Here is a 57,671-nt window from a genome sequence, read left to right on the forward strand (position 1 = left end):
GAAATCATGCAGACCACCAGATCATCGGGACCGGCGGATTTGACGATATCGAGAATGCGCTGGGCGGCCTTTTGCCCGGCGGCATCGGGGACCGGGTGGGAGGCCTCGACAATTTCGATTTTCTCGCACGGGACGGCATGACCATAGCGGGTGACGACCAGACCGGAAATATCGCCATCCCATGCCTTTTCAAAGGCGCGCGCCATATTGGCCGATGCCTTGCCCGCACCGATGACGATGGTTTTGCCCTTGGGTTTTGCAGGCAGGTTGCGCGGGATCTGGACCGCAGGATCGGCGGCCTTGAGGGCGGCATCCATCAACTGCAAAAGCGTGTCGCGCGAGGTTGTCATATCGGGTTCCCTGACTGGATTGGGTGTTCTTGATTAATTGGGGCCGGTTTTCCGGCTCAGTTCGGTTTGTTCACGGTGGCCAGTTTGAAATATTCGATGACCGCCTGTAAATGTTCGGACATGGCTTTTTCCGATGCATCCGGGTCACGCGCGGCGATGGCTTCGACAATCGCATAATGATGTTCCTGCACCATCCGGTCAAAGGACGGGCCCGACAGATTGTTAAAGCGGATTTCGGTCAGGGCCGCCTGCAAGACATCATGGAGCATTTTCATGACGTGGTAATAGATGATCGATCCGCTGGCGCGTGCGATCATCATATGCAGGCGATGATCGTCATCGGCACGATATTTCGGCGCACGACGCGGATCGTGGGCCTGCCGGTAGGCGATGCGCAGCAGTTCGATATCCTCGTCACTGGCATTGATGGCAGCCCGCCGTGCGGCCCATGTTTCCAATGTGCAGCGGATTTCCTGAAGGTCGCGCAGGTTATCGAGCGATGCCCGCACAAGATCGGTCATCGCGGTATCCATTTCGACCCCGGTCGAGGACAGGACTTCGGTACCGCCCCCCTGAACCGCGCGCAGGTAACCGCGGGTTTTGAGCTTTTGCAGGGCCGCACGTACCGAAACGCGGCTGACTTTCATGTTTTCGGCCAGTTGGCGTTCGCCCGGCAGACGATCACCGGGCAGGAAAATGCCTGCGGTGATCATGTCGAGAAGTTTGTCGGCAACCTGATCGGCAATCCTTTTGGGCGGGTTGGCGTCAACCCCGTCGGAAGATTGTGCAGGTTTGACAGGCGGCATGTTTTGAACACTCCAGCAGCGACCGAGACCAGTCGACAACGCGTTTGGTTTTATTGGTCATACCACTTTACGGGATGTTTTGCGTTGCTGCAAAGTGTCCGTTGCACTGTTGTAAAGGGGGCGTGCGGGCGAGCTTGTCAGTCCGGTCATAAATTGATAGTTCAACAGGGTCCGAAATGCCGGTTCGCGCCGGTTTTGGACCCGAAAATTTTCAAGCTGCCCCAATTTCAGGAGAATTCGCGTGAGCCACCATACCGGGCCGCTGCTGGGCCATGATGATCCGGCACCGTTTGAGGTTTTGAACGAGAACGGCAAGGGGCATTCGCTTTTTGTCTGTGACCATGCGTCGCGCGAAATCCCCAAAAGCCTTGGTACGCTGGGCCTGCCGGAAGAAGAACGCAAACGCCATATCGGTTGGGATATCGGGGCGCGCAAGGTGACCGAAATTCTGGTGGAGCGGTTTGATTGCCCGGCGGTTCTGGGCGGTTATTCGCGGCTGGTGATCGATTGCAACCGGCAGCTTTGGGACCCGACCGGGATGCCCGAAATCGCCGATCAGACGGTGGTGCCGGGAAATAAAAACGTTTCGCCGTCTGAACATATGCAGCGCATTCGCGAGATTTTCCTGCCCTATCACGGGGCCATCGAGGAACGCATTGCCAATTTCCATGCCCATAAAATCGTCCCGGCCCTGATCGCCATTCACAGTTTTACCCCCGTTTTCCAGGGGTTCGAACGGCCGTGGGAAATCGGCATTCTTTGGGATCAGGATGACCGTATTCCCGTACCGTTGCTGGCGAAATTGCGCGAACAGAATCCTGATTTGACGATTGGCGATAATGAACCCTATTCCGGGAAGCATATGGCCGATTACACCATCGATCATCACGGCGAAGCGGGTGGGTTGCCCTGTGTGTCGATTGAAATCCGGCAGGATCTGATCGATACTGATGCAGGGTGTGAGAAATGGGCCAGAATCCTTGGCGATGCGTTTGTCGACATCCTGGCCGACCCGAACCTTTATAAAATCAGGAGAGACTGATTTGGCGGTGTCCCATTCGCGTGAACCGGGCTTTTCCATCGGGATCGAGGAAGAATTCTGGCTGGTGGACCGCGAAAGTCGCGATCTGGCGACGGACCCGGCAGCGGATTTTCTGAAAGACTGCAAGGCCGAACTGGGCGATCAGGTATCAAGCGAGTTCATGCGCTGCCAGGTCGAGACCGGCACCAAGGTGTGCAACAGTGCCGCCGAAGCGCGCGACCAACTGACGCATATGCGCAGCACGCTTGCCGATATTGCAGCACGCTATGACATGGCGTTGCTGGCGGCATCGACACACCCCTTTGCGCAATGGGACAGCCAGAAACACACCGAGGGCGAGCGGTATAGCACGATTGCGCGCGATCTTCGCACGGTTGTCGACCGGCTTCTGATTTGCGGGATGCATGTGCATGTCGGGATCGAGGATGATGACCTGCGGATCGAATTGATGGCGCAGGCGAGTTATTTCCTGCCGCATCTTCTGGCACTGACGACCAGTTCGCCGTTCTGGCGCGGGCGTGATACCGGGCTTCAGACCTTCCGTCTTTCGGTGTTTGACAATTTGCCGCGCACCGGGTTGCCCGAAGTGTTCGGATCATGGGCGGAATATCGCCGCCATGTCGATATGCTGATCCAGGCGGGGGTCATCGAGGATGGCACCAAGCTTTGGTGGGATTTGCGACCCAGCGACCGTTGGCCGACGCTTGAAATGCGGATTGCCGATGTCTGTACCGATCTGGAAGACGCGATCTGTGTCGCGTCGATCACGCGATGCCTGATGCGGATGTTGTATCGTTTGCGGCGCAATAACCAGCGGTGGCGGATCTATTCCAACATGCTGGTGCGCGAAAACCGCTGGCGGGCGTGCCGGTATGGCAGCGATGCCGGGGACAAGGCCGGGCTGATCGATTTTGGCCGGGCGGAGATTGTGCCCTATGCCGATCTTCTGGAAGAAATCATCGAACTGATCCGCCCGGATGCGGAGCATTTCGGCTGTGTCGCCGAGGTCGAACATGCGCGCACCATTATCGCACGCGGGACGAGCGCGCATCGCCAGCGCAAGATTTATACCGATGCGGTGGAAAAAGGTGCCAGCCCGCGCGATGCGTTGCTTGCGGTGGCCGATCACCTGATGGTGCAAACGGTGCCTGGCGAAAAATCGGCGGTTTGACAGCAGTCTGAGATTTGCCGGGTTAACGGGTCTTGTCATGGCAAAGCGCATTGAGTATCGTCGCGCCGCATTGAAATTCCGCGCACCGGTTTCCGCTGCGCAATCATGATCGGAGAATATCAGGAATGACCGAAGTCGGTGGAATCGCAGCCGATCAGCTTGCGAGCTATGTCGAACGTATCGAACGCCTTGAAGAAGAAAAGGCCAACCTGATGGCCGACATCAAGGAAGTTTACGGTGAAGCCAAGGCGCTTGGTTACGACGTGAAAATCCTGCGCCAGATTATCCGTCTGCGCAAAATGGAAGATCACGAGCGCACCGAACAGGAAGAAATCCTTGAGGTTTACAAACGTGCGCTTGGCATGAGCTGATCTGCTGTGTCAGGAGTGTCGCGCCAAGATGCAAAGCCCGCTTTCGAGCGGGCTTTTGTTTTTGTATCCTGTGGCAATGAATGAACGCAATCGCCCCCAAATCACAAGCGACGTCACAGAAGGCGTTTGCCGTCTTTTGTATCATCATCGCATGGCGTGCCTGACCGAGCTTCGCCTTGGCAACGGGCGCAGGCTTGATGTGCTGGCCCTTGGGGAAAAGGGCGATCTTTGGGCGGTCGAGGTCAAATCATCGGTCGAGGATTTTCGCGTCGATCAGAAGTGGGAAAGCTATCTTGATTATTGTGACCGGTTTTTCTTTGCCGTGCCGATGGAATTCCCGCGCGACCTGATCCCGGTTGATGTCGGGTTGATCGTTGCCGACCGGTTTGAAGCGGCAATTGTCCGTCCCGCGCCGGAGCCGAACCGGAAACTGTCGGCAGCACGACGAAAGAAGTTATTGATTTCGTTCGGAAGAACGGCGGCGGCCCGACTGACTCCGGGGGCGGATGGCGATATCGTTATTCCGTAATGATTTAAATCCAAAGGCGAAAACCGATACAATCGGCAAATGTACAAGTATTTATCATCTTATACTTATACGTGGATACGATAGGAAAAATATACCGTAGGGTAGTATTTCTTGTCTTATTTTTGAACTAATATCCTAACAAACATGTCACTTGGTTGCGTCGTTGGTCGATGACTAAACTCTGCCGCGCGGCAAGGTGATAAAAAAATATCCCTGGAAACGATCAAGATCGGCTCATGCCGCGGAAACCTGTATGACGGGGTGCATTTTTGCGCGCCTGTCTGATCGTGGGGGTACGATGGCGGGGACGGGACGTATTGCGGCGGCAGTCGCAAGCCTGGGGCTTGTGTTCGGGGATGGTATCGGGACGCGGGGGCGTCACATCCGGTATGCCGGTCCGAACCTTATCCGGCGCGGGGCAGCACATATATCCGTGCCGGTTCATGGCAATCACATCATCACATTTTCAATAAAAACAAACAGTCGGCATTTGTCGCGCGTGCATTTCGCATATGGCGGAATGATGCGGGCGGATGATCGCTGTGTCGCCAATGACGTGGTTAAGGGACATCGCAAAAACAAGGGTGACGCCACAGTCACCGCCTTCCGGGAAGCTGTTGGGGCAGCAGCCTGATATCCTTGTATTTACAATTGGTTAGAACGTTACAGAATGAAAACTTTTGTCAATCTGAATATCGGAACCAAGTTGGCGGTCCTGCCGCTGATCGGGGTTATCGCCATTGCCATTGTGGGCGTCATCGGGGGACGCGCGATTGGATCACTTAGCAACGGTCTGGAATTTGCCGTCTCGGAGGCCTATCCGGAGGTCCGCGATATCGGCAATATCGACCGTAATGTCACCAAGGTTCACCAGACGGTTTATCGCCTGCTTTCATGGTCGGCGGCAGGCGTTGACGAAGACCGCATGAGCAGCGTGAACGGGGAATTGCAGTCACAGATTGCAGCCGCACGCGATGCCTTTACCCAGATGCTGGGTGATCAGAACCTGCCGGGGCCGGAACGCGAAATCGCGGAAGGTGCGGCCAAGCTTTACGAAGATTACCTTGCCAAGATCGATCAGGTTCTGGGGATGCTTGATATCGAGTATACCGGGGCGCTGAGTTTTTCGTGGTCGGCACAGTCGGATTACGAAAGCCTGATGGCGACATTGGCCGAGCTTCGTGAAACAGCGGAAACCCGCATGGATGTAGCCAGTTCGGATGCGATGGCAGCCGGCATGACAGCCCGGAACCAGACGATCATTGCATCGGTCGTTGCCGTTCTGGCGATGGTGCTGATCAGTTTTGCCATCACGCGCGTGATCGGTGTGCCGGTCAAGCGGTTGACGGCGGTGATGCGCGAACTGGCCGATGGTCGTGCTGATATCGACGTGCCCTTTACCGGGCGGACCGATGAAATGGGCAGTATGGCAGGCGCGGTTGAAATTTTCCGCCAGAATGCGCAAAGCCTTTTGGAAGCCGAACGCACCCGTCTTGAGGACGAGGCAAAGGCCGCCGAGGAAAAACGCCAGATCATGCAGGAACTGGCCGCCGAGATCGAAACATCGGTACAGGGAACCGCAACCGCGGTCAGTGCCGCGATCGAGCAGATTGGCGCATCGGCCAGTGCGATGCTGACCAATGCGGAACGCACCGATCAGCAAAGCGAGAATGCGTTTGATGCGTCGGGCAAATCAAGCCGCAATATGGGCGAGATTTCGGAGGCCGCCAACAGCCTTGCCGCCGCCATTTCCCAGATCAGCAACGAAATCCAGGAAAGCAGCCGACGCGCACAGGCGGCAAGCGAGCAGGCATTGGATGCGGATGCCAAAATCCGCAAGCTTGAAGAGGCCAGTGTCCGGATCGAGGATGTGGCGGCATTGATCGGCAATATTGCCGAGCAGACCAACCTTTTAGCGCTTAACGCGACGATTGAATCAGCCCGTGCCGGGGATGCCGGAAAGGGCTTTGCGGTTGTGGCCAACGAGGTCAAGAACCTTGCCAGCCAGACGGCACGTTCAACCGAGGAAATCGCAACGGAAATCGCCAATGTCCGTACGGAAACCGTTCTTGCGGTCGAGGCGATCCAGACGATTGTTGCCAGTGTCAATGACGTCAACGGTATCCTTAAAGCCATCGCCGATGCGGTGCTGGAGCAGGGAACGGCCACCGGCCAGATCAGCAACAGCATTTCCGAGGCCGCCGGGTATGCCGAAACCGTTTCGGGCGGGATTGGCGATGTACGTGAAATTGCCCGTGCCACACGCGAGTCAGCAGATTCCGTCGGGCAGGCAACCGGCGAGCTTGGCCGCCAGATGACCGGTTTGAGTTCTTCCGTGGACGGGCTTGTCGCCCGTTTGCGGGCGGTCTGATCCATTTTCCATTTTTCTTCCAACAGGTTCATCAAAGGGGATTACCTGATGAAAACACTTATGCGTCTTTTTGTATCTGCCATGACCGCACTTTGCCTGACTGCTGGCCTTGCACAGGCCCAGGACAAGGCGGCAACCGCACAGACACTGGTCGACAAGGCCATTGCACTTTACGATCAGGTTGGTCAGGACCAGTCCTTTACCGCGTTTAACGACAAGGACGGCGAATATGTTTTTGATGAATATTATGTGATTGTCGCCGATGGCGAAAAGGGCACGTTCCTGACGCATGCGATCAATCCGAAGCTGATCAACAATCCGAAAATCTGGGACCTTCAGGATGTGAACAGCAATTTCATCGTTCGTGACATGGTGGAAACTGGCAAGACGAACCCGGATGGCGGCTGGTCCAACTATACCTGGACCCACCCGGAAACCAAGAAACTTGCCGAAAAGAAAACCTGGGTAAAACCCCATGACGGCAAAATCTTTATGGTCGGTTATTACGAATAACGGATCATCGAATCGCGGAATTACAGAAGGTCGCCCAAGTGGCGACCTTCCTGTATTTAGGGTTTTGGCGATCATGGAAGTATATTTCTGCCTGTGATGGCCGTCACATCAATAATGAAATAAAAGTTACGAAGCATTTTACTGGTATAGGCATTTGCCATTTCACACTATTCGATGGTCTATATTTGTTCCAAACTTTCATAAGTTTGATGTCGAATGGTAAATTATCTTAAATATTGAATAGGTTATAATTCTTCTTAGCTTCAGAGGCTCGCGCAAGACGGGCCGATATCTCCTGGGTGGAAGCGCTGGCAACTGCGGCGTTATTCCAACGCAGCGTTCGGGTGTTCAGCCGTTTAACGGCAAATGAGTGGGAGATAGCTGTGAGAAAAATCAAACGGGCAATCTTTTTGTCCGGCGGGGGACCTGCCGTCGGGCTCAGTATCGGGGTTCTGAAACGACTTCAGCAGGAACCCGATATTACGTTCGATATCTGGTCGTCTGCCTGCATCGGTGCATGGCTTTCGGTAGCCTGGCATCAGGCGGACGAGGGGCAGGAACTTGATCAGACGATCGGGTTTTTCCGCAAGATATTCCGACCGGCAAGCGTTTATGACCGCTTTCCGATTGCATCGGCCTTTGCGCCGGATTTCTTTTCCGATTTCGCCAACCGGCTTTCCTATTTCTTTAACCCGGACAGCTATCAGGGGCTGATCGTGCCAGAAGCCATGGCCGAAGCCGCCGAGCATGTCCGCCATTTCATGGGCAATCCGAAATACTGGACGCCCCATAACCTTAACGATGTGCTGTTGAACGGTATTCTGGCAGTCAATCCGCTGTCGCGCTTTATGGTCGGCGCGATGTATCAGACCAAGACCAAGGGATTGGCGAAAATCTATTCGCCTGACAGCATGTTCCTTGATCGGCTTGATTTCGACCGGTTGTATCAGCCCGATAAACCAGCACTTTTCCATAACGCCTATAACCTGACACAGCAGCGGTTGGAGCTGTTTACCAACAAACCCGATCATTACAATCTGCCGCAGATGAATGCGCAGACGCTTTGTGCCTGTTCGGCCCTGCCGTTTATCGAGGAACCGGTTGAAATAAACGGCGATACCTATTGCGAGGGGGCGACGGTCGATACGGTCAATTTCTTTGATTTCCTGCGCCATCATCCCGATGTCGAGGAAGTCTGGGTCAGCCGTATTCTTGATCTGAAGCAGGTGCGTCAGCCGGAAAATCTTTATGACGCGCTTAACAACCTGATCATGCTGTTTGCCGCATCGGCAAGCGAGGATGCGGTCAAGGCCTTCAAACGCGAAGTCGCCGAAAGCGGGCGGAAGATCGACATCATCGAAATCCCGGTTTCACCCCATATCAATTACGACTGGACGTGGGAGAACCTTGATCGCGGGATTGATGACGGCTATCAGGCGACCGATGACATGATCGCAAGTTACCGCAGCCGGCAGCTTCGCGAACATCCGGTAAGTGATCTGCGCCGTCGTGCGGCACGGGTTCTGCCCGATCTGCATTTTCCGCTGGGCGGGCCACGGCCAAGACTGGCGTAACATCATCAAAAAAGGGGCCGCTGATCATGCGGCCCCTTTGATTTTGGAAAGCCGCGTTATTCGGCGGCTTTCAGATGTTCCGGCGGGTTGCGGAACTGTTCAAGCAGTTCGGCCTCGCGGGTTTTGACCTTGTCGATATTGCCATCCTTGATATGGCCATAGCCGCGGATCTGTTCGGGCAGGGCCAGAAGGGCGTTGGCAATCCGGGCATTGTCATGGTTAAGGCCCTTGATGACCTCGTCCACCAGTGCCTCGTAATCGGCAATCAATTGACGTTCCATTTTGCGTTCATGGCTGCGACCGAACGGGTCGAGTGCCGTGCCGCGCAGGAACTTGAATTTCGCAAGAATGCCAAAGGCGTTCATCATCCAGGGGCCAAAGGCCTGCTTTTTCAGGTGGCCGGTTTCCGGGTCCTTGTCGGCGAAGGCCGGCGGGGCCAGATGGAAACGGATTTTGTAATCGCCGGTGAAGTTCCTGGCGAGTTTGGCCTTGAAGGCCGGGTCGGTATAAAGGCGGGCCACTTCATACTCGTCCTTGTAGGCGAGCAGTTTGAAGTAATATTTCGCCGCCGTCCGGGCCAGATCATCGCCACCATCAAGGCGTTTTTCAGCCGCCGCAACCCTGTCGACCAGTGCGACAAAACGGTTGGCATAGGCCGCGTTCTGATAATCGGTCAGGAAGGCCTTGCGTTTGGCGACGATGTCCGAAAGCGTGGTGGCAATCGGGTGTGCCTCGGCCTCGTTCGGGCCGATGACATCAAGGACGCGTTTCGGATCATGGGCAAACAGGCGGCCCCAATAGAAGGATTGCTTGTTCATATCAATCGCGACACCGTTAAGGTCAATCGCCTGCATCAGGGCTTCTTCGGTGATCGGGATCAGGCCGCGCTGCCACGCAACACCCAGCATGAACAGGTTGGTGGCAATCGAATTGCCCATCAGGCGGGTGGCGATATCGCTGCCTTCGACGAAGTGAACCGCATCCGCGCCGCACGCGTCGGAAATGACCTTCATATGCTCGTTCGATTTTAGCTGGAAATCGGGGTTACGGGTGAAGGCACCGGTGACGGTTTCATGGGTGTTGATCACGGCATGGGTAAAGTTGCGGCGCATCTTGGCAAGGCCCTCGAAGCTTGCCGCGACCAGAAGATCACAGCCCAGCACCACATTGGCCTCGCCCGCCGGAATGCGTGCGGCATGGAGTTTGTCCTGCGTATCGGCAAAGCGGATATGGCTGACAACCGCACCGCCTTTTTGCGCCAACCCGGCCATATCAAGGCCGACAATGCCCTTGCCCTCGATATGGGCGGCCATGCCAAGCAGGGCACCGATGGTCACGACACCCGTGCCACCAACACCTGTGATCAGAACCGACCACGGATCGGTGATGTCGGGCAGGGTCGGGCGCGGCAGGCTGGCGAAGATGGCATCGCCCGCATTGCCGCTTTTGGCGGCGGCTTCGGGTTTGCGCAGCGATCCGCCTTCGATGGTGACAAAGCTTGGGCAGAAGCCGTTCAGGCAGGAAAAATCCTTGTTACAGGCCGATTGGTCAATGGCGCGCTTGCGGCCAAATTCGGTTTCGACCGGGACGACGGCCAGGCAGTTGGATTTTTCACCGCAATCGCCGCAACCCTCGCAGACCAGATCATTGATGAAAACCCGTTTGGGCGGATCAACCATCAGTTTGCGTTTGCGACGGCGGCGTTTTTCGGCGGCACAGGTCTGATCAAAGATCAGGATGGTCACACCTTCGATTTCGCGCAGTTCTTTCTGGGTGTTGTCCAGTTCGTCGCGGTGGCGGATATCAACGCCATCGGCGAAATGCGACGGAACCGGATATTTATCGGGCTCGTCGGACAGAACGATGATGCGTTTAACCCCTTCATCGGCCATCTGGCGGGTGATTTGCGGCACGGTCAGCGGGCCGTCAACCGGTTGGCCGCCGGTCATGGCAACCGCGTCGTTAAACAGGATTTTATAGGTGATGTTGACACCGGCGGCGACGGCGGCACGCACCGCAAGCGACCCGGAATGGTAATAGGTGCCGTCACCGAGATTCTGGAAGACGTGTTTCGTGTTGGTAAAGGGGGCCTGCCCGATCCAGGTGACGCCTTCGCCGCCCATATGGGTGAAGGTTTCGGTCGAACGGTCCATCCAGTTGACCATGTAATGGCACCCGATCCCGGCCATGGCACGGCTGCCGTCGGGGACCTTGGTGGAGCTGTTATGCGGGCAGCCGGGGCAGAACCACGGAATACGCGCGACATCCGGGCGCGGTTCGGCGATTTCGCGTTCCTTCTGTTCCAGCCAGTCGATGCGTTCGTGGATTTTCGGGCTGTCATAGAAACGCTTGATGCGCTGCGCCAGAACAACCGCGATGCGCGCCGGGGTCAGTTCATCCATCGAGGGCAGAATCCATTCGCCCTTTTCATCGAATTTGCCGATCACGGTCGGGCGGACATCTTCGCGCCAGTTATAAAGCTGTTCCTTGACCTGATTTTCCATCACCGCGCGTTTTTCTTCGACGACGATGATTTCCTCAAGCCCCAAGGCAAATTCGCGGACATCGTCACGGTTCAGCGGCCAGCTCATGCCGACCTTCAGCACGCGAATGCCGATTTTGGCGGCATCGGCTTCGGATATGCCAAGGTCATCGAATGCCTGCATGACATCAAGATAGGCCTTGCCCGTGGTGATGATGCCAAGCCGTGCATTCGGGCTGTCGATGACGGTTTTGTTCAGCTTGTTGGCGCGCGCATAGGCAAGGGCGGCATAGAGTTTATATTTCATCAGGCGGTGTTCCTGATCCTTTGGCGTGTCGGGCCAACGGATATGGAGCCCGCCTTCGGGCATGGCAAAATTATCGGGGATGATCGGCGTGATGCGATCCGGTGCGACATCGACCGCGGCCGAACTTTCAACCGTTTCGGCGATGGTTTTCATCGCGACCCAGCAGCCGGAATAGCGGCTCATGGCCCAGCCATGAATACCGAAATCAAGGATGTCCTGCACGCCAGACGGGTTCAGAACCGGGATTTGCGCATCGATAAAGGCATATTCGGTCTGATGGGGCAGGGTGGATGATTTGCAGGAATGGTCATCACCGGCCAGAACCAGAACACCGCCATGTTTTGACGTACCGGCATAGTTGGCATGTTTGAAAACGTCGCCCGACCGGTCAACACCCGGCCCCTTGCCGTACCACATGCCAAAAACGCCATCATATTTGGCGTCCTTGTACATATTGACCTGCTGGCTGCCCCAGATGACGGTGGCGGCGAGGTCTTCGTTGACACCGGGCTGAAATTCGATCTGCTGTCTGGTCAGGAATTTTTTGGCGCGCCAAAGCTGCTGATCAAGGCCGCCCAGCGGTGATCCGCGATAACCGGAAATACATCCGGCGGTATTGAGGCCTGCGCGCGCGTCAAGCTGGCGCTGCATCAGGGGCAATCGAACCAACGCCTGAATACCGGTCAAATAGACCCGGCCTTCTTCAAGCGTATATTTGTCATCAAGGCTAATTGCCGCCAATTGTGCCATGACCAGTCTCCCTCGGGATCTCTCTCTGATTGCGGGGTCGTGTGGGCCAGTTGCGCTGCTTTTATTGATATAAGTTTACGCGCAGCGTTTTGGTATGGCCCGTAAAATTCTCTTTTGCGTCACCAGCGCGCCGGTCGGGACGGATCGCTGTCTGACAGGATAATGGTAATGAATGCTGACCTTTTTTCAAATCAACTCGCATTGCAATGTGCAAAACGCCTGATTGCACTGGTTGACGCTGGGTCAACTTAATATTTACTTATTCCGGTACCGATTTGCGCGCAATTTTATTGCGGGCATGCTGCGATGCGAAATTGCCGATGTGATCGAGTCCATGCTCGGCAATCTGAAAATGGGGTGTTAGTCTCGTGTCGGGTTTTGGGTGCTTCTTTGAGCAGGAGCATAAGATGGAACAGCGTGTATCGCTGATTACGCTTGGCGTGGCCGACCTTGACCGCTCGCGGCGGTTTTATGAAGACGGGCTTGGCTGGAAAGTCACGCAGATGGTCGAGGGACAGGTGGTTTTCTATCAACTGTCCAACGGGCTGGCGCTTGGCCTGTTTGGCCGGGACGACCTGATCAAGGACGGGCAGTTTGAGGATGATACCGGTGCCCGTTTTGCCGGTTTGACGATTGCCTATAACACACGGGATGAGGCCGAGGTTGATGCGGTGATGGCAGAGGCAAAGAAAGCCGGTGCCGTCATTCAGAAACCGGCAGAAAAGGTGTTCTGGGGCGGGTATTCGGGATATTTCCGCGATCCGGACGGGCATGCCTGGGAAGTGGCGTATAACCCGTTCTGGGAACTGGATGCCAATGGCAATCTGACGATCCCGCAGCCGGAATGATTTTGACTGCGCGACTAAAAGAGGCCCTGCTGATTATCAGCAGGGCCTTTTGTTTTAGCTGGATTTAGCTTTGCGCAGATGGGTCAGGAAATAGATCAGGCCACCGGCCAGCAATCCCCAGAACGCCCCGGCAACCCCGAAAAAGGATAGGCCGGCAGCCGTGACAAGGAAGGTCACGGCGGCAGATTCGCGTGCGTCATCATCCTTGAAGGCGGCAACCACCGATCCGGAAAACGCCCCGATCAGGGCAAGACCGGCGACCGCTTCGATCAGGATCGAGGGTGCCAGACTGACAAAGGCGGTGACAAGCCCGGCCAGCAAGCCGAACAGGATGTAAAACACCCCGCCAAAGGCCGCCGCCCAATACCGTTTTTTCGGATCGGGATGGGCGTCTTCGCCCGCACACAGGGCGGCGATGATCGCGGCAAGGTTGACGGCATGCCCGCCAAAGGGGGCGGCCAGCAATGAAAAAACACCTGTGGTGGCAAAAAGCGGGCCGGGTGGGGTGTCGTAATTATTGGCGCGCAGGACGGCCGTGCCGGGAATGTTTTGCGACGCCATTGTCACGATAAACAGGGGCAGGGCGATGCCGACCAGACCGGCCAGTGTGAATTCCGGCATGACGAATTCGACCGGCGGCACAATGGCGCCGCCAAGGCTGCCAAGGGTATTTTCCGGGAACTCGACACCGACCACCATGACAATGATAAAGGCCAGCAAGGCCGCAGGTACGGCAAACAAACGGTTGATCCGCCCGACCACCAGCCAAGCAATCACAATCGGCAGACCCAGAAGCGGATTGAACGCAACCGCCTTGATCGGCGCCAGACACAGGCCCAGCAACACACCGGCCAGCATGGCATTGGCAAGTGGGGCGGGGATGGCGGCAACCGCACGGCCAAGCGGTTTCCAGATGCCGCAGATGATGATCAGGACCGCGCAAATGATAAAGGCCCCGACCGCCACGGCAAAACCGCCGTCAATCGCGCCGGATGTTGCCAGCAATGCCGCGCCGGGTGTGGACCATGCGATGCTGATCGGCATGCGGGTGCGCAGTGACAGATAGATCGAACACAGCCCCATGGCGACCGATAGCGCCATCAGGCCCGATGCGGCCTGATCGGGTGTTGCACCAACGGCACCAAGCCCCTGAAGGACGACGGCAAAGGAACTGGCCGATCCGACAAAGGCGGCAAGAAGGCCCATGAACAGATTTTGGGGCGAGATATCGCGCAGCATGGTGGCTCCGTCAAACAGGTAAAACGGATGGATGGGAAATGCGGTGGCAGCGCCGGTGAATTTAGTGGGATCGTGCGATACAGACCAGAAAAAAAGAAAGCCCCGCAGGCATTTGCCGGGGCTTCCTTTGTTTGGATCGATGTTCAGAGAGGCACCGATACCGACTGAATGGACTGGTCAAAGCATATCGCGTTTGGTGTGCGGATCAGCCACCTCGTGGGTGCCGATCAGTTTGGCCTGATGGCGGGCGAGGATATCTTTGGCGCGGTTTTCAGTTGTTTCATCGGGTGTCTGAACCCATAGCAACAACCCGCCGTCATCAAGTTCGTCCTGCAATTCACCGGAATATCTTTTCCCGATCATGGCGGCAACGACACCGCCCGCAGCAGCACCGATGCCACCTGCACCGACGATGGCAGCAATGGTAAGCGCAATCGGGCCACCGGCTGCAATCATGACGCCTGCGGCACCAAAGGCGGCGGCATACATGGGGGCACCGACCAGAACGCCCTCGGCATTGCCAATCGGGGTGGGGGCGGTATAGGCGAGCGGGGGCATATCCGGGTCGTTATCGATATCTTCGACCTTGCGATAGATATGGCCCAGTTTGTCCTCGATGGTGCGTTCGGTCGCAAGCAGGCTGAGGTCGGAATGCCTGAAACCGGCGGCTTCCAAATCTTCTGCTGTTTTTTGCAGGCCGGAAAGGTCGTGAAAGACACCAACGGTTTCGCGGCGGGTTCTGAAGATCGACATCGTGGCCTCCTTTTACTGAAAGGCTCCCTGTTTAACCAACGTGCCGATGCGCCGATTGGTTCCGCAATTTTTTCAATATGTTGGAATGATGTCAAAACAAAAACGACACCCGCATGGGGTGTCGTTGATCATTGTGCTGGTGCCGGTTTTACCGTTCGGTGATCTTGAATTCGATACGGCGATTGCGGCGATAGGCGATTTCGTCGTCGCGGTTATCAAGCGGCTGATATTCGCCGAAGCCCGCAGCGACCAGCCGGTTTGGCGGGACACCGTGTTCGATGAGGAACTTGACCACCGAAATCGCGCGCGCGGATGACAGTTCCCAGTTCGATGCGAATTGCAGGTTACGGATCGGAACCTTGTCCGTGTGGCCATCAACGCGCATGACCCAGTCAAGATCGTCGGGGATTTCCGCCGAAATGGTTTTCAACGTATCGCCAAGTTTTGCCAGTTGTTCCTCACCTTCAAGCCCCAGATCGGCGGAGCCGGATGTGAACAGGACTTCGGACTGGAAAACAAAGCGGTCACCCACCACGCGGATATCCTGACGGTCGCCAAGAACTTCACGCAGGCGGCCAAAGAATTCGGAACGATAACGCTGCAATTCGGCAACCTTGGTGGCAAGGGCTGCATTCAGGCGCTCACCAAGATTGACGATCTGGGCCTGAGCGTCTTCATTCTCGCGTTCGGACGCTTCAAGGGCGGCTTCGATCCGGGCAAGTTGCTGACGCAGGGCCAGCATTTGCTGGTTCAGGGCCGCGACCTGTGCCTGTGCCTCGGTGCTGATTTTTTTCTCGTCTTCGAGTTCGGCTGCGCGCGAGGCCAGCAGGGCGGAAAGCTCTTCGATACGCGTTTCCTGATCGGAAATCTGTTCGTCGGCCCTTTCGCGTGCCGCACTCAGTTCTGCTTCCTTGTCTTCAAGATTGGCAAGGGCGGCGAGAAGTTTCTTTTCCATCTCGTCAGCGGACAGTTCGGCTGCCGAAAGCTGGCTTGCGAGGGCTGCGGCACGGTCACGCAATTCGTCGCGCTGGTCGCTGGTGTTGGAAAGCTCGGTCGTGAGCTGGGTCAGTTCGAGTTCCATGCGCTGATTGTTGGTGCGTTCCAGCGACAAAAGATTGGTAAGTTCATTAACCTGTGCGGTCAAATCATTGAGGGCCTGATCGCGACCCGACAGGGCCGCCCCCAGATAAACCTGTGCAACCACGAAAATCATCAAAAGAAAGATGATCACCATCAACAGCGTGGCCAGGGCATCGACAAAACCCGGCCACGTATTGGTATCGCGGTTGCGGCGGCGTGACAGCCCCATCATGCGATCAGCCCTCCTCGGCGATCGCGGCGATGGTACGGGCCAGAAGCTTGATCTCGCTTCTGATTTCCTGGGTCGATTGCTGACGGCCCATTGTCAGTTCCTCGCCAACGCGCGAAAGAGTGTTGTCGAGCGAGCGGATGTGGGCCCGCGTATTGTCATCAATGCCGAAGCTGCCGATTTTCATGGAATCGGAAAGCTGATCAAGGACCGGCTTCAGATGCATCTGATTTTCCGCCAGCTTGACCATAAGCTGCTGTTCGGCCTTCATCTGATCGGTCAGGGTCGAGAGTTTGTCAGCCAGATCGATCAGGGTGTTATGCGATTTGATCTGTGAGTTTTCGGATCTCTGGATCGAGTTTTGCAACCCTTCCATATTATCCGCCATCTGTTCGATCAGGGCTGAGAGATAGGCCGGAACCGATTGTTCCCCGTCCGAAACCGGACCGCCCGATGACAGGCGGGTAAAGCCCGAAAGCCATTCTTCAAGCTCGTTAAAGAAGCGGTTCTGTGCCTGACCGGCCTGCATGTCGATCAGACCAAGGGCCAGTGAGCCAGCCAGACCGAACAGGGATGACGAAAACGCCGTTCCCATGCCGCCAAGCGGTTCGGCAAGGCCTTCTTTCAGTTCGTTGAACCACAGATCGATATTCTGGCCCGAGCCGACATTGACGTCGCCGATGACATTGGCGACCGAGTTGACGGTTTGAAGCAGGCCCCAGAAGGTGCCGAGCAGACCAAGGAACACCAGAAGACCGACAACATAGCGCGACAGTTCGCGGCTTTCATCCAGACGCGAGCGGATCGAGTCCAGGATGGTGCGCGTCGCCATTGTCGACAATTGCGGGCGGTCGCGACGCTGTTCGGCCATCATGCGCGCCATTGGCAGCAACAGTTTCGGCGGAACCTGTGACGTCAGGCCAGGACGGTTGCGGCGGAAATCCTCGATCCAGGTGACTTCGGAAGACAGGCTTGCGACCATGCGGAAGGTATAGATCACCCCGACGGCAAACACGCCAAGGATCAAGCCGTTCAGAACGGCGTTGGCCATGAACGCATCGGACAGTGCCGGAAACAGCAGAGCACCGACGGCGGCGATAATGGCGATGAAAATCCCCATTCGCGTCAGGTAGCTTCCCGGTTTGGTCACGACAGGAAGGGTTGCCATGCCGTTGGCCGAATTATTGCTCATGACGGATCAATCCTAGCGTTGAACGGTTTTGATATCGACACGATCAGCCGGACCGGACGGCACATTGGCGCCCAGCGCACGGACATCGATGCGCGTGGACCGCACACCCTGGTCGATCAGATAGGAACGGACCTGCAGGGCGCGCGAAAGCGACAGGCGGCGCGCCTTGCTGGCGTTGTTGGAATCGCCTTCGGCATAGGCCTGAAGCTGAATGCGCATGGCATCGTCGCTGCCCATGCTGCTGACGATGCTGTCAAGCTGGCTGCGGGCGGCGTTGCTCAGTTCGAAACTGCCCGAACCGAACGCAAGGCTGTATTCGCCCTCACTTGCCGGGGCGGATGCCACCGGGTCGTTGGGGGCAGGCGAAATAGCGGCCGTTTCGGCAGCCGGGGGAGAAGAAGGCTCTGTCGCGGAACGCTGTTCAAGCATTTCTTCGGGGGATGTTGTGGTGTCGGGCGACGGGCTTGGCGGTTCCGGAATGTTCGATTCATCGGGAACAACCGGCTCCGGTTCCGGTGCCGGAGGCGGCGGTGCCTGTTCGGTTTCCTCGGTCGGAAGCGGCGGCGCTTTCGGCGGTTCTATCGGTGCCGGTCTGGTTTCAGCCTCGGGTGCTTCGGGGGCGGGTTCCTGTTCCGGTGCCGGTTCGGGCTTTGCCTCCGGTGTCTGGGCGACTTCGGCAGCCGGTGTCGGCTTGCTTAGCGGTATCGGTGCGCTGCCGGTGTTTTGTGCCATCGCGGCAGGGGCAGCAGCAGGTGCGGCGGGTTTGGCGCGCGGTGAAGCTGCCGGTTCGGGGCGTTCAAGGGCAATGACCTGATTTGCGCCATCGTCATTAAAGGATGACGAGGCGGCAATGCCGGGGCCGCCAAAAAACTGCGACCGGGTCGGAATATCGTTGCTGCCGGCGCCGTCAATGACAACGGTTTCAAATCCGTCGCCATATGTCGCGCCACCGGTATCCTGTGCAAAGCGTTCTGCGGCCAGGAATTGCGAATGCGGGCGGGTTTCCGGATAGACCAGATCGTTACCGGCTATCGAAATATGGTCGCGCGAAACCGAGGGTGAAAGATAATTCGGTACGGTCGGTTGTCCGCCAAATCCGTCGGCAACATCCCAGTTTACCTGTACGTTGCTGTCAACGGATACGGGGGTGTATTGCTGTGCGGATGCGCCGCCACTGACAACCACATTACCGCCCAGTGCTGCCATGAAAGCCAGCACCGAAATCCTGGAATACCCCATCATCAAATCGCAGGCCCCTTGTTACCCTGTGTTTGAACACGCTTTTTTATAACGCACAGTTTTGTGTCGATCTTTTGGCACATTGTTTTCTTTCATTGTGCCACCCCGGTCTGTTCACATCGATAAATCCATGATCAGACGGCAAGTACCATAGCTTAGAGCTTGATGATGAACAACCGCTTTGACCCGGCCCGTGACCCCGAACGCAAAAAGGGCATCCGTGCCAAAGCAGGGATGCCCTTTTAAAAAACTGTAACAAAAGCCGGTACTTATTCGGTAACGGCCTTTTTCAGCGTCTTGGCCAGCACGGGCTGGATATAGTCGTTGGCGGCGACGACGCTGCCGGTGCCAAGCATGTTGGTGCCACCCTTGGCATCGCGGACATAGCCGCCTGCCTCGGTGATCATCAGAAGGCCTGCGGCAATATCCCACGCGTTAAGGTGCGATTCCCAGTAACCGTCAAAACGACCGGCGGCAACATAGGCCAGATCAAGCGATGCGGCACCCATGCGGCGCACACCGGCACAACGATCCATGACCGAATGCAACTGCTTTTCGAAGGTAGCGTGATCGCCGTGCCCGATATGGGGAACGCCACATGCCAGAACGCATTCGTTCAGACGACGGCGGCCCGAAACACGCAGGCGACGGTTATCGAGATAGGCACCAACGCCTTTTTCGGCCCAGAAGAATTCATCCTTGGCGACATCGTAAATGATGCCGGCGATGATTTCGTCACCCTTTTGCAGGGCCACGGAAATCGCAAAATGCGGAATGCCGTGCAGGAAGTTGGTGGTGCCATCAAGCGGATCGATGATCCAGCGGTGCTCCGGATCGGAGCCCTTGATTTCGCCGCCTTCTTCCATAAGGAAACCATAGCCCGGACGCGCACGTTCGAGTTCTTCGCGCAGGCGTTTTTCGGCACGATGATCGGCAGCAGATACGAAATCTGCCGGGCCCTTCATCGATACCTGAAGGTTTTCGACTTCACCGAAGTCGCGTTTAAGTCCATAGGCCGCCTTTTCGACGGCCTTGAACATGACATTGATATTTGCTGAACGACGGGCGGCGCCACGCACGGCTCATCTCCCGGTGTTTGAAAGTAAAAAAGAAAGGCCCAGGGACGACACGTCCCTAGTCTTTGGCGCGTTCGAGATAGGTGCATTCGGTCGTGTTCACGACAACGCGCGTACCCGATTCAATATGCGGGGGCACCAGAATGCGAACGCCATTATCAAGAACGGCCGGCTTGAAGGAAGAAGACTGGGTCTGCCCTTTGACAACCGCGTCGGCTTCGACGATCTGGCAGACAACATGTTCGGGCAGGGTCACGGCAAGGGGCTCACCCTCGAAGGATTCGATGGTGACAACCATGCCGTCCTGAAGGAATACAGCCGGTTCCCCGACGAGTTCCGCATTGACTGTGATCTGTTCGAAAGTTTCGCTGTCCATGAAGGTGATCATGTCACCATCGGCAAACAGATAGGTATATTCATTCTGTTCCAGACGAACTTTTTCGACGGTTTCCGAAGCCCGGAAACGTTCGTTCAGCTTGGTGCCGGTACGAATGTCTTTGAGTTCAACCTGGTTAAACGCACCGCCTTTACCCGGCTTCACAGCCTGGCATTTTACCGCACGCCACAGGGCACCTTTATGTTCGATAAGGTTACCCGGACGGATTTCGTTGCCGTTGATTTTCATGGCACCAACCGTTCTTTCAGATCACAGATTCACGATGTAAGCGGGACACCCGTCCCATTAAAGTCGGGCTTAACTACCAGTTTGGCGAATTTGCTGCAAGCAGATTGATCGGGATTGGGGCGCATGGCAAACCATCATTCGCGCATGGCTGGTGGCAATCAGTTGATGAAACAGCCGGTTATGCTTCGTGCGGGCCTTAGCCGTTTTCGGGGCGGCTTGCCTGCATTGACGGGCGGATTGAAACGGTATCGAGCCACGCAGAAAGGTTGGGATATTCTGCCCGCCATGAAATGAATGACAGGCGAAAATCAAAATAGGCCAGGGCACAGGCCAGCGTAATATCGCCAAGATCAAACCGTCCGGCAGGGGGCGTGTCCAGATGGGCAAGGGTACTGTCAATCGCGTGACGCAGGCGGTCTTTCCAGTCGGTCGATTGCAGGTTTTCGGGGCGGCGTTCTTCGATAACAATGCCAAATCCGGCATCAATCAGCCCTTGTGCCAGACCGGTCCGGGCCATGATGTCGAATTTCTCCGTCGAACCGGAAATCCTGTCGCCATTCTGTGCATCGCGATGATCCGCCAGAAACTGGCAGATGGCGGTGCTTTCGCACAGCATGCGGCCATTTTCCGTAACAAGAGCGGGAATTCTGGACAGCGGATTGATTTTGCGAAGATTGCTTTCCTCGCTCCATGGATTGGTGGCGATCCATGAAATGCGGTCGGCAAGGCCAAGTTCACGGGCACTAACCACAACCTTGCGGGCATAGGGAGACGGGGCATTATAATAGATTTTCATGGCGGGTCCTTATTGCTGGAATATCATTGGGCGGTTTGGGCGAGGCTGGTTCAAACGGGTTGGCGGATTTTTCGCACCGGCCAGAGCAGGAAAAGAAGCGCGCAGAACAGGGATGCGGCGGCGACTTCGAATAAAATGCCAAAGCCGGTATCGGGTTGGGTGTACAGCCAGGAAAAACCATATCCGGCGGCGGCCTGCCCGCTGGCAAATGTGACTGTCGCGAGGCTCCAGATTTTGTGGCGGGTTGCCTGATCCCCGATCATCTCGTGGACACGGCCAAGAACCAATGGTACCACGCCGGGAACGGCCGCACCCACCAGAAGGCCCGAAATATTCAGCGCCAGCGGGGATGCGATCAATGCCGGGGCGGCAATGGCCGGTATTTCAAAGGCGATGAAAATCAGCAATGCCGGGCCAAAGGTCAGCCGGTCGGCCAGCCATCCGGCAAGAACCGGCCCGATCATCGCCCCGATCCCGAACAATATCCAGCTATTGGCTGCGGCAGCGATGCCAAGCCCGAGATTGCGGGCGATCACGTCACTGAGCAAAACCATATGCGGTACAAAGGAAACGGCAATCAGGGCATAGGCAATGGTGATGATATAGGCCGCCAGGGGCACAGAAACGTTCGCCTGTTTTGTTGCCGTCGCCCGGTTTTCCGGTTTCGCGGCCGGGTTTTCCGCAGGCCAGAAATTCCATGTCATCAGTGTCAGCAGCATGCTGATCACCGCCAGTGTGACCCAAACCACCGACAGATTGATTTCAAGCAACAGTGGTACCAGCGTCCCCGAAAGCACAATACCGATCCCGACCCCGGCAAAGATGACACCGGCAGCACGTCCGCGAAGGCGTTGCGGCAGGCCGGGCAGCACAGCGGGAGCCGCGAGGACCATCAGGACACCGCCCGTAATGCCCGAAAGAACCCGCCACGGAAAAAACCACCAGAAAGATGCAGGCACGGCACAGGTGATGAAGGACAGGGCCGAAAGCAGCATCGCCCCGCGCAGAATGGTTGTCAGCCGGAACTGCCGTGTGATCACCCGGCCCAGAATGGCACCGGCCAGATACCCGGCCAGATTGGCCGCGCCGAGATAGGCCGCGGCCTGCGGGGAAAACCAGTTGGCATCGATCATGGCCGGAACCAGCGGCGAATAGGCAAAACGCGAAAGGCCTATACCCACGAGAATGGCACAACATGCGGCCAGTACGGCACGAAATTCAGGGCGGAAAACCGAAAGCATGATCTGTCCTGTCGGGCGAAAGGTGACAGGACCAAAGATAGGATGATTATGGTATCGCTGCTAACGAATTAATTTGATGATTGCCATCACTATTAGTGATGGTCACTGCGTTTCAGCCCAGTAAGCCAGCGCCTGCGCGACAAAGGCGCGTTCAGCGCTTGAGGCGTAGCTATCCTTGCGCCTGATAAATACCGTGGCAACGCGGGTTTCATCGCGGGGCAAGTCGTGCCGGGACAGGGGATGATTGGTCGGCATGTATCCCAACAGCCTTTCGGGCATCAGGGTGATGCCAAGGCCGGCTGCGACACAGCTGAAAATGGATTCCAGTGTGCCGAATTCGAGAACCTGCAAATCGATATGGCCGTGCTTTGACAGGATATGTTCCAGTTTCTTGCGATAGGAACAGCCGGTATTGAGGACAATCAGCTTGATCGGTGTCCTGGCAAAGGCGACCTCGGGCGAGGCGGTGTTTATATCGGTCAGAAGAACCAGGTCTTCTTCAAAGCAATGTTGTTCATCAAGTTCCGGATGATCGGCCGGGCCACAGATAAAGGCACCGTCCAGTTCGCCATCCAGCACACGGCCAATCAGGGCGTCGGTCGTGTCGGTGCGCAGGGTCAGATCAACAGAAGGGTGATTGATGCCAAAAGTCGCCAGAACCGGTGACAGGCGCATGGCCGCCGTGGTTTCAAGTGAACCGATCATCAATCGGCCACGCGGCGTTCCGTCATCGATCGTCGCCCGCAATGCATCATCAAGAAGTTGTTCGACACGGGTGCAATAGGGGAAAAGCCGTTTGCCAACCGACGTCAGGGTAACGCCGCGATGCGTTCTGTGCAGCAGGGGGGCACCGACTTCTTCTTCGAGTTTGCGGATGCGGGCTGTGACGTTGGATTGCACGGTGCAAAGCTCTTCACTGGCCTTGCTCATGCTGCCCAGTCGGGCGACCGCTTCAAAAACACGCAGATCGGAAGCATCCATGATCGGGACCTTCTTGCACTATGGCCGGAATACCGGCCGTTATTCGGTGCTCGCCGCTGCTATCGCGGCCTTGATCGCCTTTGCCCCGGCCTCAGAGCCGTCCGGATGGTTCCAGACGCCGCCGGTGACGGCAATGAAATCGGCCCCGGCTGCGACAATCGGGCCAAGGTTATCAGCCGTGATACCGCCAATCGCGACACAGGGGACGGTTGTAAAGGTCGTCCAGATTTCGATGATTTCGGGGGTGACGCTGGTTTTGGCTTCTTTGGTCTGTGTCGGATAAAACGCGCCGAAGGCAACGTAATCAGCCCCTTTTTCGCCAAGTTCCATGGCGCGGTGGCGGCTGTCATAGCAGGACACGCCGACAATATGTTCTTCGCCCATGATGGCGCGGGCTTCGTCGTAGCTGGCGTCTTCTTCGCCGACATGAACGCCATCAACGCCCGATTTTTTGGCGATATCGGGGCGGTCATTGAGGATCAGGGGAATGTCACGGTCCGAACACAACGGCAGGATCGCATCAATTGCCTTGCGGATTTCATCATCGGAAACGTCTTTGAGACGAAGCTGCAAACAATCAATCGCACCGGTATCAAGCACGGATTTCAGCCGGTCCGGAAACACGGCCAGATCGATTTTCGGCGGGGTCAGAAGATAAAGGCCGGTTTGGTCGTCTGCGTTCACAATGGTCATTCCTGATCAAAAACTGCGTATCATGTAACGTTTCATCGCACTTTTGGCAATCACAGAGCCAGAAATGCCACAAGACGTCGATCAAGTTCAGGGTCGGGCAGGTGATCGTCACCGGTTTGATATATCCGGGCCGGGTCGGGCAGGGAGGTCAGTATGGTGCATCCTGTTTTTGCCCCAAGATTTTCGAAGCGTTTTTGCATTTCGCCCGACAGTCCATCGTCAATCAGGACCGCCTCGATGCCCAATTCCATGGCAGCAAGGGCGGCGGATGGCCGTCCCCGGCAATCAAGGATTGCCCTGAACCGGGCGGCTGGGAATTTGCGACGAATTTCGGCGATCAGGCTTGAAAACCACATTGCGCCATGGATGGCCCCGGCCCGTTCGGGGGATAAAAGGGCAAAGGGTGCAGCCCCCATCACCCGGCAGGACGATCTTGCCCCGGCGATGCCATGAATACGAATGATCGGTTCGGATTGTGCCGTCATGTTCCTGTCCGTATCAGGCCCGGGTTCGCGCGACATAAACCGTATTGATGTCTTCGCGGTCCATCACAGGATGTTTGAAGGTGATCACGTCGGCCCGCACGTTGTCAAAGACGGCTGCAAGATTGGCTTCAAACCAGGGTTCGGGCAATTGCGTCGACCAAAGGGTAAAGACCCCGCCCGGTACCAGATGGCGTGCCAATTGTTTCAGGCCGTTTTCGGTATAAAGCTGTGCGTGATCCGGGTGAAGGACGTTGGACGGGGAATGATCGACATCCAGAAGAATGGCGTCATGTCCGATGCCGGGTTCAACCGGGTTCATCGCCGCGACGGAGGAGAGGGCCGCCTTGAAAAAATCGCCATGTACCAGATCGCAACGGGGATCGCTTGAAAGTTGTTCGCCCAATGGCAACAGGCCTTTCCGATGCCATTCGATGATTTCGGGCAGGGTATCCAGTACGGTCAGCTTGCCGGTTTTGGGATTATCCAGTGCGGCCTTGGCGGTGTAACCAAGGCCCAGTCCGCCAACGATAACATTCAGATTATCACGATCCAGTTCGGCAAGGCCAAGATCGGCAAGGGCAATCTCGGCATCGGTGAACAGGCTCGACATCAGATATTCTTCATCAAGCTTGATTTCATAAACATCGATATCAAGGCTTAGTTCGCGCCGTCTGCGCAGACTAAGCACCCCCATCGGTGTCGGGCGGTAATCGAGTTCCTTGAATAAAAAGCTCACGCTATCTCCTGTGCGGGGCAAGGATGCTGAAATGCAAAGTGCCCGAAGCATAGAATACTTCGGGCACTTCACAAAATATCGGGCCGTGCTGCGATCAGATTATTTCCCCTGATCGCATCCGGTATGCGTTACCTAGAGGAACTTCGCCATTGCAACGGCGGTATCGGACATACGGTTCGAGAAGCCCCACTCGTTGTCGTACCAGGACAGGATACGGACGAAGTTGCCGCCGATAACCTGGGTCTGGGTGACGTCGAAGGTCGAGCTATTCGGATTGTGGTTGAAGTCAATCGAGACCAGCGGTGCATCGCAAACGCCCAGAACGCCTTTGAGCGGGCCGTTTGCGGCGTCCTTGATCGCGGCATTGATTTCATCAGCCGTGGTGTCGCGACCGGCAACGAAGGTCAGGTCAACCATCGAAACGTTCGGGGTCGGGACACGGATGGCGGTGCCGTCAAGCTTGCCTTTGAGTTCCGGCAGAACCAGACCGACGGCCTTGGCCGCACCGGTCGAGGTCGGGATCATCGAAAGCGATGCGGCACGGGCGCGGCGCAGATCCTTGTGCAGGCTGTCGACGGTGTTCTGGTCGCCGGTGAAGGCGTGAACGGTGGTCATGAAGCCCTTGGTGATGCCAACGGTCTTGTTCAGAACGTCTGCAACCGGTGCCAGGCAGTTGGTGGTGCAGGATGCGTTCGAAACGATGATGTCGGATGCGGTCAGGCTGTCGCTGTTGACGCCGTAAACGACGGTTTTGATGTCGCCCTTTGCCGGGGCGGAAATCAGAACGCGTTTGGCGCCTGCGGTCAGATGTTTGCCTGCACCCGCTTCGTCAAGGAAGATACCGGTGCATTCGAATGCGATATCGACATTCAGGGCTTTCCACGGCAGGTTCGCCGGATCGCGTTCCGAGCAGACCTTGATTGCCTTGCCGTCGATGACAAGATCGTTGCCTTCGGCTTTGACGTCATTGGCAAGAACGCCATGAACGGAATCGTATTTCAGAAGATGTGCGTTGGTGGCGACGTCACCCAGGTCGTTGATGGCCACGACTTCAACATCGGTACGGCCGCTTTCAACGATGGCACGCAGAACCAGACGGCCAATACGACCAAAACCATTAATCGCTACGCGAATAGCCATTCATCCCTCCAAAATTATGATGATTGGTACCTGGGGAGTATCAATCACGGCTTAGGGGTTAACCCCATAGAAAAAAGGCCGGAGCGGCATATTACCGATCCGGCCCCTTGAATTAAACGAGTTCTTTGGCTGCCTTGACCAGCGCCTCGGCGGTGATGCCGAAATGCTCGTAAAGGACTTCGGCCGGTGCCGAGGCACCAAAGCCGTGCATGCCAATGACCTTGCCGTTGTCGCCAACGTATTTTTCCCAGCCGAAGACCGACAGGGCTTCGATGGCGATGCGCGGTTTGTCGCCCAGGACTTCCTTGCGGTATTCCGGCGACTGCGCGTCGAACAGTTCCCAGCTTGGCAGGGAGACGACGGCGGCATTGATGCCGTCGGCTTTGAGTTTCGCCTGTGCGTTCACGGCAATTTCGACTTCGGAGCCGGTCGCGATCAGGGTTACCTGACGATCACCGTCACAATCGGAAATCACGTAACCGCCGCGCGCGACAAGGTTGTCTTCGCGGTATTCGGTGCGCAGGGTCGGCAGGTTCTGACGGGTCAGCGCCATGACGGTCGGGCCGGTTTCGTTGGTGATCGCCATTGCCCATGCTTCGGCGGTTTCAACCGCATCGGCCGGACGGATGACGGTCACATTCGGCATTGCACGCAGCGATGCGACATGTTCGACCGGCTGGTGAGTCGGGCCGTCTTCGCCAAGACCGATGGAATCATGGGTCATGACATAGACAACGCGCTGGTTCATCAGGGCCGACAGACGGATTGCCGGGCGGCAATAGTCGGTGAAGACCAGGAAGGTGCCGCCATAGGGCAGAACGCCACCATGCAGCGCCAGACCATTCATGGCCGCCGCCATGCCGTGTTCACGGATACCGTAATAGATATAGCCGCCATGATAGCCACCATCAGCGGTGATCGGGGCCTGAACGCCGGTTTTGGTGTTGTTCGAGCCGGTCAGGTCGGCAGAACCGCCGATCATTTCCGGGATCGCCTTGGTCAGGACTTCAAGCACGTTCTGGGACGATTTGCGGGTCGCGACTTTCGGCAGTTCGGCAGTGATCTGCTTTTTGTAGTCGTTGAAGGCGTCAATCCAGTTTTCCGGCAGTTTGCCTTCGATGCGACGTTCGAATTCGTCCTTGAGGGCGGCTTCGAGATTTTCGAAACGCGCACCCCATGCGCCAAAGTCGGCATTGCCGCGCGCACCGACGGCACGCCATGCATCAAGAATGTCGGCGGGAATGTCGAACGGCTCCGCCGTCCAGCCGAGTTTTTCACGCGCACCGGCAAGTTCGGTCGCGCCAAGCGGGGAACCGTGCGTTGCCGAGGTGCCACCCTTGGTCGGGGCGCCAAAACCGATTTCGGTTTTGCAGGCGATCATCGACGGTGTGCTGGTGGTTTTTGCCCTGGCAATCGCGGCTTCGATGGCGACCGGATCGTGGCCGTCAATCTGCTGCACGTCCCAGCCGGCGGCTTCGAAACGTTTTTTGTGATCTTCGGACGTCGAAAGCGAGGTCGGGCCATCGATTGAAATGCCGTTATCGTCAAACAGGACGATCAGTTTCGACAGTTTCATGTGCCCGGCCATCGAAATGGCTTCCTGGGAAATGCCTTCCATCAGGCAACCGTCACCGGCAATCACATAGGTGTAGTGATCGACAACATCATCGCCAAAGCGCGCATTCATGATGCGTTCGCCAAGCGCGAAACCGACCGAGGTTGCAATGCCCTGACCCAGCGGGCCGGTGGTGGTTTCGATACCGGCACCATGACCGAATTCCGGGTGACCGGCAGTACGCGAACCCATCTGACGGAAATTCTTGATCTGATCCAGATCGAAATCTTCGTAACCGGTCAGGTGCAGAAGCGAATAAAGCAGCATTGAGCCGTGACCAGCGGACAGGATAAAACGGTCGCGGTCGGGCCAGTGCGGGTGCTTCGGATCAAATTTCAGGAATTTGGTATAAAGAACAGTCGCGACGTCTGCCATGCCCATCGGCATGCCGGGATGTCCGGAGTTGGCTTTTTCGACGGCGTCGGCCGAAAGAAAGCGGATGGCATTGGCCATGCGGTTGTGTTCTGTTTGCGTCGTCATTGGATGCGGTTCCTGGGGGTTTCGCGGTCGGGCGATGAAAACACTTTTGATATATGTATTCCATGTTAACGGAATTCGCGCGGAACATGCCCGCACAGGGGGCATCCGTCAACCGCTTCTGTCGAAAAACTGCGCGCATTGTCCTAATTGCAGTTAACAGAATCAACAAACATGTTGTGCGGTCACGGTGCATGTTGACGCATCCCGATCCCGCCCCCTATGTTGCCAGTCGGTCCTGTGCTCTTTGTGTCCTGTCGGTTCATCGGGCAGGACGGATATTGAGCGGCATGTCATGGCGGGCTTTTTCATACGATTTCCGGACATTGATCCATCGGGCTTTTGTTTGGTGCCACGGGTTTGTTCGGAAACAAATCAGCCTTTTTCATGACAAAGTCGGTTGGCAGGGTGGCCGATCTTGCGATCAGGGACGGGTTTTGCCCGTGCCGACCGGGTAGTTTAACAAAGCTGGATATTGAATATGTCGCGTTTGCTAGAAGCGAGTAACCGACTTAAAGCGGCCATCGACAGCCTTGATGCTGCCGTGGAGTCGCGTATGGCCAGAGACATCGGGAACCAATCCGATGCGGCCGGTGAAGTCGAAACCCTGAAAAGCCAGTTGGCCGCCTTGCGTCAGGATTATGACAAGCTCGCAACAGCAACCCAGACCGTATCGGCCCGTCTTGACGGGGCGGTCGGGCAGTTGCGTCTGGTCCTTGATGATGATCGCGAACAAAGGCAGGCATAAATTCCATGGCACAGGTTTCAGTACGAATTAACGGGCGCAGCTATGATATCGCCTGCGACGATGGTCAGGAAGATCGCCTGATGAGCCTCGCGCAATATGTTGACGAGCGCGTGCGCGAAATCGCCGGGTCCGTCGGGCAGATCGGCGAGCAGCGCCTTTTGGTCATGACCAGTCTTTTGATCGCCGACGAACTGGGCGATCTGCATGAAAAAATGCGCAACGGAAAGACTGCGGTGGCCGCCGCACCGGAGCCCGGCAGCATCACGGCTGCCGAAGGCGACGCGATGGCCGAAAACATGGAAAGCATGGCTGTTCGCATCGAAGCTATTGCGCAAAAGCTTTCGCAGGACTAAGTTCCGGACGCTGGTTGTTGTCGATGCGTCGTTCGCGGCGATCGGGGACAGCGGCAATTCGGGGGCTGCCCTGTTCGTCAGGTTCGCTAATTCCCGGGGCCGATGCTCATTTCTCTAGGGAGCTGTCCCTGTCGAGGCCGTGGTCTCGTTATACGGCGCCCACCTGCACACGCAGGTCACGAGGAATTACCAAATGGCCAACGGCAGTGGTGGCTCCCACTTAATTTATTGAACATATCCCTTCGACATTGCGTAATGCATCATGCGGTGCGTCTTTAAGGGGCATCACTCATTGTCATGTCCGCATTTCGGGCATGAGACGGAACAGGAATTACAATGCGCTTACTCCATCTCGGCGACGTCCTTGGCCAATCGGGTCGTACCGCAGCACTTGAAGCATTACCCATGCTGCGTGATCGCCTTTCGGTCGATGTTGCCGTGGTGAATGTGGAAAACGCCGCGCACGGTTTTGGTGTCACGGCCAAAATCTGCAAGGAATTCTATGATGCCGGAGCGGATGTCCTGACGACAGGCAACCATGTCTGGGACCAGCGCGAAATTGTTGCCTATATCGACGAGGATGAAAAACTTCTGCGTCCGTGGAACTTCCCCGACGGCACGCCGGGCAAGGGCGATTATGTTTTCAAAACCCGGTCGGGCAAAAAAGTTTGCGTTGTTAACATGATGGGGCGGCTGTTCATGGACCCGCTTTCGTGCCCGTTCCAGGGGGCGAACAAATTATTTGCCAAACACAGGCTGGGCAAGAATGTCGATGCGATCATCATCGATTTCCATGCCGAAACCACGTCGGAAAAGATGGCGTTTGGCCATCATTGCGACGGGCGGGCGTCGCTTGTCCTGGGAACCCATACCCATGTTCCGACGGCGGACGCCCAGATATTGCCGGGCGGTACGGCCTATCAGACCGATGTCGGCATGTGCGGTGATTTTGATTCCGTGATCGGGATGAAAAAGGAAAATTCGGTCCGCAAATTCATCACCAAAATGCCGACCGGCCGGTTCGAACCGGCGGACGGCCCGGCAACGGTTTGCGGCATTTATGTTGAAACCGACGATGCCACCGGCCTTGCCAAACGGATCGAGCCGGTGCGTATTGGCGGACGGCTTAAGGGCAGTTGGCCGAGCGCGTAAAATCCGAACATTTTCAATATGTTGAAACCCTGCCTGCATGGGCGGGGTTTTGTTCTGGAAAAATAGTTAGCAATTTTACTAACTATTTCTTGCGTATGATGGCTGGATTTGTTACTTAGGCATATGCCTAACAATAATGAACAACTCGACCAGATGTTTCACGCCCTGTCGGATGCCACGCGCCGTGGCATGGTTGACCGGCTGTGCAAGGGCCCTGCAACGGTCAGCGAACTTGCCGAGCCGCTTGATATGGCGTTGCCGACCGTGATGGGGCATTTGCGTGTGCTTGAAAGCTGCGGGCTTGTCCGCAGTACAAAACAGGGCAGGGTTCGCACCTGTGAACTTGAACCCGAACAGCTGACACAGGTGGAAATCTGGATCAATCAGCGGCGATCCCTGTGGGGGCGCCGTTTTGATCGATTGGGAGAATTCCTGGCGAAATCGGAACCGCCAAACGAATAGCCCGTCATGCATGGATCGCGCCGGGCATAACAGCAGGAGCAGTACAATGACGTCCGCCACCAACAAAACCGATGACAAGATCGCACGTTCTGTAACACATGCCATGTTCACGCTTGAACGGGTTTATGATGCAAGTCCTGCCCGCGTTTTCAGGGCATTTTCCGACCCCGAAGCACATAACCGCTGGTTTGTGACCGAAGAAGGATGGGACGTCATCGAATATACCCATGACTTCCGTGTGGGGGGTCGCGAAGGCGGCCGTTTCAGCCAGGATGGCAAGGTGTTCTATTATAACGATACGCTTTATCAGGATATCGTGCCGGACAACCGGATCATCTTTGCCTACACCATGGATCAGGACGATAAACGCATTTCCGCCTCGGTCGCGACGGTGGAACTGAAACCCGAAGGGGATGGCAAAACGCGCCTGAAATTCACAGAACAAGGGGCGTTCCTTGACGGTTTCGACAAGGCCGAATTCCGCGAAGAAGGCTGGCAGGGATTGCTGGAAAGATTGGCGAAGGAACTCGAAACCAGTGCGTGAATTCAGTGTTTTGTCCCCAAAGGCCCGCCAGTGGCGGACCTTTGAGGGCAGGCTTTCTTCGGGACGACCTTCGCTTACTCGGAAACGGGCATGTCGATTTCAAGCTCGTCAAAAAGCTCGGTCAGGCCGGATGCCGCGTTGATGGCTGCGGGGAAACCGGCATGGACCGTTGTCAAATAGACAATTTCGCGCAGTTCGTCGGGGGTTGCCCCCATATTGAGCGCGTATCGGGCATGTATCTGCATGTAGGGAATATGACCGGTTGCGGCGAAGGCGGCGACCGTTGCCAACTGGCGGGTGCGGTGATCCAGCGTGCTTCGTCCCCAGACATCGCCCAAAGCGTATCCAACTGTCGCATCGGCAAGAAACGGGAAATGGCGGCGCATGTTTTCCAGTGCGGGCTGGCCCTGTCCGTTGGTCAGGGTATCAATGACCGCCTCGCCCCGGTCCATTCGTTGATCAGCATGGGCCGGGACGATTATGCCAAACAGGAATGCTGCTGCTGGTAGCGTTGGGGATATGAAATTCAATCGCATGCTTTGCTCCTGACAGATGGGAAAAAGACATGTCGATGTTAGAGGCCGCGCGGGGAAAAGGGATTAGCCATTCCTCCGGTTTTCTTGCCCGTTCTTATTGATCGTGGCGGCAAAAAAATGAAAGGCCCGCCAGATGACGGGCCTTTCAGCACAAAAAGACAGCCGGTTGTGATCAGGCTGCGCGATTGCGGGCCTGCTCGCGAAGGTCTTCGAGGATGCCGTTGATACGGGCACGCAAGGCTTCGACCTTGTGTGAGGCATCCTGCGCGGTTGTCAGAACTTCGCCCGACAGTTGACCGGTTTTGCCGGTTTCACTTGCCACATCATTGATCGAGGCGGAAACGGTGCGGGTGCGGTCGGCTGCACTGCGGACGTTGCGCGTGATCTCGTCGGTTGCCGCACCCTGTTCCTCGACTGCGGCCGAAATGGTGGTGGCGATCTCGTTGATGTTTTCGATGATGCGACCGATATCCTCAATGGCGGTAACGGATTCCCCGGTCGCCTTCTGGATGCCGGAAATCTGACCGGCAATTTCCTCGGTCGCCTTTTCGGTCTGGTTGGCGAGGTTTTTGACCTCGGCGGCGACAACCGCAAAGCCCTTGCCTGCATCGCCGGCGCGCGCCGCCTCGATGGTGGCATTAAGGGCCAGAAGGTTGGTCTGTTCGGCGATGTCGGTGATCAGCGCGATCACCTCGCCAATGCGGTTTGCCGATTGCGACAGGCTGACCACAAGCTGGTTGGTTTCCTGTGCGCGATTGGCGGCATCATTGGAGATACGGGTCGATTCCGCCATCTGGCGGTTGATTTCCGCGTTTGATGCCGAAAGCTGTTCGGTTGCGGCGGCAACGGTTTCCACATTGCCGGTGGCTTCCTGTGCCGAGGATGCAACGTCTTCGGTCTGACCCGATACGAATTCCGCACTTTGGCTCATCTGGCCCGAGACGCCCTGAAGCTGTTCGGCGAGGGCGGCGATTTCACCCACGGCACTTTCAACTTCGTTTTGCAGGGTATCGGCAAGGCCGAGCAACTCGTCACGGAGCGCCTCGTTGCGTTCACGGTTCAGGCGTTCTTCTTCGGCCTGAAGTTCGCGGACCTTAAGGGCGTTGTCCTTGAAGACCTCGACCGCGCGACCCATTGCGGTGATTTCGTCATTGCCCTTGACCGGGACGTCGATATCCAGATTGCCATCAGCGAGCGTGACCATCGTTTTTTGCAGACCGGCCAGACGGCGCAGAAGGTTGCCACGGACATAGACGACATAAATGATCAGGGAAATCAGGATCGCTGCACCCGCAACGCCATACATGATCTGCGAGCTTTGCGCATTCAGGGTCTGGGTCGATGCGGCGGCCTTGTCGACATCCGATTGCAGGCTATCGACCAGTGCCTTGACGCTGCTGTCCATGTCGGTGGCGTACAGGGCACTTTGATCAACAATTTGTTGCTGGGTGGTGGCGGCTTCAAGATCCTTGATTCGCAAGGCAGGAAGGCTGGCGTCGCCAATCGAGAGTTCCCGCATGTCATTGACAATGCCGGTGTAGAACTTTTTGAGTTTTTCGTTGTCGAGCCCTTCGACCAGTTTTTGAAGCGAGGTAAAGCTGCCGCGGACCTGCATGCTGATGACCGAGAGCCGGGTCGGGTCGTCAAGCGAGCTTGACGTCAGGATCGTGTTGACAATGTCGCTTCCCATCCGGCTGAGTTCAAGAACCGGGCCGCGCGATGCGACGGCATCATTAAGCTCATAAAGAAGTTTGGTTGTGCGGACCTGATCTTCATAGGGCAGGGGATCGCCCGATTTGCGCAGGTCTTCGACTGTGCTGTCGATCCCGGAAATGGTTGTCTGGGTAAAGGACAGAAGCGGGGTGATCATGCTGCTGTATCGGCCGCTTAGCTGCTGAAACCTGTTCAGTTTTCCGGCAATCTCGTCTGCGATGGCAAACCGGTTCAACGTTATTGCATGCAGATTTTCCAGGGCTTCGCGCAAATTGGTACTGTTGGTATCAATACCATCCAGGATTTCGGATTGAAGATTCGTTTCGCGCAATTGCCTGACATTGTCATCAAGCCCGGCGAGCAGCGTATCGAGTTCTGCTTTGACAACCTGTTCTTCGTCCGGTGTTTTCGATGCGATGATCCTTGGCGCGATGGCCACGATCTTTGCGCTGTCGGTTGCCAGTTGTTGTGCCGCAAACATCGGTGGCAGCTTTATATGCGTGATGCTGGCAAGTTCGGTGCCGAATTTGCCAAACGATATGACGGCGACGGTAGCCGCCACGACGGCCATCAGGCCGACAAGTGCAAATGATGCCGCCAGTTTCCCCTGAACGCCGAAGCCTTTTGCGATCTTTTTGACCGGCTTCTGGCGATCATCAGATTTGATAGTCTTTCCCATTACTCACCTAACCCCGATTACGCATAACCAGCGCCCCGGCTTCTGTCATACCGGTAACGCGCGTCTGTCTGGCTTTCCTGGATGGAACCTTCCTGTGGTTTCCGCATTCGGGGAGACCCGCGATATCGGTTAGGAACGATAAGGATGCGGATAATTGAAGGCGGAAGTTCTTGTTTTTCTTATGTTGGGAAATTCTATAGCACAGGCATCTGTGTAGAATAACCCAAATGTTTCTCTAATGTGGCGGCCCTGTCCATCTGGATAAGTCCTTTGTACAAAAGCTTGTGGTCATTCTGACTAATAGAAAAGGCCCGCCGGGTGGCGGGCCTTGCACAGAAGAAGGTTTGGCAGATTTCGGCAGATCAGGAGGCGCGATCACGCGCCTGCTGACGCAGGTCCTCGAGGATATTGTTGATCCGCGAGCGCAGATTTTCGACCTTTTCGGATGCAGTCTGTGCAGTTGACAGAACCTGACCGGAAAGTTCGCCGGTTTTGCCGGTTTCACTTGCGACATCATTGATCGAGGCCGAGACGGTGCGGGTGCGATCCGCCGCACTGCGGACGTTACGCGTGATCTCGTCGGTTGCCGCACCCTGTTCCTCGACTGCGGCCGAGATGGTTGTGGCAATTTCGTTGATGTTTTCGATGATCCTGCCGATGTCTCCGATGGCGGTGACCGATTCTCCGGTGGCTTTCTGAATGCCGGAAATCTGGCCGGAGATTTCCTCGGTCGCCTTTTCGGTCTGGTTGGCAAGGTTTTTGACCTCGGCGGCGACAACCGCAAAGCCCTTGCCTGCATCGCCGGCGCGCGCCGCCTCGATGGTGGCGTTAAGGGCCAGCAGGTTGGTCTGTTCGGCGATGTCGGTGATCAGCGCGATCACCTCGCCAATGCGGTTTGCCGATTGCGACAGGCTGACCACAAGCTGGTTGGTTTCCTGTGCGCGATTGGCGGCATCATTGGAGATACGGGTCGATTCCGCCATCTGGCGGTTGATTTCCGCGTTTGATGCCGAAAGCTGTTCGGTTGCGGCGGCAACGGTTTCCACATTGCCGGTGGCTTCCTGTGCCGAGGATGCAACGTCTTCGGTCTGACCCGATACGAATTCCGCACTTTGGCTCATCTGGCCCGAGACGCCCTGAAGCTGTTCGGCGAGGGCGGCGATTTCACCCACGGCACTTTCAACTTCGTTTTGCAGGGTATCGGCAAGGCCGAGAAGCTCGTCACGGAGCGCCTCGTTGCGTTCACGGTTCAGGCGTTCTTCTTCGGCCTGAAGTTCGCGGACCTTAAGGGCATTGTCCTTGAAGACCTCGACCGCGCGACCCATTGCGGTGATTTCGTCATTGCCCTTGACCGGGACGTCGATATCCAGATTGCCATCGGCCAGCGTGACCATCGTTTTTTGCAGACCGGCCAGACGGCGCAGAAGGTTGCCTCGGACATAGACGACATAAATGATCAGGGAAATCAGGATGGCGGCGGCGGCGACAACAGCCAATGCCGTCAGGCTCTGTTTTTCGACGACTTTGGCCTGTGCGGCGGCTTCATCGACTTCGGAGTTCAGGGCTGCGACCAGTTCGGCAACGCTGTTACGCATGGCGTTGGCGTATTCACCGCTCTGGATCACAAGGCGCTGGCTTTCCTCGGCGGCGGCAATTTCGCGTTTGCGCAGTTCGGGCAGGCTTTCCTCGCCAACCGACAGATTGGACATTTTGTCGATCAGTTCGACATAAAAGTTTTTCAGACGATCATTGCCGATACTGTCAAGGGCGGCGAGGGCATCGGCATAGGTGCCGCGAATACGCACCGGAATGATCGACAGGCGCACCGCCTGGGTTTCGGTGGTCGATGCGATGATCATGTTGGCGGCCTGTGACCCGAGACGTTCGATTTCCAGCACGGGCGAGCGTGCGGTGATCGCGTCGCTCATTTTCGTGAAGTTCGCCAGGAGTTCTTCGGTATCGGTCGTATATTGTGCCGACGGATCGTCTTTGAGCGACTGGGCATAGGCCGTGCCCTGCGCGATGTCGTTCTGGGTATAGGACAGAACCGGCTTCAGGGTATCGCCATAGCGTTTGGCAAGATCCTGAAATTCGCCAAGCTTGTCGGCTTTCTCAGTAGAAATCGCAAAGCGTTCCTGGGTCACGGTATGCAACTGTCCAAGCGCATCCTGCAACTGGACGCGGTTGTCATTGATCGTAGCCAGAACTTCCGGCATGAAACCGGTGGCCTCGATCTCGTTGATTTTGTTGACCAGTTCCAGCAGGCGGAAATCAAGCTCTTCCTTGATCGCCAGTTCTTCTTCGGTGGAATTGGATGCCACGATACGTGGTGCAATTGCGACGATTTCCGCACTTTCGGTCGCCAGCTGCTGTGCGGCGGCGATCGGGGGCAGTTTTTCTTCTGTGATGGTTGTAAGAGCTTCGCCGAATTTGTTGAATGATACGGCACCGACAACGGCTGAAACCACCGCCATCAGGCCAACCAAGGCAAACGATATCAAAAGTTTGCTTTGGACCCCGAACTTAGTTCCCATTCTGTCCTACCTTCTTGTGCTGCTTTCCCCGAACGGCTTCTGTGTCCGCCCGGGCTTCTTGGATCAGGCAACGGATCGCTTGTTGTTTTTCGTCGCCCGGTTCGTAACCCCCGAAGAGTTATACTTTAGAGTTATTTTTTCTTATTAAGGGACATTATTGAAATATTATTTGCATAACTGCAACATGTAAGCCGTTCTGCGGCGAAAAATCACGATTAAATCCATAGGTTGTATAATTCAAGGTAGATGTATCTTGAAATATAACGCGCCCCGGTTGGTGTTCCGCGATAGCAGACGGATGGCTGGACCTTGAGGCGCAAACAGGATATAGGAGCGGTCGAAATTTCTGCCTGTCAACACGACCGGTCCGGTTCGGTCCTTTCGGTTGGCGCGCATCCATCGCAAGCCTGGTCTGACAGGGAATATCCCGCAGTAACCGGCACGGTGCCCGATTTGCACTGATCGACAACACGAAAAGAATACAGGTTTCAGGTTATGGCCGGCCATTCCCAATTTAAAAACATCATGCACCGCAAAGGCGCGCAGGATAAAAAGCGCGCCAAAATCTTCACCAAACTCGCCCGCGAAATCACGGTTTCGGCGAAAATCAGTGATGATATCAACAGCAACCCGCGCCTGCGTGCTGCGATTGCAGCCGCGCGCGGCCAGAACATGCCCAAAGACAATATCGATCGCGCGATCAAAAAGGCGACCGGTGTAGGCGAGGGCGACAATTATGAAGAAGTCCGTTACGAGGGTTACGGGACGGCCGGTGTCGCCGTGATCGTCGAGGCGCTGACGGACAACCGCAACCGTACCGCATCGGAAGTGCGTGCCGCATTCGCCAAAAGCGGTGGCAACCTTGGTGAAACCGGTTCGGTCGGCTTCATGTTCAACCGCCTTGGCGAAATCGTTTATCCGGCGGACAAGGCGGGTGCGGATGAAATGTTTGAGGCCGCCCTTGAAGCCGGTGCGGCCAATGCGGAATCGGATGATGAAAACCACATCATCGAAACCGAGATCGAAGACCTTAACAATGTCCGTGAGGCGCTGACCGAAAAGTTCGGCGATCCGGAAAGTGCGAAGCTTGTTTTCCGTGCGGTGACCGAGGCCGACATCAGCGTTGAACAGGCACAGAGCATCATGAAACTCGTTGATGTGCTTGAAGATAACGATGATGTCCAGAATGTCTGGACCAACGTTAACTGGACCGATGAGATCGTTGCCGCGCTTGATAACTGATTACGCTTGCTTACGCCCGTCATTCGCTTTTGAATGACGGGCGTATTTTATTTTGCTCATGATAATCAAGGTGGGTCGATTTGGTCAGGGTTCTTGGTATCGATCCCGGTCTTCAACGCACGGGCTGGGGGGTGATCGACCTTACAGACAACCGGATGCGTCATGTTGCCAATGGTGTCGTGACCTCGACACAGTCGCTGTCGCTGGCGGAACGTCTTGATCAGCTTCATACCGGATTGATCGAGGTGATCGAAACCTGGTCACCCGACGAGGCCGCGGTCGAGGAAACCTTCGTTAACAAAAATCCTGTTTCGACCCTGAAACTGGGGCAGGCGCGTGGTGTTGCGCTGCTTGCGCCAGCACGTTGTGGCATTCCGGTAACGGAATATACACCCAATGCCGTCAAAAAGACTGTGGTGGGGGCTGGTCATGCGGCCAAGCAACAGGTCGAAATGATGGTGTCCACCCTGCTGCCGGGATGTCAGATCCACGGCGCAGATGCGGCCGATGCACTGGCCGTGGCGATTTGTCATGCACAACATGCCGGAACCCGGGCGCTTGCCGGGATGACCACCGGACCGGGGAGAAGATACAGGTGATTGCAAAGCTTCGCGGAATTGTCGATTTCATTGGCGAGGACAGTGTCATCATCGATGTGAACGGGGTCGGATACCTTGTTTTTGCATCGCGCAGAACATTGACCATGCTGCCGCCAAAAGGTGGCGAGGCGGGGTTGATGATCGAAACCCATGTCCGCGAAGATCACATTCATCTGTACGGATTTGCCGATAATGCGGAAAAGCAATGGTTCGCCCTTCTGACGACGGTTCAGGGAGTGGGGGCCAAGGTTGCGCTGGCACTTTTGTCGGTTCTGAGCCCGACCGATCTTTTGCGTGCGCTTGCCGCACAGGATACCACGGCCCTTTGCCGGGCACCGGGGATCGGGCCCAAGGTAGCAACCCGTATCGTGGGCGAACTTAAAGACAAGGCGGCGCGTCTTAATCTTGGTCCGGTTGCAGCCCCTGTTGCACCGGCAGCCACTGCCGCAACTTCGTCAAAAAAATCTGTCAAATCTGCCAAACCGGTCGATGATGTGAGCATCGACACAGCCGATACCGCACCTGTTGTGGATGATGGCGCGGTTCTGGCCGATGCCGTTTCCGCATTGGTCAATCTGGGCTATGGCCGATCCGAGGCATTTGGTGCGGTTGGCAAGGCCGCCCAGCAGGTTGGTGACGACAAGACACTTGACGCCCTTATCCGTCAGGGACTGAAGGAGCTTAGCGCGTGAGCGAGGAAGAAGACCGTTTACTCAGCGGGGAACGCCGCGAAGAGGATTATCAGGACGGTTCGCTGCGCCCGCGTCGGCTGGACGATTTTACCGGCCAGAAGGAAGTGCGCGAAAATCTTGATGTGTTCATTCAGGCCGCGCGTGGCCGCGAAGAAGCCATGGACCATGTGCTGTTTTTCGGACCACCGGGCTTGGGTAAAACGACACTTTCGCAGATTGTTGCCAGCGAACTTGGTGTCGGTTTTCGGGCGACGTCCGGCCCGGTGATTGCCAAGGCCGGTGATCTTGCGGCCCTTCTGACCAATCTTCAGCCGCGCGATGTTCTGTTCATTGATGAAATCCATCGCCTGAACCCGGCGGTCGAGGAAATCCTGTATCCGGCGATGGAAGATTTCCAGCTTGACCTGATCATCGGCGAGGGGCCGGCAGCGCGTTCGGTGCGGATTGACCTGCCGCCCTTTACGCTTGTGGGGGCAACGACACGGTCGGGGCTTTTGACCACGCCGCTTCGGGATCGTTTCGGCATTCCGCTGCGGTTGCGATTCTATGAACCCGAAGAACTGGTCGAGATCGTGGCGCGCGGTGCGCGGTTGCTGAAGTTCGATATGACCCGCGAGGGGGCGATGGAAATCGCGCGCCGGTCGCGTGGAACACCGCGTATTGCCGGGCGTTTGTTGCGGCGTGTGCGTGACTTTGCGGTGGTTGCCGGAAAATCGCCGGTCGATAAATTCATTACCGACGCGGCGCTCACGCGGCTTGAGGTCGATAATCTTGGCCTTGATAGCCAGGATCGCCGTTATCTGAATTGCATTGCCGGAAATTACGGCGGCGGGCCGGTTGGTGTCGATACGCTGGCGGCTGCCCTGTCGGAAGAACGCGATACGATTGAAGACGTGATAGAGCCGTATCTGTTGCAACAGGGCCTGATACAGCGGACCCCGCGCGGCCGGATGCTGGGTATCAAAGGATACAAGCATCTGGGGCTGCCCGCGCCGCGCGAAGGCAATGGTGTGCCGTTGGCCGATCTTTTCGATCAGGCTGGTACCAAAGTCGCAGACGGGACAGATGAATGACCGAGCAAGGCCAGAACAGCTTGCTCGGTTATATCGAGGGCAAGCGGCATATCTTCCCGTTAATGGTGTTTTACGAAGATACCGATGCAGGTGGAATTGTATATCACGCCAACTATCTCGCCTTTGCCGAGAGGGCGCGTTCAGCGATGCTTAACCTGTTGGGCTTTAGCAATAGTAGCGTGGCAGAACGCCACAAAGTTGCCATAGCCGTTCGACACTGTACGCTCGATTTTCGCCGGGCGGCCCGGTTGGAAGACAGGCTGACTGTGGAAAGTCGCCTGATCAAACTGGGGGGCGCGTCGCTGGGATTCGAGCAGAAAGTCATGCGGGAGGGCGAGGAACTCGTGGTGATCGAGATATATCTCGCCTGCATGTCGTTGCAAGAGTTACGGGCGCAAAGGCTGCCCGAAGAATTGAGAACGGCTTACGCAACCTATCTGGATGTGAACGAGGACTGAAGAGAATATGGAAAATCAGGTGGTCGACGCGGTAACGCTGGGGCAGTCGGTCATGGCCCATGACATGTCCATGTGGGGCCTGTTCATGCAGGCCGGGATTGTCGTCAAAACGGTGATGATCGGGCTTATGCTCGCATCCGTTTGGGTATGGGCAATTGTTTTTGAAAAACTGGTACGGTTGCGCAAATTGCGCGCCCAGGCCAACACGTTTGAAGAAGCCTTCTGGTCGGGCGGGTCGCTTGAAGACCTGTATGACCGGATCGCCGATCAGCCGCGCGATCCGATGTCGGCGATCTTTGTGTCGGCGATGCGTGAATGGCGACGTTCGAACGCGCGCGGGGTCAAGGGCGAAACAATGCGCGCCCGCCTTCAGCAGCGCCTGGAACGGTCGATGGAAATCACGCTGGGCCGCGAGATGGACCGGGTGGAACGTTATATGACCTTCCTGGCATCTGTCGGCTCGACCGCACCGTTTGTCGGCCTGTTCGGGACGGTATGGGGCATCATGGTATCGTTCCAGTCGATTGCGGCTTCGAAAAATACGTCGCTTGCGGTTGTGGCACCGGGGATTGCCGAGGCATTGCTTGCAACGGCGATGGGCCTTGTCGCGGCTATTCCGGCGGTGGTGGCCTATAACAAGATTTCCAGTGACCTGAACCGGTATGGCAACCGCCTTGAAGCGTTTGTCGACGAGTTCACGTCGATCCTGTCACGCCAGCTTGACGACGCGAGAGACTGATATGGGCGCACAACTCGCATCCGGATCGGGCGGAGGACGCCGCCGCGGTCGCCGCAGCAACCGCCGCCGCGCCATGAGCGACATCAACGTCACCCCGATGGTCGACGTGATGCTTGTTCTGCTGGTGATCTTTATGGTTGCAGCACCTTTGATGACGGTCGGTGTGGAGGTTGACCTGCCTGAAACATCGGCAGCCCCGATGACCGGGCAGGACGAGCCGCTGGTCGTATCGGTCACGGGGGATGGCACCCTTTATATCATGGATAGTGAAGTCGCCCAGGACACGTTGACTGAAAAGCTTTCCGCCATTACCGAGAACAAACGCGATACCCGTATTTTTGTGCGCGGTGACCGGGCAATTGATTATGGTCGTGTGATGGAAGTCATGGGCCTGATCAATGAAGCCGGATTTACCAAGGTCGCGCTGATCGCGGAGCTGCCCAATCAGGGCAAGTAAACCGACATGTTACGCAGTGTTCTGATTTCTCTTGCAGCCCATCTGGCGATCTTTCTGATTGCCTGGTTAGGCTTGCCGGAACTGTTCGAGGAGACGCCGCTGGAACTGCAATCGATTTCGGTCGAGGTGGTGACAGTGGATGAATTCTCGGCGGCACCGACCAAGGCGCAGCCAAAGCCGAAGGCGGAAGAAAAACCAAAACCGGCCCCGAAGCCGGAGCCAAAGCCCGTTCCGAAACCGGAACCCAAACCGGCTCCGAAGCCCGAACCCAAGCCGGAACCGAAGCCTGAGCCCAAGCCGGAGCCGAAACCGGAGCCAAAGCCGGAACCCAAACCTGAGCCGAAACCGGAACCAAAGCCCGTTCCGAAACCGGAAGTAAAAAAAGAGCCGGAACCTGTACCGGAAAAGCCGAAACCCAAACCGGTTGAGGCGAAAAAGCCCGAACCGAAGCCGGAACCCAAGGCCGAGCCGAAGAAACAGCCCGATCCGGAACCGAAGCGCACACTTGCCGATATTCTGAAGGATGTGCGCAAGACTGAGCCGAGCGCACAGCCGACACCGCAGGATACGCCGGAAGAAACGCCGGAGGAAAATGCCAGCGAGGTGGTTGCGACCCGTCTGGATGCGCGTTTGACTATGAGCGAGCTTGACGCCGTCAAAAGACAGGTTGAAGCCTGCTGGAGTCCCCCGGCCGGAGCCAAGGAAGCTGCGAACTTCGCGGTCGAAATTCACGTCAGTGCCAACCCGGACGGTACGGTTCGCCAGGCACGAATTAGCAACTCTGGCGAGATTGGCGGCGACCCGTCACGCCGTGCGATTGCAGAAAGTGCTCTTCGAGCTGTGCAAAATCCACAATGCAGTCCTCTGAAACTGCCGCTGGATAAATACGAAATGTGGCGCACATTCACGTTCAATTTTGACATGCGTGAAATGCTGGGCCTGTAATGAATAAAATTATAAGTCCCTCAAAACGCGTGGAAAATAGCGAGGCAGGATGACCATCAAGACCAATGCATTAAAACGAGATTGGGTAACACGCAGTCTGGCCGGACTGTGTGCCCTGGCCGTTGTTGTTGCTGGCCTGGCCGTTGTATCCTCGGCTCCGGCGCATGCCGAACTCCGTATCGACATCACCCGCGGTGAAGTCAAACCGATGCCGATTGCCGTTACCCGTTTCCCGGGTGAGAGTGTTTCGGAAACCGAAGTCGGTCAGAACATCACATCGGTGATCAGCAATGATCTGGCACGATCGGGCCTGTTTGCGCCAATCGACGAAGACGCCTTTATTCAGAGTGCCAGTTCGCTGGCGGTCAATCCGAACTTTGCCGAGTGGCGCGCGATCAATGCGCAGGCACTCGTCAATGGACGGGTCGTGACCGAACCGAACGGGCTTCTGCGTGTCGAATTCCGCCTTTGGGATGTTCTGGCTGAAAACCAGATGGCGGGTGTGGCCTATCGCACCCAGCCAAACAACTGGCGGCGCATCGCACACAAGATTGCCGACGAGATTTATAAACGCATTACCGGGGAATCGGGTTATTTCGATACCCGTATCGTTTATGTCTCCGAATCGGGCCCGGGTGATAAACGCGTCAAGCGGCTTGCCATCATGGATCAGGACGGTGCGAACCACCGATTCCTGTCGGACGGCAAGTTTCTTGTTCTGAACCCGCGTTTTTCTCCGACGGCCCAGGAAGTGGTTTATATGTCGTACTTCAACGACAAACCACGCGTCTATGTTCTGGATATCGATACCGGCGAGCTTGAATTGCTTGGCGATTTCCCGGGCATGACCTTTGCCCCGCGCTTTGCCCCAGATGGCAATTCCGTGGTGATGTCCCAGGCTTTGGACGGCAATAGTGAAGTCTACGAGCTGGATCTGCGTACGCGTGAAAAACGCCAGTTGACGCGGCATCCTGCAGTTGATACATCGCCGTCATATTCTCCTGATGGTTCGCGTATTACGTTCAACTCGGACCGTAGCGGATCACAGCAACTTTACGTGATGAATGCGGATGGGAGCGGCGTCCAGCGTATCAGTTTCGGTGGTGGTTTGTACGCCACGCCGGTCTGGTCGCCACGCGGTGACCTGATCGCATTCACCAAGTCACAAGGAGGTCGGTTCTATATCGGTGTCATGCGTCCGGATGGCAGTGGAGAGCGGCTTTTGGCCGAGGGCTTCCTTGTCGAAGGCCCGACATGGGCACCGAACGGAAGAGTGTTGATGTATCACCGCCAGCACCCGTCCAGGGACGGGACCAAGGATCGATACCGTTTGTATTCGATCGATTTGACCGGTTATAACGAACGCGAGATCGTTACACCGGCGGATGGATCGGATCCTGCATGGTCGCCCTTGATTCCCTGATATCTCAAGAGTATAGTCATCGCGAAGCACTGAATGCGATTCGCATTAATCGCGGGCATTTTCGGTGTCGCGAGACATGGAAAACACCACAATCGGGCGAATGTGTCCGGTGTTAAGGGGAAAACTTAAATGAAACTTCGGATTCTGAGTGTTTTTGCTGCCGCCGCACTTCTGGCTGCGTGTGAAACTGCACCTGACAGCTCGGCAACCTCTGCCGGCGAAGGTGTCTCGACCACCAATCAGCCGTCTTCCACTTCGAGCGAGCTTTCGGAAAGCAGCCCGGAATGGTTCGCGGTTAATGTTGGCGATCGCGTATTCTTTGGCTTCGACAAATATGACCTGTCGGGCGAAGCACGCCGTACGCTGGAACTTCAGTCTGCATGGCTGAAAAAATACCCGCAGTACAAAGTCGTTGTCGAAGGCCATGCCGACGAACGCGGCACCCGTGAATACAACCTTGCACTGGGTGAGCGTCGCGCAAACTCCGTGAAAGATTACCTCGTTGCCCTGGGCATCGATCCGTCACGTGTCGAAACCATTTCTTATGGTAAAGAACGTCCGGTCGCGCTGGGCCACGACGAAGAAAGCTGGGCTAAAAACCGCCGCTCTGTTTCGGTTATCCGTTAAGCGCGTGCAGGTGAAAGCCTGAATTTCAAGGCGCCTGTTCCGAAAGGGACAGGCGCCTTATTTTTGCCGCCTGAAAATGTTGCAACATTAGCTATTCCTTGATGATACTGGGAATGCAATGTTCGAAATTACGACGAAGGACCCGAAAATGATCCGAGTTGGCCCGAAAACCGGTTATCGAAATGACGCCCCGCCGCCCCGTATGTCGGCCGTCGCGCTTTCACCAACCGTTGGGGGAAAACAGGGGGTGCTACGCCGCCGCCCGGTCGGCTATTTGTCGGTGTTTGCCGTCGCGGCCCTGATGGGAATGACTGTTCTTGGCAGTGCATCGGCATTAGCGCAAGAATCCAATATGACCCGTCAGGTCGAACAACTGCGCAAGGATCTTGACCTGTTGCAGCGTTACGTCTACCGCGAGGGGGTTCCTTCCGGTGGCGTGCCAGATAGTGGCGGCGCAAGTGACGGAAGCCCGGCCGCAGCCCGCCAGCAGGTCCAGATCAACGAGATCGAGCGATCGATAACCCAGCTGACAGGCCAGATCGAAGAATTTGATTTCCGTATTCGCAAGATTGAGGATCGGCTGGAACGTCTGGTTTCCGATGTCGATTTCCGTCTTAGCCAGCTTGAAGGCGGGGCTCCGTCGGCCAGCGGCCAGACGGGGGCGGCACCGTCGGCTGCTGCTGGCGAAGGAGCCGCTGCAAGTGCAACGGCATCAAATGACCGCCCCAATACCGAGGGTACGGGTCAGCGGGTTGATGATCGCGGCACCCAACTGTTTGGTGTCATCGAAAACGAGGGATCACCGCCTGCCGTTCCGTCCGGTCCGGCAAATACGTCGTCGTCTGCACCGGCCCGAACGGCAAGCGCGCCAGCCGGGGGCGGGGTTCTGCCTGACGGGACGCCCGAAGAACAGTATCGTTATGCCTTTGATCTTTTGCGCCGGCAGGATTTCTCTGCGGCTGAAACAGCCCTTGCCGCGTTTGTCAAAAACCATCCGGACAATGCACTGGCCGGGAATGCGCAATACTGGCTTGGCGAAACCTTCTATGTGCGTGAGCAGTATGATCAGGCAGCCGTCGCCTTTACCGAGGGTTTCCAGACATATCCCGACAGCAGCAAGGCGGCTGACAATCTGCTGAAGCTTGGCATGTCGCTGGGTAATCTGGGCAAGAACGAGGATGCCTGCACGACCTTTGGTCATCTGATTTCAAATTTCCCGAATGCGTCGGCGGTTGTTCTGGACCGTGCGCGTCAGGAAAGCAAAAACCGCGGTTGTTCCTGATCGCAGTCTGATGGCAGACCAACCTGAAAATATGATCAATCCTGATCCGGCGTCCGATGGAACCCCATTGGACGCCGTTGTCTTTTCCCATCTGATGAATGCATTCGCCCCGTTCGAGGATCAGCCGAAGATTGCGGTCGCCGTTTCCGGTGGTGCCGACAGCATGGCGCTGGCGTTGCTGGCGTATGAATGGTGCCGGTCCAATGGCGGGGAATTGATCGCGATCACGGTTGATCACGGTTTGCGGGCTGACGCCGCGGACGAGGCCATCTGGGTCGGGCGGCAGCTTCAAAGTCGCGGGATTGCGCATCGCATCCTGCGCTGGGACGGGGCAAAGCCGCAGGGCGGAGTTCAGGATGCCGCGCGCAAGGCGCGATATGACCTGCTTGATCGCGAAATCGGGGCAACGGGAGTGTTGCACCTTCTGGTCGCCCATCACCGCGACGATCAGGCGGAAACCCGTATCATGCGCCAAAACCGCGACAGCGGTGTGATCGGAAGGGCAGGGATGTCTGCACGCCGTTATCTTTGCAATGGTCGTTTATTACGACCGTTGCTTTCGGTATCGAAGGCCGATCTGATTGCAACGCTTCGGGCATATCAGCAGGACTGGCTTGAAGACCCGTCGAACCGCAATGTCCGTTTCGAAAGAGTCCGCATCAGGCAGGCATCAGGCCTTCGGGGTGACAAATCAGCGCCGTCGCCATCGGAAATCGCCGAACGGCAGACCGCCGAACAGGCGATTGCCAGTCTTCTGGCGTCGACGGTTCAGATTGCTGGTTGCGGCATCGCACGCATTGCCTATCCGCGATGGCAGGATATTGGACCTGATGACACAAATGCCTGTTATGCCCTTTATGCAATGGGGCACATCATCCGGGTGGTTGGCGGGGCGGATTATATGCCCGCATTCGATGCCTTGGCATCGGCATTGTCACAATTGCGCGATCAGGACGACGCCCGGATCAGTCTGGGGGGCTGTGTTTTACATCGTCGGCGCAATATTTTGCTGGTTTATCGTGAAGTCGGACGCCTCGACGCGCGACCGGTTCCGGTTGATAGTGTCCTTGTCCGTCACGGTCCGGGGCAGCGCTGGGATAACCGGTTCGTGTTGACTTTTGAGCCGGACGGGGGGGGCGCAACCGCTGATTATGGTGATTTTGAACGGTTTGCGATGGCGCCACTTGCGGCTTGTGATGCGTTTCACACACGGGCATTTCGGGCCGCCATTGGCAAAATCGCGCCATTTATCGATCATTTACCGCGTGCGGCCCTTGCATCCATACCCGCACTTTATGATAAAGAATCCCTTCTTTCCGTTGGCGGGCTTGAGGTTTCAAGCATTTCCGACGTATTATCCGCCGCCGGTTGCAACATGGCCCCGATGGGGGCAGAAAAAGCAACCGGTATGCGATGGCGGTTTGCACCCCCGACACCTTTATGGGAAAGTGGGTTTAAATCGTCGCCGAAACCCGACGTCCTACTTGCGTAAAGGCACCTTATCATTATCTGATGATCAGGCCGTGCGCAGGGCGATTGCGCGTCATGGCGAACACAAATTGCGATCAGTAGCTTGGAATGAATATGGGAAAAAATCTCGCACTGTGGGTTATCATTGCCATCCTTTTGGTGGCTTTGTTTAACCTGTTTCAGTCGCCATCAGGACGAAGCGGCCAGTCGACACTGGCGTTTTCGGACTTCCTGGCCGAAGTTGACAGCGGCCAGATTTCAGAAGTTACGATCCAGGGCAACACTCTTACGGCGCAAACCCGTGATAACCGGACCGTCAGTGTTTACACCCCTGATTATCCGAGCCTTGTCGAACGTCTGAACGACAAGGGCGTTCGTATCATCGCCCAGCCGGAAGAAAGCCTGTCGCCGCTTATGAGTGCGCTGATCAGCTGGTTCCCGATGCTGCTGATTATCGGGGTGTGGATTTTCTTCATGCGCCAGATGCAGGGCGGCGGTGGCAAGGCCATGGGCTTTGGCAAATCAAAGGCCAAGATGCTGACCGAGAAATCCGGTCGCGTTACCTTTGAAGACGTTGCCGGGATCGAGGAAGCCAAGGGCGAGCTTGAAGAAGTCGTCGACTTCCTGCGCGATCCGCAGAAATTCCAGCGCCTTGGCGGTAAAATCCCCAAAGGCATGCTGCTGGTCGGGCCTCCGGGTACGGGTAAAACGTTGCTGGCGCGTGCGATTGCCGGTGAAGCCAACGTTCCGTTCTTTACGATTTCGGGTTCCGATTTCGTGGAAATGTTTGTCGGTGTCGGCGCATCGCGTGTGCGTGACATGTTCGAACAGGGCAAAAAGAACGCACCTTGCATCATCTTCATTGATGAAATCGACGCGGTTGGCCGCCATCGTGGTGCCGGTCTTGGCGGTGGCAACGATGAACGCGAACAGACCCTGAACCAGCTTCTGGTCGAGATGGATGGTTTTGAAGCCAACGAGGGTGTGATCCTTGTGGCGGCAACCAACCGTCCGGACGTTCTGGACCCGGCATTGCTGCGCCCCGGTCGTTTCGACCGTCAGGTCGTTGTGCCGAACCCGGACCTTGAAGGCCGTGAACATATTCTTGGTGTTCATGCCCGCAAGGTTCCGCTGGGGCCGGATGTTGATCTGCGCACTGTTGCGCGCGGTACGCCGGGCTTCTCGGGGGCGGATCTGGCGAACCTTGTCAACGAGGCAGCGCTTCTGGCAGCCCGTCTTGGCAAGCGCGTTGTTACGATGGCCGATTTCGAGAATGCGAAGGACAAGGTGATGATGGGGGCGGAACGCCGTTCCATGATCATGACCGATGACGAGAAAAAGCTGACGGCCTATCATGAAGCCGGTCATGCGCTTGTCGCGCTGCATACCCCGGCATCCGATCCGATCCACAAGGCCACCATCATTCCGCGCGGTCGTGCGCTGGGCATGGTGATGCGTCTGCCGGAACGCGATCAGATTTCCAAGTCCTATGAGCAACTGATTTCCGATCTTGCGGTTGCCATGGGTGGCCGCGTTGCCGAGGAAATCATTTTTGGCAAGGACAAGGTCACGACGGGTGCGTCTTCGGACATCAATATGGTGACGCAATATGCGCGCAAGATGGTGACCGAATGGGGCTTCTCCGATCTTCTTGGCAACGTCAAATATGTTGATAACCAGGAAGAAGTCTTCCTGGGGCATAGCGTTGCCCAGCACAAGAACGTATCGGAAAAAACCGCCCAGCTGATCGATGAGGAAGTGCGTCGTTATTCGGACGAGGCGTATGTTTTCGCCAAGCGGGTTCTGACCGAGCATCTTGACGATCTGCATGTTCTGGCCAAGGGGCTTCTGGAATACGAAACCCTTTCGGGCAAGGAAATCGATGCGCTTCTGCGTGGCGAGGAAATCAACCGTGCGGGTCACTCCAACAATAGTGGCAAGGATGCGACGGGCGGCGGACGCCGTTCGACCGTGCCGACCACCGGTGGAGCGCGCAAGGAAAACCCGGGTGAAGGTAGCGGGGACCTGTCCCCCGAGCCACAACCGGGCAGCTAACTGAAAGAGACTGATGGACAAGATCGAAGGATCGGTCCTGCGAAGCCCCGCCGATGTGCGGGGCTTTGCCGATTTTGACGGACCGTTATATTACGCACCTACCGGTTTCATCGACCATGCCGATGATCCCAATACTTTACCGTTGGCCGGATCGCGCCGCGGGTTTTCCGCCCTTGAAATCATCCGTCGTCGCGAAGGCGGCGGGGCCGAAAGCATGATCCTGCCGTTGCTGGCCCTTGAAGGCTGGGTTCAGAATTCGGGGCGGGTTGATGAAATCAATGACGTTCTGAACCGTCTGACGACAAAGCGGGCGGATTTTGCCGGGCTTGATATGGCGTCCTGCCATGTGATGGGCATTGTCAATGTCACGCCGGACAGCTTTTCGGATGGTGGCGATTACAACACCACCGATCAGGCGATTGCGCGTGCGCGCGATTTGGCCGCACAGGGGGCATCCATCCTTGATATTGGCGGGGAATCGACCCGTCCGGGGGCGGAAACCGTTTCCGAGGCCGACGAGATCGCCCGTGTTGTTCCGGTGATCCGTGCCTTGGCCGATGACGGCCATTGCGTTTCCATCGATACCCGCCATGCCGCGGTGATGGACGCCGCGATTGAGGCCGGGGCCGCGATCATCAATGACGTGACCGGGCTTGAGGGAGATGACCGGTCGATGGAGGTGGCGGCGGCATCGGGCAAGCCGGTCATATTGATGCATATGCAGGGCGAACCGGGCACGATGCAGGAAAACCCGCAATATGATTGTGCGGTTCTGGATGTGTATGACTATCTGCTCGACCGGATCGAAAGTTGCGAACGGGCCGGGATACCGCGTGATCGCATTTGCGTCGATCCGGGCATCGGATTTGGCAAGTCGCTGTCGCATAATCTTGAACTGCTGTCGCGTCTGGCGATTTTCCATGGTCTGGGTTGCCCGGTTTTGCTGGGCACGTCACGCAAGTCGTTCATCGGCAAAATCGATCCGGCAGCGTCCCCCAAGGAACGTCTGGGCGGGTCGATTGCATCGGCGGTCAATGGCTGGCGTCACGGGGTTCAGATGATCCGTGTGCATGATGTGCAAGAGACGGTTCAGTCCATTTCGGTTACGACGGCCACGTCCATGGTATAGCTTTCTTCGACTGTCAATCTATGGATGTATAGATTGACGGTTGTCACCAACGATTTATAAAAGGCCTGCAGTTTTGTGTACTTTCGGGTGCCGGGGCTGCGGGCCTTTTTCTTGGTATGGGGAATCTGGCAATTTCTGACAGATTGTGCTTGGGGCTTGCGGATTTTCCCCAATCACCACATACCATTATAGATAAAACTAAATGCGATCATGAAGGTCGCGCGAATGGTTGGTTCTGAGCAAACAGTGAAGGCGAAGTTGAATGAACGGACACAGCGCGCGCGTGCGCGTTGAACAGCCGCAAAAGGCTGCGGGTCAGGAAACGATGGCGACTTGTGTTTTCGTGGTCGAGGATAATACCGATCTTAATCGGGATTTGTGCGAATACCTCGAGATGTGCGGGTTTGATGTTGTCGGTTGTGAAACCGGCGCAGCGTTTCATCGCGCCCTGAAATCCCAAACACCGGCTGCGGTGATCCTTGATATCATGTTGCCCGATACCGACGGGTACGAGCTGGCCAAATATGCGCGCGCCAATCTTGATTGCGGCATCATGATGCTGACCTCGCTTGCGGGGATGGATCATCATTTAACGGGGTATAAATCCGGTGCCGATGTTTACCTGACCAAGGACAGCCCCCTTTCGGTGATCGAAGCCGCGTTGCGCCCGTTATTGCGCCGGGTTGGCAAGGGCGAGAACGAGGCAGACGCCGAACTTGAGGCACCGGCCCGCGAAGGGCGCTGGACGCTTGATATGCTGAACTGGACGCTTGGCAATTCCGATGGCAATTCGACGACCTTGACGGCGACCGAACGCACGATTGTGCAGTTGCTGGTCGAAGCCAACGGGGCGTGGCTGACGCGCCCGGAAATCGTCATGGCACTGGGCAAGGCCGATACGGCCGAAAATTGCCGCAATCTTGATACGGCAATCCGGCGTGTCCGCCAGAAGGTGCTTCGCGAAGTTGGCGAAGAATTGCCAATCAGGACCGCATATGGCCGCGGATATGCCTTTACGTCCTCTGCCGTTATTGTCGGTGTGTCCGCCGAAAGCGCCTGAGAGAGGCTGCGATTATCTAATCGGCGAATGATTGATCGATCTCGTCACAGGGCAGAAGCAGACAAAGTTCAACACCATCCGGACCCTTGTCGCGCATTCTGATCGATCCGCCATGTGCATCGACGATGCGCTGGGAAATATGCAGCCCGAGTGCGCTTTGCAGTGATGCTGCCTCAACCTCGCGGCGGAACAGGGCATCGCTGATGCGGCGGATTTCATCGCTGTTCAAATCCTGTCCGTGATACGGGATATCGATTTCAACAAGCCAGTCACTGTTGGGCCGTGCCGTTACATGAATGGGCGCACCAAGGGCATATCGCCGTGCCGTTTCGATCAGATTGGTGATGGCAAGGCCGACAAGCGTGATATCGACATAGGTTTCCAGATGTTCGGTGCCGACGCATTCAAGGGTGATTTCGGCATCGGGGCGTGACGTGTTCGATACGAAATCGGCCAGCAGGCGATTGACCGGCACCAGTTCGCGCGCCAATGCAAAATCGTTGTCATCAATGCCGTCCTTGTTCAGGAAAATATCGACCAGACGCGATAATTTCCGGGCCTGATCCTGAATGCGTTGCAAACGGTCGGTAATATCGATATGGGCTTCGCGCAGCCGCAAGGACAGCATTTCAGATGATCTTTGAATAACGGCAAGCGGGGTCCGGAATTCGTGCGACAGCATCGAAATCAGTTTGCGCTGTTCACCGACAAGCGACGTTGTCGCCGTGGCGACCTTGATGGCGTCGATACGTTCCTTTTCGATCCTTGACAGGCGAAACCCCATGAGCAGGCCCATGGCACACATATGGAAAAGCAGCGTGAATTGATGCAGCCCCAGTCTGGCGGGGGTTGCGGCAATCAATCCGGCATGGGTGATCTGCAAAAGGACCCCCGCCGCCGTCGGGACCGCAATCACAACGAAATATATCCAGAGTAACCATTCTGTCGGGGCACGGATGATCCGATAGGCCAGAACACCGCATAATGTCGTCAGAACTGCGGCATGCAGGGGCACGACATAGGTGCCATACAATGCATAAAGATCGGTGGTTGCGGTGAATATGAAGGCGACTGACAGCCCGCAATAGATTTTGACGATCCGTGCGAGCACCACATTCTGTTTGTTCAGATCAAGAATGTAGAACCACAGGAAAACAGTCGCAGCCGCCCCCAGTGCGTTGGAGACACCAACAATCAGATCATTGGCATAGGGCCATTCGGGTTGAACAATCGACAGGACAAGACCGTTGACCGATGACGCCAGCGTACCGATCAGAAGCACGCAAAAGCCATATGTCGCAACCGCCCGATCCCGCGCAAGCCCCCCCAGAAGGATATAGACAGTCCCCAGCATCAGGATGATTCCGAAATAGATGCTAAGCCCGGCATCACGCAGCGTCAGACTGGAAACAAGCTGATCGGTTGGCCAGATTCTGGCGATCAGAAACTGGGTGCTGTTCGATTTGGTGCGAATAAAAAGCGTGTAGTCCCCCGGTTCGAGTTGGGGGATGCGATCAACATGATGACTGCCGCGTGTTGGCCGCTGGCTGGCAGGGATGTGATCGCCCATATGGCTTTGCCATAAATGGCGTGATGTACCCTGCCTGATCAGATAGGCATCGATGAAATTCATATAGCCGGGCTGAATTTCAAGGTGCAGGGGTTCTTGCAATCCTTCGGGGACCGAAAGCTGCAACCGGTACCAGACAGTGTCGCCGGTATAGCCAAAGCTGGGAATGCCTTGGCTTGGTGTGAAATTCCCGACCGGCATATTCAGGACATCATCAAGTGTCAGGTCGTTTGTCCGGTCTTCCAGCCACAGCACATGGTCATGCAGGTTAACCGGGCCAGAAATATCCGGAAGAAGCGTTAACGGTCCGTTTTCCGTAGCCTTGCCCTGTATCGGGACAAGGACTGCGCACAACATGACGACCAATGCCAGCGGCACCAGATGAAACAGTCCGAATTTGCGCATATGGTTCTGAGTGATCATGACGGGGTTCCTGTGATGGAACCCGGCATGGCAGGCGGATCAAGATCGCTGGTTTGGGCGGCTTCGATATTATTGTTGGTCAGTTCACGATCATAGGGCAGGCGAATCAGAACGGTTGTACCGCCTTTTTCACCAACGCTGATTGTCATGCGGCCGCGATGGGCGCTGATGATGCGGTTGGTGATATGCAGGCCCAGGCCGACACCATGCGTGCTGCCCGATGTGTTGCCACGGTAAAATGCCTCGGAAACCATTGCCAGGTCGTCTTGCGAAATCCCCGGCCCGTTGTCGGTAACGCGGATATAGACATAACCGTCGCTTCGATGGGTAAAGCCGATGCGGACACTGGCGTCCGGGGCGTATTTCCGGGCGTTTTCAATCAGGTTGCTTAGTGCGCGTTCAATCAGGGTCCTGTCGATCATGGCAACGGTAAAATCCGTATCGCTTAGATCGATATCGTGATCGGGCGTCTCTCGCTGGCGCCGTTTGACCAGATCGTTCAGAAACGAGGCCAGGATGGTCGGTCTGGGCGAGATATGGAAATTGGTACTATCGAGCGTTTCCTTGGTCAGGAAAACATTGACCAGTTCGGATAGCTGGGATGCATGCCCGCGAATGGTCGATATGCGGCTTGTCACGGCTTCTGGTGCATCGCTGCGCATATGCAGGGAAACCATTTCTGCCGCACGCTGGATAATGGCCAGCGGGGTTCGGAATTCGTGCGACAGCATGGTGATGAATTCACGCTGCTCGTCGGCGAGCTGGTTGGCGCGTGCGCTGTTGCGATAGGCGGCAACGCGCTGATTTGCCAGATCATGGGTTCGGCAGGCCATCGCAATGCCAAGCAGCAGCAAATGCACAAGGGACGCCAACTGATAACAGTTGAGTGTAAAATCATTGGCCGGGACAAGGCCCAGCAACATCAGCATATAAATGATCGCCGCCGCGGCCGGGATGCCCAGCGCCAGAGCATATATCCGAAGCCGTTGCATCCCCGGCTTTGCCCAGCCGTAATAGACCAGATATCCCAGAAGAGCCAGCAACACACCGATTTGCGGCAGGAAGAAGATTTGTACGAAGTAAATATAAAGATGGCCAAGTGCGGTCAGGGAACCCAGACAGGCAATGATCGCGTACCCCATCAGGGCCCGAAATGCGGTGCGATTATGCCGTTCAAGTTCAATGATATACAGCCACATCGCAACACTGGTACCAATCGAAAGCGCGGTACCGGTTCCGGTAATGGCATCGCTTGCCAGTTGCCACGTGCCGGAAAACAGCAATTGGGCATAACCCGACGTGCCGACAGTTGCCGTGAAAAGGGCAAAAATATAAAGCCCGTACCAGATGATGGCCCGGTCGCGGCTCAGCAGACCCAGTGTGAAATAGACCATGAACCCGATCAGAAGCACGCCAAGATAAAGGCCATACAGGAAGGTATCCTGCACGTTTTCATCTATAAGCACCGTGTCGGTCTTGAGCCGCGCCCCCAGAAGCTGTGCGCTGTTGGTTGAGACGCCAATCACCAGCCAGTATTTACCGGCGGGAAGTTCGGGCCATGCACTTAGATGCAGCCGTCCACGGGCTTCGGTTTCATTGCGCGCAATATGGTCGCCAACCACGTCATGCCACACAAGGATGCGTGTCTCGTCATCGATCATCGTCAGATCGACCTTGTTCAGATAGGCGGGCGAAATTTCAAGATAACGGTTCTGGTCAATCGGTTCGGTGCCTGCTTCTGTCACCCGGACCGGCATCCGGTACCAGACGGTTTCCGGTGTATAACCGGCACCGGACGATCCGATAAGCGGTGTGAAGTTATCGGGCGCCAGGGCTGCGACATCGGCCGGCGTCCTGATCGGTTCTTTGGTCGCCAGACGTTCAATTAACGGGCGAAGGTCGATGTCATTGCGCTCTTTGGAGCGATCTTCGGAATAGGTCCCGATGACAAGCTCATGAGCACCGGAATGGGCGAGGGCGGGGCGGGTCATGAAAATCATCGAAATGATGATCAGTATTGCGATCCCTGCAAGATATCCCGCGCGGTAACCGACTTTCCGCAAAATGCCCCCAAATCCGGATCGTTCAAACGTTTCACGTTCTAGATACCGGGTTTTACGGCCAAGGTCATGGCTTTTATAAGCGAAGCATGAAGGATGGGGTTAACGGATCGGTTGCTTATGAGGGGTATAATCGGTCACTTGCCGGTAGCATTGCGCGGACACTTTGATATAACCAGCAGTCAGGAAAAATAACCGGTGCATGAATGTGCCGGAATGGAAGCAGAGAAGACGAGCATGAGCCGTAAATATTTCGGGACCGACGGTATCCGCGGAACCGCCAATACCGCCCCCATGACAGCCGAGGTCGCGCTTAAGGTCGGGATGGCCGCAGGGCATTATTTCACCCGTGGCGATCATCGTCATCGTGTGGTGATTGGCAAGGATACCCGTTTGTCGGGCTATATGCTTGAACCGGCTTTGGTGGCCGGTTTTACGTCGATGGGCATGGATGTGATGCTGGTGGGGCCGATGCCGACCCCGGCGGTCGCCATGCTGACCAAATCCATGCGGGCCGATATCGGTGTGATGATTTCGGCGTCCCACAACCCGTTTCAGGATAACGGGATCAAGCTTTTTGGCCCGGATGGTTTCAAGCTGTCCGACGAGGTCGAACTTGAAATCGAAGCCATGATGGACAGTGATATGTCCGCCCTTCTGGTTGCTGCGGACAAGCTTGGCCGTGCGCAGCGCATTGATGATGCGCCGGGACGCTATATCGAGGCGGTCAAATCGTCGCTGCCGTCTTCCGTGACGCTCGAGGGGCTCAAGATCGTTCTGGATTGTGCCAATGGGGCGGCCTATTCCGTGGCCCCCAAGGTTTTGCGCGAACTGGGTGCGGATGTTATCGAAGTCGGCACCCGGCCCAACGGCCTTAACATCAATGCCGAATGCGGTTCCACCCACACCGAAACCATGTGCGAGCGTGTGCTGGC

Annotated in this window: 53 protein-coding genes and 1 other RNA gene (2 of these 54 only partly in view); 31 read left to right on the plus strand and 23 right to left on the minus strand. The window is 56.4% G+C overall.

Features of this window, described 5'->3' with window-relative positions; translation table 11 throughout:
* Both LG297_RS07090 and LG297_RS07095 read right to left on the minus strand, forming a co-directional pair.
* Nucleotides 1-350: the 5' end (the start) of a glycerate kinase gene (locus LG297_RS07090; protein ID WP_404426225.1), read on the minus strand. Its footprint begins 913 nt before the window's first position; the window shows 350 of its 1,263 coding nt (coding positions 1-350); its start codon is at nucleotides 348-350; its stop codon lies beyond the left edge, outside the window.
* 56 nt (nucleotides 351-406) lie between these two features.
* Nucleotides 407-1,156, minus strand: a complete 750-nt coding sequence (locus LG297_RS07095) for a FadR/GntR family transcriptional regulator (protein WP_404426226.1) — start codon at nucleotides 1,154-1,156, stop codon at nucleotides 407-409.
* A 241-nt stretch (nucleotides 1,157-1,397) separates the two neighbouring features.
* Between LG297_RS07095 and LG297_RS07100 the strand changes: the two genes are divergently transcribed.
* From LG297_RS07100 to LG297_RS07135, 8 genes are all read left to right on the plus strand, one after another.
* On the plus strand, nucleotides 1,398-2,198 hold the full coding sequence (locus tag LG297_RS07100) for an N-formylglutamate amidohydrolase (protein WP_404426227.1): 801 nt from the start codon (nucleotides 1,398-1,400) through the stop codon (nucleotides 2,196-2,198).
* A gap of 1 nt (nucleotide 2,199) precedes the next feature.
* Nucleotides 2,200-3,369: a carboxylate-amine ligase gene (locus LG297_RS07105; protein WP_404426228.1), complete on the plus strand. Its 1,170-nt coding sequence runs from the start codon at nucleotides 2,200-2,202 to the stop codon at nucleotides 3,367-3,369.
* A gap of 125 nt (nucleotides 3,370-3,494) precedes the next feature.
* Entirely contained in the window at nucleotides 3,495-3,740 is a 246-nt protein-coding gene (locus LG297_RS07110) for a DUF2312 domain-containing protein (protein ID WP_007090950.1), read from the plus strand.
* A gap of 28 nt (nucleotides 3,741-3,768) precedes the next feature.
* Nucleotides 3,769-4,269, plus strand: a complete 501-nt coding sequence (locus tag LG297_RS07115; protein WP_404426229.1) for an MmcB family DNA repair protein — start codon at nucleotides 3,769-3,771, stop codon at nucleotides 4,267-4,269.
* A 253-nt stretch (nucleotides 4,270-4,522) separates the two neighbouring features.
* Nucleotides 4,523-4,903: a hypothetical protein gene (locus tag LG297_RS07120; protein WP_404426230.1), complete on the plus strand. Its 381-nt coding sequence runs from the start codon at nucleotides 4,523-4,525 to the stop codon at nucleotides 4,901-4,903.
* A 36-nt stretch (nucleotides 4,904-4,939) separates the two neighbouring features.
* The gene (locus LG297_RS07125; protein WP_404426231.1) at nucleotides 4,940-6,640 is read left to right on the plus strand and encodes a methyl-accepting chemotaxis protein; all 1,701 of its coding nucleotides are present in this window, start codon (nucleotides 4,940-4,942) and stop codon (nucleotides 6,638-6,640) included.
* A gap of 48 nt (nucleotides 6,641-6,688) precedes the next feature.
* Nucleotides 6,689-7,153, plus strand: coding sequence for a cache domain-containing protein (locus tag LG297_RS07130; RefSeq protein ID WP_404426232.1), 465 nt, complete (start codon nucleotides 6,689-6,691; stop codon nucleotides 7,151-7,153).
* Nucleotides 7,154-7,536: 383 nt separating this feature from the next.
* Entirely contained in the window at nucleotides 7,537-8,727 is a 1,191-nt protein-coding gene (locus LG297_RS07135) for a patatin-like phospholipase family protein (protein WP_404426233.1), read from the plus strand.
* A 56-nt stretch (nucleotides 8,728-8,783) separates the two neighbouring features.
* On the opposite strand, the gene LG297_RS07140 is transcribed toward LG297_RS07135, so the two are convergent.
* Nucleotides 8,784-12,266: an indolepyruvate ferredoxin oxidoreductase family protein gene (locus LG297_RS07140; RefSeq protein ID WP_404426234.1), complete on the minus strand. Its 3,483-nt coding sequence runs from the start codon at nucleotides 12,264-12,266 to the stop codon at nucleotides 8,784-8,786.
* A 407-nt stretch (nucleotides 12,267-12,673) separates the two neighbouring features.
* Here LG297_RS07140 and LG297_RS07145 point away from each other — a divergent pair, with 407 nt between their 5' ends.
* Nucleotides 12,674-13,114: a VOC family protein gene (locus LG297_RS07145; RefSeq protein WP_404426235.1), complete on the plus strand. Its 441-nt coding sequence runs from the start codon at nucleotides 12,674-12,676 to the stop codon at nucleotides 13,112-13,114.
* 54 nt (nucleotides 13,115-13,168) lie between these two features.
* Here the strand turns inward: LG297_RS07145 and LG297_RS07150 are convergent, their stop codons facing one another.
* The 15 genes from LG297_RS07150 to tkt all read right to left on the minus strand — a co-directional run bounded on the left by LG297_RS07150 (nucleotide 13,169) and on the right by tkt (nucleotide 28,714).
* Nucleotides 13,169-14,353 (minus strand): benzoate/H(+) symporter BenE family transporter, encoded by a 1,185-nt coding sequence (locus LG297_RS07150; RefSeq protein WP_404426236.1) that lies wholly within the window; start codon nucleotides 14,351-14,353, stop codon nucleotides 13,169-13,171.
* A 177-nt stretch (nucleotides 14,354-14,530) separates the two neighbouring features.
* Complete coding sequence (locus LG297_RS07155; RefSeq protein ID WP_404426237.1) at nucleotides 14,531-15,106, minus strand: hypothetical protein; 576 nt, start codon at nucleotides 15,104-15,106, stop codon at nucleotides 14,531-14,533.
* Between the two features lie 148 nt (nucleotides 15,107-15,254).
* Entirely contained in the window at nucleotides 15,255-16,418 is a 1,164-nt protein-coding gene (locus LG297_RS07160; protein ID WP_404426238.1) for a peptidoglycan -binding protein, read from the minus strand.
* Nucleotides 16,419-16,422: 4 nt separating this feature from the next.
* Nucleotides 16,423-17,607 (minus strand): flagellar motor protein MotA, encoded by a 1,185-nt coding sequence (locus tag LG297_RS07165; protein WP_404426239.1) that lies wholly within the window; start codon nucleotides 17,605-17,607, stop codon nucleotides 16,423-16,425.
* A 12-nt stretch (nucleotides 17,608-17,619) separates the two neighbouring features.
* Nucleotides 17,620-18,849, minus strand: a complete 1,230-nt coding sequence (locus LG297_RS07170) for an OmpA family protein (protein WP_404426240.1) — start codon at nucleotides 18,847-18,849, stop codon at nucleotides 17,620-17,622.
* Nucleotides 18,850-19,115: 266 nt separating this feature from the next.
* Nucleotides 19,116-19,925, minus strand: coding sequence for an inositol monophosphatase family protein (locus LG297_RS07175; RefSeq protein ID WP_404426241.1), 810 nt, complete (start codon nucleotides 19,923-19,925; stop codon nucleotides 19,116-19,118).
* Between the two features lie 55 nt (nucleotides 19,926-19,980).
* On the minus strand, nucleotides 19,981-20,547 hold the full coding sequence (efp, locus tag LG297_RS07180) for an elongation factor P (RefSeq protein ID WP_114124044.1): 567 nt from the start codon (nucleotides 20,545-20,547) through the stop codon (nucleotides 19,981-19,983).
* A gap of 196 nt (nucleotides 20,548-20,743) precedes the next feature.
* Nucleotides 20,744-21,343, minus strand: a complete 600-nt coding sequence (locus LG297_RS07185; RefSeq protein ID WP_404426242.1) for a glutathione S-transferase family protein — start codon at nucleotides 21,341-21,343, stop codon at nucleotides 20,744-20,746.
* Nucleotides 21,344-21,393: 50 nt separating this feature from the next.
* Nucleotides 21,394-22,584 (minus strand): YbfB/YjiJ family MFS transporter, encoded by a 1,191-nt coding sequence (locus LG297_RS07190; protein WP_404426243.1) that lies wholly within the window; start codon nucleotides 22,582-22,584, stop codon nucleotides 21,394-21,396.
* 102 nt (nucleotides 22,585-22,686) lie between these two features.
* The gene (locus tag LG297_RS07195; protein ID WP_404426244.1) at nucleotides 22,687-23,565 is read right to left on the minus strand and encodes a LysR substrate-binding domain-containing protein; all 879 of its coding nucleotides are present in this window, start codon (nucleotides 23,563-23,565) and stop codon (nucleotides 22,687-22,689) included.
* A 39-nt stretch (nucleotides 23,566-23,604) separates the two neighbouring features.
* Nucleotides 23,605-24,258 (minus strand): thiamine phosphate synthase, encoded by a 654-nt coding sequence (thiE, locus tag LG297_RS07200; protein ID WP_404426245.1) that lies wholly within the window; start codon nucleotides 24,256-24,258, stop codon nucleotides 23,605-23,607.
* A gap of 50 nt (nucleotides 24,259-24,308) precedes the next feature.
* The gene (locus LG297_RS07205; protein ID WP_404426246.1) at nucleotides 24,309-24,743 is read right to left on the minus strand and encodes a hypothetical protein; all 435 of its coding nucleotides are present in this window, start codon (nucleotides 24,741-24,743) and stop codon (nucleotides 24,309-24,311) included.
* 13 nt (nucleotides 24,744-24,756) lie between these two features.
* Nucleotides 24,757-25,479, minus strand: coding sequence for a spermidine synthase (locus tag LG297_RS07210; protein ID WP_404426247.1), 723 nt, complete (start codon nucleotides 25,477-25,479; stop codon nucleotides 24,757-24,759).
* Nucleotides 25,480-25,611: 132 nt separating this feature from the next.
* A complete protein-coding gene (gene gap / locus LG297_RS07215) occupies nucleotides 25,612-26,619 on the minus strand; it encodes a type I glyceraldehyde-3-phosphate dehydrogenase (RefSeq protein ID WP_404426248.1) in 1,008 nt (335 codons plus the stop codon).
* A 112-nt stretch (nucleotides 26,620-26,731) separates the two neighbouring features.
* Entirely contained in the window at nucleotides 26,732-28,714 is a 1,983-nt protein-coding gene (gene tkt / locus LG297_RS07220; RefSeq protein ID WP_404426249.1) for a transketolase, read from the minus strand.
* A 478-nt stretch (nucleotides 28,715-29,192) separates the two neighbouring features.
* On the opposite strand from tkt, the gene LG297_RS07225 reads away from it, so the two are divergent.
* The 6 genes from LG297_RS07225 to LG297_RS07250 all read left to right on the plus strand — a co-directional run bounded on the left by LG297_RS07225 (nucleotide 29,193) and on the right by LG297_RS07250 (nucleotide 31,970).
* On the plus strand, nucleotides 29,193-29,459 hold the full coding sequence (locus tag LG297_RS07225) for a DUF4164 family protein (RefSeq protein ID WP_404426250.1): 267 nt from the start codon (nucleotides 29,193-29,195) through the stop codon (nucleotides 29,457-29,459).
* A 5-nt stretch (nucleotides 29,460-29,464) separates the two neighbouring features.
* Nucleotides 29,465-29,812 carry a cell division protein ZapA gene (locus LG297_RS07230; RefSeq protein WP_404426251.1) on the plus strand — a complete coding sequence of 116 codons (348 nt, stop codon included), beginning with the start codon at nucleotides 29,465-29,467 and terminating at the stop codon, nucleotides 29,810-29,812.
* 59 nt (nucleotides 29,813-29,871) lie between these two features.
* Nucleotides 29,872-30,032, plus strand: a non-coding RNA gene (gene ssrS, locus LG297_RS07235) — 6S RNA.
* A 116-nt stretch (nucleotides 30,033-30,148) separates the two neighbouring features.
* A complete protein-coding gene (locus LG297_RS07240) occupies nucleotides 30,149-30,964 on the plus strand; it encodes a TIGR00282 family metallophosphoesterase (RefSeq protein WP_404426252.1) in 816 nt (271 codons plus the stop codon).
* Nucleotides 30,965-31,087: 123 nt separating this feature from the next.
* On the plus strand, nucleotides 31,088-31,426 hold the full coding sequence (locus LG297_RS07245; protein WP_404426253.1) for an ArsR/SmtB family transcription factor: 339 nt from the start codon (nucleotides 31,088-31,090) through the stop codon (nucleotides 31,424-31,426).
* A gap of 46 nt (nucleotides 31,427-31,472) precedes the next feature.
* A complete protein-coding gene (locus LG297_RS07250) occupies nucleotides 31,473-31,970 on the plus strand; it encodes an SRPBCC family protein (protein ID WP_404426255.1) in 498 nt (165 codons plus the stop codon).
* A gap of 74 nt (nucleotides 31,971-32,044) precedes the next feature.
* On the opposite strand, the gene LG297_RS07255 is transcribed toward LG297_RS07250, so the two are convergent.
* From LG297_RS07255 to LG297_RS07265, 3 genes are all read right to left on the minus strand, one after another.
* Nucleotides 32,045-32,506, minus strand: a complete 462-nt coding sequence (locus tag LG297_RS07255) for a carboxymuconolactone decarboxylase family protein (RefSeq protein WP_404426257.1) — start codon at nucleotides 32,504-32,506, stop codon at nucleotides 32,045-32,047.
* A gap of 172 nt (nucleotides 32,507-32,678) precedes the next feature.
* Nucleotides 32,679-34,898, minus strand: coding sequence for a methyl-accepting chemotaxis protein (locus LG297_RS07260; RefSeq protein ID WP_404426258.1), 2,220 nt, complete (start codon nucleotides 34,896-34,898; stop codon nucleotides 32,679-32,681).
* Between the two features lie 362 nt (nucleotides 34,899-35,260).
* Nucleotides 35,261-37,432, minus strand: coding sequence for a methyl-accepting chemotaxis protein (locus tag LG297_RS07265; protein ID WP_404426259.1), 2,172 nt, complete (start codon nucleotides 37,430-37,432; stop codon nucleotides 35,261-35,263).
* 495 nt (nucleotides 37,433-37,927) lie between these two features.
* On the opposite strand from LG297_RS07265, the gene LG297_RS07270 reads away from it, so the two are divergent.
* The 15 genes from LG297_RS07270 (at nucleotide 37,928) to LG297_RS07340 (ending at nucleotide 52,683) form a co-directional block, all read left to right on the plus strand.
* A complete protein-coding gene (locus LG297_RS07270) occupies nucleotides 37,928-38,674 on the plus strand; it encodes a YebC/PmpR family DNA-binding transcriptional regulator (RefSeq protein WP_404426260.1) in 747 nt (248 codons plus the stop codon).
* 80 nt (nucleotides 38,675-38,754) lie between these two features.
* Entirely contained in the window at nucleotides 38,755-39,273 is a 519-nt protein-coding gene (gene ruvC / locus LG297_RS07275; protein WP_404426261.1) for a crossover junction endodeoxyribonuclease RuvC, read from the plus strand.
* Nucleotides 39,270-39,965, plus strand: coding sequence for a Holliday junction branch migration protein RuvA (ruvA, locus tag LG297_RS07280; RefSeq protein WP_404426262.1), 696 nt, complete (start codon nucleotides 39,270-39,272; stop codon nucleotides 39,963-39,965). The genes ruvC and ruvA overlap by 4 nt, the downstream gene beginning before the upstream one ends.
* Nucleotides 39,962-41,038 carry a Holliday junction branch migration DNA helicase RuvB gene (gene ruvB / locus LG297_RS07285; protein WP_404426263.1) on the plus strand — a complete coding sequence of 359 codons (1,077 nt, stop codon included), beginning with the start codon at nucleotides 39,962-39,964 and terminating at the stop codon, nucleotides 41,036-41,038. The genes ruvA and ruvB overlap by 4 nt, the downstream gene beginning before the upstream one ends.
* A complete protein-coding gene (locus LG297_RS07290; RefSeq protein ID WP_404426264.1) occupies nucleotides 41,035-41,496 on the plus strand; it encodes a YbgC/FadM family acyl-CoA thioesterase in 462 nt (153 codons plus the stop codon). The genes ruvB and LG297_RS07290 overlap by 4 nt, the downstream gene beginning before the upstream one ends.
* Before the next feature lie 7 nt (nucleotides 41,497-41,503).
* Nucleotides 41,504-42,235 (plus strand): protein TolQ, encoded by a 732-nt coding sequence (gene tolQ / locus LG297_RS07295; RefSeq protein ID WP_404426265.1) that lies wholly within the window; start codon nucleotides 41,504-41,506, stop codon nucleotides 42,233-42,235.
* 1 nt (nucleotide 42,236) lies between these two features.
* The gene (gene tolR / locus LG297_RS07300; protein ID WP_404426266.1) at nucleotides 42,237-42,692 is read left to right on the plus strand and encodes a protein TolR; all 456 of its coding nucleotides are present in this window, start codon (nucleotides 42,237-42,239) and stop codon (nucleotides 42,690-42,692) included.
* A gap of 6 nt (nucleotides 42,693-42,698) precedes the next feature.
* Nucleotides 42,699-43,637: an energy transducer TonB gene (locus LG297_RS07305; RefSeq protein WP_404426267.1), complete on the plus strand. Its 939-nt coding sequence runs from the start codon at nucleotides 42,699-42,701 to the stop codon at nucleotides 43,635-43,637.
* Nucleotides 43,638-43,686: 49 nt separating this feature from the next.
* On the plus strand, nucleotides 43,687-45,060 hold the full coding sequence (gene tolB / locus LG297_RS07310) for a Tol-Pal system beta propeller repeat protein TolB (protein ID WP_404426268.1): 1,374 nt from the start codon (nucleotides 43,687-43,689) through the stop codon (nucleotides 45,058-45,060).
* Nucleotides 45,061-45,189: 129 nt separating this feature from the next.
* A complete protein-coding gene (gene pal / locus LG297_RS07315) occupies nucleotides 45,190-45,687 on the plus strand; it encodes a peptidoglycan-associated lipoprotein Pal (protein WP_404426269.1) in 498 nt (165 codons plus the stop codon).
* Between the two features lie 148 nt (nucleotides 45,688-45,835).
* Nucleotides 45,836-46,969, plus strand: a complete 1,134-nt coding sequence (ybgF, locus tag LG297_RS07320) for a tol-pal system protein YbgF (RefSeq protein WP_404426270.1) — start codon at nucleotides 45,836-45,838, stop codon at nucleotides 46,967-46,969.
* Between the two features lie 10 nt (nucleotides 46,970-46,979).
* The gene (gene tilS, locus LG297_RS07325; protein ID WP_404426271.1) at nucleotides 46,980-48,461 is read left to right on the plus strand and encodes a tRNA lysidine(34) synthetase TilS; all 1,482 of its coding nucleotides are present in this window, start codon (nucleotides 46,980-46,982) and stop codon (nucleotides 48,459-48,461) included.
* 86 nt (nucleotides 48,462-48,547) lie between these two features.
* Complete coding sequence (gene ftsH / locus LG297_RS07330; RefSeq protein WP_404426272.1) at nucleotides 48,548-50,494, plus strand: ATP-dependent zinc metalloprotease FtsH; 1,947 nt, start codon at nucleotides 48,548-48,550, stop codon at nucleotides 50,492-50,494.
* A gap of 13 nt (nucleotides 50,495-50,507) precedes the next feature.
* Nucleotides 50,508-51,623, plus strand: coding sequence for a dihydropteroate synthase (gene folP / locus LG297_RS07335; protein WP_404426273.1), 1,116 nt, complete (start codon nucleotides 50,508-50,510; stop codon nucleotides 51,621-51,623).
* 262 nt (nucleotides 51,624-51,885) lie between these two features.
* On the plus strand, nucleotides 51,886-52,683 hold the full coding sequence (locus LG297_RS07340; protein WP_404426274.1) for a response regulator transcription factor: 798 nt from the start codon (nucleotides 51,886-51,888) through the stop codon (nucleotides 52,681-52,683).
* Between the two features lie 16 nt (nucleotides 52,684-52,699).
* On the opposite strand, the gene LG297_RS07345 is transcribed toward LG297_RS07340, so the two are convergent.
* On the minus strand, nucleotides 52,700-54,676 hold the full coding sequence (locus LG297_RS07345) for a 7TM-DISM domain-containing protein (protein ID WP_404426275.1): 1,977 nt from the start codon (nucleotides 54,674-54,676) through the stop codon (nucleotides 52,700-52,702).
* Complete coding sequence (locus LG297_RS07350) at nucleotides 54,673-56,667, minus strand: ATP-binding protein (RefSeq protein ID WP_404426276.1); 1,995 nt, start codon at nucleotides 56,665-56,667, stop codon at nucleotides 54,673-54,675. Before LG297_RS07350 ends, LG297_RS07345 begins: the two co-directional genes overlap by 4 nt.
* A 306-nt stretch (nucleotides 56,668-56,973) precedes the next feature.
* On the opposite strand from LG297_RS07350, the gene glmM reads away from it, so the two are divergent.
* Nucleotides 56,974-57,671, plus strand: the 5' portion of a protein-coding gene (gene glmM / locus LG297_RS07355) for a phosphoglucosamine mutase (protein ID WP_404426277.1). 652 nt of this gene lie beyond the right edge of the window; 698 of the gene's 1,350 nt are visible here — the first part of the coding sequence; it begins with the start codon at nucleotides 56,974-56,976; its stop codon lies off the right edge, out of view.

The organism is Thalassospira australica, assembly GCF_044790785.1.
Lineage (GTDB): Bacteria > Pseudomonadota > Alphaproteobacteria > Rhodospirillales > Thalassospiraceae > Thalassospira > Thalassospira australica_A.

What these genes read in the sequence shown, in the direction of transcription:
- tolB (WP_404426268.1), top strand. Translation starts at nt 43,687, where the DNA reads ATGACCATCAAGACCAATGCATTAAAACGAGATTGGGTAACACGCAGT.
- LG297_RS07160 (WP_404426238.1), bottom strand. Translation starts at nt 16,418, where the DNA reads ATGATGGGGCTGTCACGCCGCCGCAACCGCGATACCAATACGTGGCCG.
- LG297_RS07195 (WP_404426244.1), bottom strand. Translation starts at nt 23,565, where the DNA reads ATGGATGCTTCCGATCTGCGTGTTTTTGAAGCGGTCGCCCGACTGGGC.
- LG297_RS07140 (WP_404426234.1), bottom strand. Translation starts at nt 12,266, where the DNA reads ATGGCACAATTGGCGGCAATTAGCCTTGATGACAAATATACGCTTGAA.
- ftsH (WP_404426272.1), top strand. Translation starts at nt 48,548, where the DNA reads ATGAATATGGGAAAAAATCTCGCACTGTGGGTTATCATTGCCATCCTT.
- LG297_RS07155 (WP_404426237.1), bottom strand. Translation starts at nt 15,106, where the DNA reads ATGTCGATCTTCAGAACCCGCCGCGAAACCGTTGGTGTCTTTCACGAC.
- LG297_RS07290 (WP_404426264.1), top strand. Translation starts at nt 41,035, where the DNA reads ATGACCGAGCAAGGCCAGAACAGCTTGCTCGGTTATATCGAGGGCAAG.
- LG297_RS07125 (WP_404426231.1), top strand. Translation starts at nt 4,940, where the DNA reads ATGAAAACTTTTGTCAATCTGAATATCGGAACCAAGTTGGCGGTCCTG.
- LG297_RS07115 (WP_404426229.1), top strand. Translation starts at nt 3,769, where the DNA reads ATGCAAAGCCCGCTTTCGAGCGGGCTTTTGTTTTTGTATCCTGTGGCA.
- LG297_RS07165 (WP_404426239.1), bottom strand. Translation starts at nt 17,607, where the DNA reads ATGAGCAATAATTCGGCCAACGGCATGGCAACCCTTCCTGTCGTGACC.
- LG297_RS07130 (WP_404426232.1), top strand. Translation starts at nt 6,689, where the DNA reads ATGAAAACACTTATGCGTCTTTTTGTATCTGCCATGACCGCACTTTGC.
- LG297_RS07265 (WP_404426259.1), bottom strand. Translation starts at nt 37,432, where the DNA reads ATGGGAACTAAGTTCGGGGTCCAAAGCAAACTTTTGATATCGTTTGCC.
- efp (WP_114124044.1), bottom strand. Translation starts at nt 20,547, where the DNA reads ATGAAAATCAACGGCAACGAAATCCGTCCGGGTAACCTTATCGAACAT.
- LG297_RS07225 (WP_404426250.1), top strand. Translation starts at nt 29,193, where the DNA reads ATGTCGCGTTTGCTAGAAGCGAGTAACCGACTTAAAGCGGCCATCGAC.
- folP (WP_404426273.1), top strand. Translation starts at nt 50,508, where the DNA reads ATGGACAAGATCGAAGGATCGGTCCTGCGAAGCCCCGCCGATGTGCGG.
- LG297_RS07260 (WP_404426258.1), bottom strand. Translation starts at nt 34,898, where the DNA reads ATGGGAAAGACTATCAAATCTGATGATCGCCAGAAGCCGGTCAAAAAG.
- LG297_RS07145 (WP_404426235.1), top strand. Translation starts at nt 12,674, where the DNA reads ATGGAACAGCGTGTATCGCTGATTACGCTTGGCGTGGCCGACCTTGAC.
- LG297_RS07240 (WP_404426252.1), top strand. Translation starts at nt 30,149, where the DNA reads ATGCGCTTACTCCATCTCGGCGACGTCCTTGGCCAATCGGGTCGTACC.
- LG297_RS07340 (WP_404426274.1), top strand. Translation starts at nt 51,886, where the DNA reads ATGAACGGACACAGCGCGCGCGTGCGCGTTGAACAGCCGCAAAAGGCT.
- tolR (WP_404426266.1), top strand. Translation starts at nt 42,237, where the DNA reads ATGGGCGCACAACTCGCATCCGGATCGGGCGGAGGACGCCGCCGCGGT.
- pal (WP_404426269.1), top strand. Translation starts at nt 45,190, where the DNA reads ATGAAACTTCGGATTCTGAGTGTTTTTGCTGCCGCCGCACTTCTGGCT.
- LG297_RS07120 (WP_404426230.1), top strand. Translation starts at nt 4,523, where the DNA reads ATGACGGGGTGCATTTTTGCGCGCCTGTCTGATCGTGGGGGTACGATG.
- tilS (WP_404426271.1), top strand. Translation starts at nt 46,980, where the DNA reads ATGGCAGACCAACCTGAAAATATGATCAATCCTGATCCGGCGTCCGAT.
- tolQ (WP_404426265.1), top strand. Translation starts at nt 41,504, where the DNA reads ATGGAAAATCAGGTGGTCGACGCGGTAACGCTGGGGCAGTCGGTCATG.
- LG297_RS07110 (WP_007090950.1), top strand. Translation starts at nt 3,495, where the DNA reads ATGACCGAAGTCGGTGGAATCGCAGCCGATCAGCTTGCGAGCTATGTC.
- LG297_RS07150 (WP_404426236.1), bottom strand. Translation starts at nt 14,353, where the DNA reads ATGCTGCGCGATATCTCGCCCCAAAATCTGTTCATGGGCCTTCTTGCC.
- LG297_RS07350 (WP_404426276.1), bottom strand. Translation starts at nt 56,667, where the DNA reads ATGACCCGCCCCGCCCTCGCCCATTCCGGTGCTCATGAGCTTGTCATC.
- LG297_RS07245 (WP_404426253.1), top strand. Translation starts at nt 31,088, where the DNA reads ATGCCTAACAATAATGAACAACTCGACCAGATGTTTCACGCCCTGTCG.
- LG297_RS07185 (WP_404426242.1), bottom strand. Translation starts at nt 21,343, where the DNA reads ATGAAAATCTATTATAATGCCCCGTCTCCCTATGCCCGCAAGGTTGTG.
- LG297_RS07170 (WP_404426240.1), bottom strand. Translation starts at nt 18,849, where the DNA reads ATGATGGGGTATTCCAGGATTTCGGTGCTGGCTTTCATGGCAGCACTG.
- gap (WP_404426248.1), bottom strand. Translation starts at nt 26,619, where the DNA reads ATGGCTATTCGCGTAGCGATTAATGGTTTTGGTCGTATTGGCCGTCTG.
- LG297_RS07095 (WP_404426226.1), bottom strand. Translation starts at nt 1,156, where the DNA reads ATGCCGCCTGTCAAACCTGCACAATCTTCCGACGGGGTTGACGCCAAC.
- LG297_RS07255 (WP_404426257.1), bottom strand. Translation starts at nt 32,506, where the DNA reads ATGCGATTGAATTTCATATCCCCAACGCTACCAGCAGCAGCATTCCTG.
- tkt (WP_404426249.1), bottom strand. Translation starts at nt 28,714, where the DNA reads ATGACGACGCAAACAGAACACAACCGCATGGCCAATGCCATCCGCTTT.
- thiE (WP_404426245.1), bottom strand. Translation starts at nt 24,258, where the DNA reads ATGACCATTGTGAACGCAGACGACCAAACCGGCCTTTATCTTCTGACC.
- LG297_RS07270 (WP_404426260.1), top strand. Translation starts at nt 37,928, where the DNA reads ATGGCCGGCCATTCCCAATTTAAAAACATCATGCACCGCAAAGGCGCG.
- LG297_RS07190 (WP_404426243.1), bottom strand. Translation starts at nt 22,584, where the DNA reads ATGCTTTCGGTTTTCCGCCCTGAATTTCGTGCCGTACTGGCCGCATGT.
- LG297_RS07305 (WP_404426267.1), top strand. Translation starts at nt 42,699, where the DNA reads ATGTTACGCAGTGTTCTGATTTCTCTTGCAGCCCATCTGGCGATCTTT.
- LG297_RS07230 (WP_404426251.1), top strand. Translation starts at nt 29,465, where the DNA reads ATGGCACAGGTTTCAGTACGAATTAACGGGCGCAGCTATGATATCGCC.
- LG297_RS07345 (WP_404426275.1), bottom strand. Translation starts at nt 54,676, where the DNA reads ATGATCACTCAGAACCATATGCGCAAATTCGGACTGTTTCATCTGGTG.
- LG297_RS07250 (WP_404426255.1), top strand. Translation starts at nt 31,473, where the DNA reads ATGACGTCCGCCACCAACAAAACCGATGACAAGATCGCACGTTCTGTA.
- ybgF (WP_404426270.1), top strand. Translation starts at nt 45,836, where the DNA reads ATGATCCGAGTTGGCCCGAAAACCGGTTATCGAAATGACGCCCCGCCG.
- LG297_RS07205 (WP_404426246.1), bottom strand. Translation starts at nt 24,743, where the DNA reads ATGACGGCACAATCCGAACCGATCATTCGTATTCATGGCATCGCCGGG.